Source organism: Pararhizobium sp. LjRoot235 (assembly GCF_964254145.1).
Taxonomy (GTDB): domain Bacteria; phylum Pseudomonadota; class Alphaproteobacteria; order Rhizobiales; family Rhizobiaceae; genus Pararhizobium.
Genome location: NZ_CAXUSP020000001.1, coordinates 1041016 through 1095880 on the forward strand (window position 1 = coordinate 1041016; position 54865 = coordinate 1095880).

The following is a 54865-nucleotide window of genomic DNA, read 5'->3' on the forward strand; positions in this document are numbered from 1 at the left end:
GCCCTATATCCATGAGATCAACCGCCCGCTGAACCTCGTTACCGCCGGCCTCATTGCCGGCCGTGATGCCCAGGCAGCTGATGCCAAAGGGCAGCTGGCTGGCGCGGAGGGTGATGTCGCCAATGTGCCGGTCCCGGTACCTCGCCCTGTTTTCTGACCTCCCGCATACCGATCGGAAAAGATATGAACCCCGTTCTCAATGCTGTGCCGGTGTCGATCCTCACCGGCTTCCTCGGTGCCGGAAAGACCTCACTGCTCAACCGGCTGCTGAAGGATCCCGATCTCACCGACACGGCCGTCATCATCAACGAGTTCGGTGATGTCTCGCTGGACCACCTTTTGGTCGAGGCGTCGAGCGACGGCATCATCGAGCTGTCCGACGGCTGCCTCTGCTGCACGGTGCGTGGCGAACTGGTCGATACGCTGGCGGATCTGATGGACCGGATGCAGACCGGCAGGATCAAGCCGCTGAAGCGCGTGGTCATCGAAACCACCGGCCTTGCCGATCCGGCGCCGGTGCTGCAGTCGGTGATGGGCAATCCGGTGATCGCCCAGAGCTACGGGCTGGATGGTGTCATCACCGTTGTCGATGCGGTCAACGGGCTTTCGACGCTCGACAATCATGAGGAAGCGGTCAAGCAGGTCGCCATGGCCGACAGGCTGGTGATCAGCAAGGTGTCGCTGGCGGTGCCGGATGCGGTGATCTCGCTGAAAGCGCGTCTGAGAGACCTCAATCCGCGCGCTCCGATGATCGACGGCGATCTGCCTGACGCAGGAAAGGCCGAGCTTTTCCATTGCGGGCTTTATGATCCGGCAACGAAGATCGCCGATGCCGGTCGCTGGCTGCTGGACGAGGCTACGGCGGATCACCACCACCATGACCACGACGGCCACCATCATCATGAGCACTGCGATCACGGCCACGAACATCACCACCACCACCATGACGAAAACCGCCATGGCGCGGATATCCGCTCCTTCAGCATCGTTCATGACCGGCCGATCGACCCGATGGCGCTGGAGATGTTCGTCGATCTCCTGCGTTCTGCCCATGGCGAGAAGCTGCTTCGCATGAAGGCGATCGTTGCCATGTCCGATAAGCCGGATAGGCCGCTGGTCCTGCATGGCGTGCAGGCGGTGTTCCATCCGCCGCAGCGCATGACCGCCTGGCCGGACCCGTCCGACCGGCGCACCCGCATGGTGCTGATCACCAAGGACCTGCCGGAAGCCTTCGTCCGTGATCTGTTCGACGCCTTTACCGGCAAGCCGCGCATCGACCGCCCGGACCGGCAGGCGCTGGAGGATAATCCTTTGGCGGTGCCTGGCCTCAGGATGTAGGTTTCAGCGGCAAAGGGCTGGCATGTTTCTCGGGACGGGTGAAGTCATCGGCGACATGCCAGGACCGGCGCATCTGCCCGGCCGGCCCAGCCCGTGGGGGCTCGGCGCCTCGCTTGGCTTTCACATCTTGATCGGACTTGCCATCCTCTTCGCCGTGGCGCCGCGCCATCAGACTCCTGCGGTACAGGAGAGCATCAACGTCGATGTCCTGACAGAGCAGCAGTTCGACGCCGCGAACAAAGCTGAAGCCCCTGCGAAGCCGTTGACCGACCTTTCGTCCGAGCCGTCGATGGAAAGCCTCGTTCCTGACCTTTCCAAAAAGCCGGCCATCCAGCCACGCCCAGCGGACAATGGCATGATCAAGGCCACTCATCTTCTGTCCCGCAAAGTCCTGGCCGATCCGCGCAGCGCCAAGGCGCGCAAGGCGCTCCAGGAACTGGCGTTGTCCGAGCGCATCGTGCAGCTTTGCAATATCGAAGCGATGGAGCAGGTCCATCTTTGGACATCCGAGTTTCAGCCGGATTTCCTGGTGGCCTATGCCATGGCCGATTCAAAACTGTCGGGACATAAACTCCAGGCCGATGGCGGCGCTTTCCGCAGCAAGCGGCGGTGGTACACTATCGGCTTCACCTGCGATGTCACAGCGGACCTGAAAGAGGTTGTTTCGTTCGCCTTCCGGGTTGGGGAGGCAATCCCGGAAAGCCAATGGGAAGACCATAATCTGTCCGTCGACGACGGTCCGGCGGACTAAACAGCGCATCAGGCCTTCTTGCGGATGACGAACCGATGGCCAACGGCCAGCGCCTCGGATTGCTCCAAGCTATGCCCGTCCTCATTGCAGAAATGCGGAATATCGATGATCGCCAGCGGATCAGTCGTCTCGACGATGATCAGCGCGCCGGGGGCAAGGGTTTTCATACGCTTGCGGGTCTTCAGAACCGGCAAGGGACATTTCAGCCCCTTGAGATCATAAATCAGGCTGTCCGCGTTGGGCATCAATTGCCCCAGAGCTTCCAGAACGGCCGCTTCTTCGGCTGCTGTTCGGCAACGACCTGTTCGGCCATGGGCGCCGCCTCGGTTGTGGTGGTTGCCTGTGTCGCTGCTTCAGCGGGCTTGTGTGCGGTCTTGGCGGTTTCCGCCTGGTTGGAGGCGACTGCTGCCTGCTGTTTAACGGTACCGGCAGCGGTTTTTTGATCCGCAGGCTGCTCACCTGCGATATCAGCGGGTGCTGCGTCTACCAGTTCAGGTTTCCGCGCATCAGCATTGTTTTTGGAGAATAGGCGGCCCCAGAAACCCTTGCCGGCGGGCGCCTGTTCGATGACAGTCTGTTCAGCCGCCGGTGCGGCCCCTGTCTCGGCGGTTGCCTGAGGCGCCGCTTCAGCCGGTTTCCGTGCCGTCTCGGCGGCAGCCGGCCGGGCCGTGGTGACTGCTGCTGGTTGCTGGGCGGCGTCACCGGGGGCTGCGGCTACCGGATGCAATTTCTGCGCATCATCGCCTCCCTTGGAGAACAGGCCCCCCCAGAAACTCTTCTTGGCAGGCGTCTGTTCGACCGCGGCCGTTTCGACCGGGCGCGGCAGCGGGTTTTCGGCCGGCACCGGCACGCTCTTTCCATTGCGGGTGGTTTTTTCCAGCTCGGCCTTCTGGATCTCGATCGCCTTCTTTGCTTCCTCAAGCTCGGCCCGGCGGGCTTCCTGCTTTTCGAGGTCGGCGACCTTCATCAGCTTGCCGGCATCGAGCGAGGTGCCGGTCGGCGCATAGGCCAGTTCCTTGCCGATACGTTGCTTGGCGACGATTGCCTTGCGCTCGGCTTCGCTCGGCTCGTACCAGACCATGCCTTCGAGCTTCTTGATCGCCTTGGCATAGTCGTCACTGTATTTCTTGTTGTAGGCGGCGAGTGCTCCCTGCATGACCGCAGGCGTCGACATTGCCGGGCAGGGGCCTGTCGGGCTGAACTTGCCGTCGGTCTGCTGGTTGAAAACGTATTTCTTCTCGCAGATATTGACCTCCGGCGGGCGCTTGGTGATCTCGAACTGGTCGTAGCCGGGCTTCAGAATGTTCCAGAAATCGATGTTGGGGCTGTTGCGGTGCCGCGCCATGTTTTCCGCGGTCATGCGGAAGGGCAGGGCCTGCAGCTGGACCGCCTGCTGGCCGCCTTTGTAGGCGTCGCGGGCAAGCGCGAAGATTTCCTGCATCTGCTCGTCGGTCATCGAGTAACAGCCCGACGAGGAGCAGGCGCCATGGATCATCAGGTTCGTGCCGTGACGGCCATTGGCCTGATCGAAGCGATTGGGATAACCGGTGTTGATCGCCAGATAATAGCTGGAATGCGGGTTCATCTGGCCGGGAGTGATCGGGTAGAAGCCTTCCGGCGCCTGCCGGTCACCTTCCTTGACCTTCGGGCCGAGCTTGCCCGACCATGCACAGATCTTGTACTGGCGCAGCATTTCGAAGCGATTGGAGGCATTCGCCTTCCAGACTTCGAGTACGCCTTCTTCCTTGAAGATACGCAACATGATCGGCGATTCCTTCGCCATGCTCATTGCCTGCATCTTCTGCACGATCTTGCCGGAAAGCTGGTAGTTTACCTTGCTCGAGACCTTCTTGAGATCGACATCCACTGTATCCATCGCCTCATTGGCAGTGCAGCCTGCAAGCAGCGCGGCGATGGCGGCGGTGGCAACAAGATGTGTCAGACGCATCGGCAAAGGCCCATAAAGAAAACTATTGAACGTGACGCTTCCGCAGAGGCGGATGACGGAGAATCAATACGTCCTTATACTTCACAAAATATTAACCTTGCAGACCCGCCTTACGCCAGTCGTTCCAAACGCCAAGATTATGGCCAAGGTTGGACCGCGGGCTCAATCTGCGCGGGTAGCCCGGCGAAATCCGCCGATATGTTTAAAGCTGGCGGCCGATCGCGAGGTATTTCTGCCGGCGGTCGGAGCGCAGCTGGTCGCCGGTGCGTCCTGACAGTTCCTTCAGCGCATCGGCGATCACCGTGCCGGTCTTTGCGATCACGGCGTCCGGATCGCGATGCGCGCCGCCGATGGGCTCGCCGATAATGCCGTCGATGATGCCGAGCGACTTCAGGTCCTCGGCGGTGATCTTCATGTTGGTCGCCGCTTCCTTGGCGCGGGTGCTGTCGCGCCAGAGGATCGAGGCCGCGCCTTCCGGAGAAATGACGCTGTAGATCGCATGCTCCAGCATATAGACGCGGTTGCCGGTGGCGATCGCGATCGCGCCGCCCGAACCGCCTTCGCCGAGAACGACCGAGACGATCGGAACCTTGAGGTTGAGGCACATTTCCGTCGAGCGGGCAATTGCCTCCGCCTGGCCGCGCTCCTCGGCACCGATACCGGGATAGGCGCCGGCGGTGTCGATCAGCGTGATCAGCGGCAGGCCGAAACGGTCGGCCATCTCCATGACGCGGATCGCCTTGCGGTAGCCTTCCGGGCGGGGGCTGCCGAAATTGTGCTTGATGCGCGACTTGGTGTCGTTGCCTTTTTCCTGGCCGATGACGGCGACCGGCGTGCCGCGAAAGCGCGCAAGGCCGGCCTGGATCGCTTCGTCATTGGCGAATTTACGGTCGCCGGCAAGCGGCGTGAATTCGGTGAAGAGGCTGGCGGCATATTCCTGAAAGTGCGGGCGCTGCGGATGGCGCGCGACCTGCGTCTTCTGCCAGGGGTTCAGCTTGGAATAGATCTCGGCCATCGCCTCGCGGGCGCGCACTTCAAGACGCTCGACCTCGTCCGTCGTGTCGATGCTCTCGTCTTCGCCGGCAATCTTCTTCAGCTCGTGAATCTTGCCTTCGAGATCAGAGATTGGTTTTTCGAAATCGAGATAATTGTGCATGAGATACGTTTCCGATCATAGTGCGCCAATGGCCGCGGACATGATGATCCCAGTCGTTCCGGCCAAGTGTTCTGGCGCTCCTAATCCTGTTTTTTCGCCTGTTTGGCAAGGGGGTGATGGTTTTGGACCAGCTGATGCAGCCGCTCCTCCAGCACATGGGTGTAGATTTGTGTCGTTGAAATGTCCGAATGACCGAGAAGTTCCTGCACGGCGCGAAGGTCCGCGCCGTTGGCAAGCAGGTGGCTTGCGAAGGCATGGCGCAGCACATGCGGCGAGATCGCTGCGACGCGGATACCGGCGCGGGCCGCCAGCCCCTTGAGGTCGCGGGCAAAAACCTGCCGCGGCAGGTAACCGGCCTTGCCGGAGGATGGGAAGAGCCATTGACTTTCGGGTGGCGGCGTTTTCTGCGCGGCATTGTCCTTGGCCATTTCGGCGCCATAGGCTTGCAGCGCGCGGATTGCCGAATGCGAAAGCGGCACCATCCGCTCCTTGTTTCCCTTGCCGCGAACGACGAGAAAACGGCCGTTCCGTGCAAGCACGGAAGCGGGCAGGGCAATCAGTTCGCTGACGCGCATGCCGGTCGCGTAGAGCAGTTCGATCAGCGCATGCATGCGCAACCGGCCGATGACGTCGCCGTCCGCCCGTGCCGCCTCAATTTCCGCCTGGCCGATCAGCTTTGAGACATCGTCGATGCTGAGTACCTTAGGCAGGGTGCGCGCTTTCTTCGGTGCATCGAGAACGCCGGTCGGATCGTCGGTTCGCAGACCCTCGGCATAGAGGAATTTGTAGAACTGCCTGAGCGTCGATAGCCGGCGTGCCTGTGACGAAGCCTTGAAACCCTGCTTTGCGAGATGGGCGAGATAGGCGCGCAGATCTTCCGAGGCGGCGTCCGTCGGCTTGACGCCACGCTGCTTCAGGAACGAATAGGCGTCCTCCAGGTCGTGCTCGTAGGAAAGAAGTGTGTTTTCGGCGGCACCCCGTTCGGCGCTCATCATCTCCAGGAAGGATTCCATATGGGCGGCGGAAAGGTCGATCATTGCGTCTGGTTGATCCGCTCGGAAGGGATGCGGATGGTGACGTCGCGCTCGACCGGGTCGACGAAGGTCACCAGCGCCACCATGCTTGCGTAAATCACCCCGGCGATCATGGCGCAGATGAACAGGAAGCGGAAAAGGGTGGGCATTTTTTACTCCTGAGCTTGCCATCTATATGAACGTCACCGTGCGCAAGTGCAAGAACTGCGGGCAAGCGCCGGTTTAGACGGATCATATGCAGCCATGTCTTGACGCTCCTCGCCGTTTTGTCGATACCGGAGCGGAACGGGAATTTGAAACTTAATGAGCGACGTGATGGAACCGGTTTCCGAGGCGCTGATCGAACGGGCGAAGGCCGCGCTCGGGCGGCGGAACCTCGTCTTCGTCGGTCTGATGGGGGCGGGGAAATCGGCGGTCGGCCGGATGACGGCAGCCGCGCTCGGTATTCCCTTCATCGATTCCGACCATGAGATCGAGCGGGTTTCGCGCATGACGATCAGCGATCTCTTCACAGCCTATGGCGAAGAGGAATTCCGTGCGCTCGAAACCCGCGTCATCAAGCGGCTGCTGAACACCGGCCCGCGTGTCGTTTCCACCGGTGGCGGTGCCTATATCAACGAGCGCACCCGCCGGCATATAAAGAGAAGCGGCCTGTCGATCTGGCTCAATGCCGACCTGGATGTACTGTGGGAACGCGTCAACAAGCGTGACACCCGGCCGTTATTGAAGACCGAAAACCCGAAGCAGACGCTCGAGAACCTGATGCACGCTCGCTACCCGATCTATGCGGAGGCGGACCTGACGGTCATCTCCCGTGACGTGAAGAAAGAGGTGATGGTGGAAGAGGTTCTTGCCGCGCTCGCCGCCATGCCAAAGAAGTGAAACTATGACATCTGCCAGCCCATCTGCCGCCAAGCGCACCGTCCGCGTCGATCTCGGTGACCGCTCCTATGATATCCTCATCGGCCCCGGCCTGATCGCGACCGCAGCCGGCGAAATCGCGGCGCGGCTGAAAGGCCGCAGGATGGCGGTCATTACCGACGAGCACGTCGCGCCGCTCTACCTCGAACCGCTGATGGCAAGCTTGAAGGCGAAGGAGATCGAGGCTGTTTCCCTCGTCCTGCCTGCCGGTGAAAGGACCAAGAGCTTCGAGCATCTGATCCCCGTCTGCGACACGATCCTCGGAGCGCGCATCGAGCGCAATGACGCGGTGATCGCGCTTGGCGGCGGCGTCATCGGCGATCTCACCGGCTTTGCCGCGGGCATTGCCCGGCGCGGGTCGCGGTTCATCCAGATCCCGACTTCGCTGCTGGCGCAGGTGGATTCCTCCGTCGGCGGCAAGACCGGCATTAATTCGCCGCACGGCAAGAACCTGATCGGCGTCTTCCATCAGCCGGACCTGGTGCTCGCCGATACCGATGTGCTCGATACGTTGAGCCCGCGCGAGTTCCGGGCCGGTTATGCCGAAGTCGCCAAATACGGCCTGATCGACAAGCCGGACTTCTTCGCCTGGCTGGAAAAGAACTGGCAGGCCGTCTTTGCCGGCGGTGAGGCCCGCATCGAGGCGATCGCCATCAGTTGCCAGGCGAAAGCCGATGTCGTCGCAGCCGACGAGCGAGAAAACGGCCTGCGCGCGCTCCTCAATCTCGGTCACACCTTCGGTCATGCGCTGGAAGCAGCCACACAGTACGATGGCAGCCGGCTGGTGCACGGCGAAGGTGTCGCGATCGGCATGGTGCTGGCACATCAGTTTTCAGCACGGATGAATCTCGCAAGCCCGGACGATGCGACGCGCGTCGAGGCGCATCTGAAGGCCGTCGGCCTGCCGACCCGCATGAACGACATTCCGGGCGCCCTGCCGCCGGCGGAAAAGCTGATGGATGCGATTGCCCAGGACAAGAAGGTGAAGGGCGGCAAGCTGACCTTCATCCTCACCCGCGGCATCGGCCAGTCCTTCGTCGCCAACGATGTGCCCGCCAACGAAGTGCTGCGGTTTCTTGAGGAAAAACATCCGGGATGACCAGCGAGACGTTCACGGGTTTCTTGACGGACTATGGCCCTGGCATCCTGATCATCTTCCTGATGATCCTGCTGTCGGCCTTCTTTTCAGGCTCGGAAACCGCGCTTACCACCGCCTCCCGGGCGCGCATGCATGCGCTTGAGGCCAATGGCGATCATCGTGCCGGCCTCGTCAACAGGCTGGTCGAACGCCGCGACCGGCTGATCGGCGCTCTCCTGATCGGCAACAACTTCGTCAACATTCTGGCATCGTCCGTTGCCACCAGCCTGTTCCTGCATGTCTTCGGCGCGTCCGGCGTCGCTTATGCGACGCTGGCCATGACCGTGATCCTCGTTATTTTTGCCGAAGTACTCCCCAAGAGCTGGGCGATCTCGGCGCCTGACCGGTTTGCGCTTGGCGTGTCGCGCGGCGTCAATCTCTTCGTGCTGGTGGTCGGCCCGATCTCCAGTCTGGTCAACTGGAGCGTCCGGCGCATCCTTTCACTCTTTGGCATCAATCTTTCCTCGGAAATGCCGATGTTGACGGCGCATGAGGAACTGCGCAGCGCGGTTGATCTGCTGCATCGGGAGGGCTCCGTCGTCAAGGCCGACCGCGATCGGCTCGGCGGCGTGCTCGATCTCGGCGAACTCGAAGTGTCCGACATCATGATCCATCGCACCTCGATGCGTGGCATCAATGCCGACGATGCGCCGGAAGTCGCGGTTCGCACGGTTCTCGAAAGCCCCTATACGCGCATGCCGGTCTGGCGCGGATCGACCGACAACATCATCGGCGTTGTCCACGCCAAGGATCTCTTGCGAGCGCTGGCCGAACCGGAGGTCGAGCCGGAAAATCTCGACATCGTGCGCATTGCGCAAAAGCCCTGGTTCGTGCCGGAGACGACCAACCTCAAGGAGCAGCTGAACGCCTTCCTGCGCCGCAAGATGCATTTCGCCATCGTCGTCGACGAATATGGCGAGGTCCAGGGGCTGGTGACGCTGGAGGATATTCTCGAGGAAATCGTCGGCGATATCGCCGACGAACATGATCTGGAAATCCAGGGCGTTCGCCAGGAGGCCGACGGCTCGATCGTCGTCGATGGCAGTGTGCCGATCCGCGATCTCAATCGGGCGCTCGACTGGAATTTGCCGGATGAGGAGGCGACGACCGTCGCCGGGCTGGTCATCCACGAATCGAAGACGATCCCCGAGGAGCGCCAGGCGTTCACCTTCTACGGCAAGCGCTTCATCGTCATGAAGCGGGTAAAGAACCGGATCACCCGATTGAGGATCAGGCCGGCTGATGATGCGGCGATGCCTCCGCCCTGACCTACTGCATAATTCCTTAAATCGGAATCGATTTAAGGATATGCAGCAGTTTCAAAGTGCTACAGCGTCCTTTGCGCGTCAGGTTTGACGCGCGGCGCTGTAGGGCGAAGGCTGCGCGTCAAGACCGGGCTGGTTCAGCGGTTGCCGATGATGCCGCCAAGGGCGCCGCCGAGCAGGCCGCCGGCAAATGCCGCCCCTGCCGGGTCCATTCCGCTGCCCCTGCGCTCGACCGGACCTTCCAGCGTGTCTTCCGCCGGAGGCTGCTGCCGTTTGACGCGCTGCTGCGTCGCCACCTTTTGGCGCACCGGGGTCTGCGCCTTGCGAAGCGCTGCGGCGGCTTTCTTCTGCGCCTCGTATTGCGCGCGGATTTGCGGCATCATCGGGTCGGTCTGCGCGACGAGGAAGATGTGTTGCTGCTGTGTCAGGTAGGTGGTTTCAATGAGCCCGTTCTGGCGCTGCCAGGCACCGATCGCGTCGCGTGACTTGGCGCCGAGCGCCCCGTCCGCACCGCCGGTGACGTGGCCCAGCGCTCCGAGCCGCAGTTGCAGGTCGATGCGGGCGCCCTTGTCGAGGTTCAGCGCGGCTTCCGTTTCCGGCGTGCCGACCGTCTGTTTGACGTCGTCGGGTACGGCGACTGCTGTTCTGATCTGCGATGCCGATGCGCTTGCCTCGCCGGCGGGAGCCACGGCCGCCACTTCGGTTTTCGCCACTGTCTTCAACTGGTCGAGATTGAGCTTCGCCAGTGTTGCGAAATTGCCATTTGGATATTGCTGCAGGTATAGCTCGTAATGCGCCACGGTGTTGCGCTTGGAGGCTTCCTCCCAGAGCTTCTGCTCCACCGTCCAGTTGACGTCGGTCTTATCGGTCGAAGCGCTGGTGTGCGCGCTGGCTTCCGTCGCCAGGGTCTGCGCCGTTTGCGCCGGGGCATCGCCGCCGATGAAGACTTCGCGGGAGAGGGAGGCATTGTGCCACGGACGCTGCGCGCCGCCCGTTGCTTCCGATACGTCGGCCCGCACCCGCGTCAGGGCGCTCTGGATTTCCAGACCCGGCGTCGCCAGGTGCCGTGCAAGAGCTGCCGTGTAGGGACTGTTGACGCCCTTGCCGTCATAGGCGACGGCGCCTGGGTCAGTCGCATAGGCAATCAGCAGTCCACCGGAACCCACACTCTGGCCGTTGGCCTGCACCGGCGCCAGGCCGGCCCCGATCGAGGCGGACCGGCTGGCCGGCAGCACCTTTGCCAGTGAGCGTGCCAGCGGATTGTCGCGGCAGGCGTCGAGAATGATGATGCTGACAGCCGGATCCGGCGGCAGGGCGGCGAGAACCTTGTCGGCTGGAATGGTGCGGGTCTGTAGCTGCGCCGCCTTTTCCAGCTGCGCGTCGATCGGAACGAGATAGTTGCGTCCATCGACCTGCAATCCGTGGCCGGCATAGTAGACGATCGCGACCTCGGCGTCGTAGGCGATCTCGGTGAACTGATCGACCAGCGCCGTCATTGCCGCCTTGTCGAGATTTTCCCCGTCAAGCACGGTGAACCCGGCAGCGCGCAGCGTCTCGGACATCAGCTTGGCGTCGTTTTTCGGATTGGGCAACTCGACCGCGTATTGATACGCGCTGTTGCCCATGACCAGCGCGACGCGCTTGCCTGAAGGCGTCGACGCCGATGCGTAGTCCATTGATAAGAATGCGGCGACAAACGCCGCCACAAGCCCAAACTTGCTGAGCATAGCCTTGACCCCAAAAAACAAAGGCCGGCCGGACAACCTGTCGGCTGCGCCTTAAAGATGAAAATTTTCCGTATGTCGAAATTTCAACGGATCACGCGATCCGGCCATTCTCCGCCCGCTATAATTGTAGATGCAGGACCGAAAACCGTCAATTCGACGCAGCGTCGGGTTTGATGAGTTCGGTCGGGCATTGCGAGAGAGTTAACACGCCCGCTACCAGCGTGTTGTTTCCCCGGGAACAGCGGGTTCGACCGCAAGCGCATGCAGCCCGGCGTCGAATTCGGGTTTCAGGAGATCGTTGATGGCGCGGTGGCGCGCGACGCGGCTCATACCGATAAAGGCGCTCGACACGATGCGCACGCGCATATGGGTTTCGCCGGTGCCGTGGAAGTCCGGCTGGTGGCCCGCGTGCAGGTGGCTTTCATTGATGACGATCAGCCGTTCCGGTGAAAAGGCCGCCTTGAGCTTTGTTTCGATGCGGTTTTGAAGCGACATGTTTTAGCCCCCGTTTCTCTGGCTTTTCCGCTGCGTCGACCGCAGACGAAGGACCCGTCCCGGATTGCTTTTTGCTCGGTGCAAAATGGTTTCACAAAGCCAGCAACATTCCGATTTGTCAATTCTTGTCGTGGTGCCCGCCACGCCCCATAATTAGCGCCATGAAACTCGATTCAAAATACTTCGATGGCATCCGGACCCGCCGCAAGGTGAACCAGAAACCGGAACCGATGGCCCCCAAATGCCAATGGGACGGGTGCGAGGAAAATGCCGCGCATCGCGCGCCCGTGGGGCGCAATGCCGAGAACGAATATTTCATGTTCTGCTTCGAGCACGTGAAGGAATACAACAAGGGCTATAATTACTTTTCCGGACTGTCAGACAACGAGATCGCGCGCTACCAGAAGGAAGCCTTGACGGGACATCGCCCGACCTGGACGGTCGGCGTCAACAAGAATGCCAAGAACGGCCCGGCGCAGTCGCAGATGCGGTCCGGTTCAGCCGGCGCGCAGGCCCGCATGCGCGATCCGTTCGGCTTCGTCGAGCAGGCGCGCACCCGCGCCGCCAAGCAGGAGCCGCGCCTGCGCAAGCTGAAGACGCTGGAGGCCAAGGCCTTCGATACGCTCGGCCTGCATGCCAATGCCACAGCCGCCGACGTCAAGGCCGCCTACAAGGAGCTTGTAAAAAAGCATCACCCCGATGCAAATGGCGGAGACAGGGGATCGGAAGAGCGTTTTCGCGCCGTGATCCAGGCATATCAATTGTTAAAACAGGCTGGCTTCTGCTAGTAACCCGTTTTATTACGGTCACACATTTAAAAGCATAGACGGGACGCCCCACGAGAAAAATCAAGGGGCTTCCGTGCTGGAGACATGATGAGCAAGGTAGACCTCGACATTTCCAACCTTCCCGATACGACCATTTCCGTCCGTGACGTTTTCGGTATCGATACCGATCTCAGGGTTCCGGCCTATTCGAAGGCCGATGCCTATGTGCCGGACGTCGACCCGGACTACCTGTTTGATCGTGAAACGACGCTCGCCATTCTCGCGGGTTTTGCCCACAACCGCCGCGTCATGGTGTCGGGCTATCACGGCACGGGCAAGTCGACCCATATCGAGCAGGTCGCAGCCCGCCTTAACTGGCCTTGTGTGCGCGTCAACCTCGACAGCCACGTCAGCCGTATCGATCTCGTCGGCAAGGACGCAATCGTCGTCAAGGACGGCATGCAGGTCACCGAATTCAAGGACGGCATCCTGCCCTGGGCCTACCAGCACAATGTCGCGCTCGTCTTCGACGAATACGACGCCGGTCGTCCGGACGTGATGTTCGTCATCCAGCGCGTGCTTGAATCGTCCGGCCGCCTGACGCTGCTCGACCAGAGCCGCGTCATCCGCCCGCATCCGGCCTTCCGCCTGTTCGCGACCGCCAATACGGTTGGCCTCGGTGATACGACCGGCCTCTACCACGGCACGCAGCAGATCAACCAGGCACAGATGGACCGCTGGTCGATTGTCACGACGCTGAACTACCTGCCGCATGACAATGAGGTCGATATTGTCGCTGCCAAGGTCAAGGGCTTCACCAAGGACAAGGGCCGCGAGACGGTCTCGAAGATGGTGCGCGTCGCCGATCTCACCCGCGCCGCCTTCATCAATGGCGACCTGTCGACCGTCATGAGCCCGCGCACCGTCATCACCTGGGCGGAAAACGCTTATATCTTCGGCGATATCGCCTTTGCCTTCCGCATCACCTTCCTCAACAAGTGCGATGAGCTCGAACGGCCACTGGTGGCCGAACATTATCAGCGCGCCTTCGGTGTCGAGCTGAAGGAGAGTGCTGCCAATATCGTGCTCGAAGCCACGGCCTGATCCATGGCGGGCCGCGGCGACAATTTGAAACCAAGGCCGGCGGGGACCGTTGACGTCGAACCGTTCCGCCGCGCGCTGACTGGCTGCATCCGCTCGATCGCCGGCGATGCGGAGATCGAGGTGGTCTTCGCCAACGAGCGCCCCGGCCTCACCGGGGAGCGCATGCGGCTGCCCGAAATCTCCAAGCGGCCGACCCTCCGGGAGCTGTCGGTGACACGTGGGCTCGGCGATAGCATGGCATTGCGCAAGGCCTGTCACGACCAGCGCATCCATGCGACCATGTCGCCGCAGGGTGCGGATGCGCGGACGATCTTCGATGCGGTCGAACAGGCGCGCGTCGAAGCGATCGGCTCGCTTCGCATGAGCGGCGTGGCGGACAACCTTGCCTCCATGCTCGACGAGAAATATGCCCGCGCCAACTTCGGCAATATCGATAGGCAGGCCGATGCGCCGCTTGAGGAAGCTATGGCGCTGATCGTGCGCGAGAAGCTGACAGGCCGGAAGCCTCCGGCCTCCGCCGGCAAGGTGCTCGACCTCTGGCGCGATTTCATCGAGGAAAGGGCAGCCGGCGACATGGCCAACCTGTCGGCCACTGTCAACGACCAGCAAGCCTTTGCCCGCGTCGTGCGCGACATGCTGACCTCGATGGACGTTGCCGAGAAATACGGTGACGACGAGGTCGAGCCGGACGACCAGGATACTGAGACCGACGAGGACCAGCCGCGCAGCCAGGAGCAGGACGAAAACAGCTCCGACGAGGATGCCGGCTCCGACGCGGCGCCCGCCGACGAGAACGAATCGGCCGACGATCAGATGGACGAAGGCGAGATGGATGGCGCCGAAATCTCTGAAGACGAGATGTCGGATGACGGCGAGGACGACAGCGAGACGCCCGGCGAGGTCAAGCGACCGGCCCATCCCTTCGACGATTTCAACGAGAAGGTCGATTACACCGTCTTCACCGAGGAATTCGATGAGACCATCTCGTCCGAAGAGCTGTGCGACGAGGCCGAGCTCGACCGGCTGCGCGCCTTTCTCGACAAGCAGCTGGCTCATCTACAGGGCGCGGTCGGGCGGCTCGCCAACCGGCTGCAGCGCCGTCTGATGGCGCAGCAGAATCGCTCCTGGGAGTTCGACCTGGAAGAGGGTTATCTCGATTCGGCGCGCCTGACGCGCATGATCATCGATCCGATGCAGCCGCTCTCTTTCAAGCGCGAGAAGGACACCAACTTCCGCGATACGGTGGTGACGCTTTTGATCGACAATTCCGGCTCCATGCGCGGCCGGCCGATCACCGTTGCTGCCACCTGCGCCGATATCCTTGCCCGCACGCTGGAGCGCTGCGGCGTCAAGGTCGAGATCCTTGGCTTCACCACCAAGGCCTGGAAGGGTGGGCAGTCGCGCGAAAAGTGGCTGGCGAGCGGCAAGCCACAGACGCCGGGGCGCCTCAACGACCTGCGCCACATCATCTACAAGTCCGCCGACGCCCCATGGCGGCGCGCCCGCCGCAATCTCGGCCTGATGATGCGCGAAGGGCTGCTGAAAGAAAACATCGACGGCGAGGCCCTGATCTGGGCGCACAATCGGCTGCTCGGCCGCTCCGAGCAGCGGCGTATCCTGATGATGATCTCCGATGGCGCGCCGGTCGATGATTCGACCTTGTCGGTCAATCCGGGCAATTATCTCGAGCGGCATCTGCGGGCCGTCATCGAGCAGATCGAGACGCGTTCGCCGGTCGAACTGCTGGCGATCGGCATCGGCCATGACGTGACGCGTTATTATCGCCGCGCCGTGACCATCGTCGACGCCGATGAACTGGCCGGTGCGATGACCGAGCAGCTCGCGTCACTCTTTGACGACGAGAGCAGGCGGCGCCGCACGGCTCCTGCGCGGCGCGCAGGTTGAGATATATCGATCGGGGCGATGATCGCTGTCCCGGTCTTGTTTGCACATTGTTTATTTGATTTTTTAAGGAGCGACATTGCATGCTCCGCACCGGCCGGAAGGAATCCTGTTGAAAGCGATACTGAATCGGGGCGCCGCATTTTCCCTCGCGCTCGCCGTGATGCAGATGGCGGCTGCACCCCTTCAGGCGCAGGATATCATTCCGGTGAAAAGCCGGCAGATCGCGAATTTCAAGATCGGCTCGGACCGGAAACTGTTCGGAAAGCTGGAATTCGTCGGCGGGATCGAGATGTCGTCGAGCAATCCCTTGCTGGGGGCAATCTCATCGATCCGCTTCCGGCCGGACCGGAGATCCTTTCTCGGCGTCATGGATACCGGGCATTGGGTGGAAGGCGCGATCCGCCGTGATGACAAAGGCCGGATCGCTGGTGTCAGCGATCTGGCCGTGACATCTATAATCGATGCTGCGGGGCGGACGGAGCAGGCCAAGGAACTGATGGACTGCGAGAGCGTGGCGTTGCGCGCCGCAGAGGTGCTTGTGAGTTGCGAGCGGGTTCACCGGGTCGACGCCTATCCTGATCCGGGTTTCGCGCAATCGCGGCCGATCACGAGCCTGCCAATCCTCATTTCGCCGAAATCCTTGCGCGGCAACCGCGGGCTTGAGACAGTTGCCGTTTCGCCAAGGGACAGCGCGCTTGCCGGTGGCGTGGTGATTGTCTCCGAGTTGAGCTTCGACAAGGCCGGCCATCTCTATGCAGCGGTCCTTGATGGTCCGCGCAAAGGCATATTCGGCGTGGTCCAGAAGGTTCCGTTCGCCGTCACCGATGGTGCCTTCCTGCCGAATGGCGACCTCTTGCTTTTAGAGCGCCGCTTCAGTTTCGCCGAGGGCTTAGGCATGCAGGTGCGCCGTATTCCCGGCGACGCGATAAAGCCCGGCGCCGCCGTCGACGGCGAGGTCATCCTGCAGGCGGATATGGGCTACCAGATCGACAACATGGAAGGTCTGGACGTGGTTCCCGGCCCGGACGGCGATATCCGCGTCGTTCTCGTGTCGGACGACAATCACTCCATTCTCGAACGCAATCTGATGCTGGAATTCCGGCTGGTCGAGTAACGAGCTATCGCGCGGGCTTTGGCTGTGCTGAGAGTTTTAAGCAGTCGCCCTGTCGTTCCAAACAACTCAAGTGGGCTTCAGGGCCGGCATCGGGCAAAAGCATGGCGAGGCCGACGAGGACTTTCATGACCAGGTCGCCGAGCGCCCAGGAAATCCAGCGCGGCGTTTCGGCAGACCTCAAGCCGGTGATCGCAGCGAATGTCTACTGAAAACGTCACACGAGAAAAAGGCTCGCCGGTTGCCCAGGCAAGCCTCTCAAATCTCTACCCGCAAGTCTGCTGATCAGGCAGCGACTGCTTCAGCCGTCTTCTTGACGATCTGGCGGCGCAGCAGGCGCGCGCGCATGGACAGCTCGGCTTCGTCAGCCTTGAGCAGGAACGCGTCGAGGCCGCCGCGATGTTCGACCGAGCGCAGGGCTGCAGCCGAAACGCGCAGACGGTAACGCTGGCCAAGCGCGTCGGAGATCAACGTGACGCTGCACAGGTTCGGCAGGAACTTGCGCTTGGTCTTGTTATTTGCGTGGCTCACATTATTGCCCGACTGGACGCCCTTGCCGGTCAATTCGCAACTACGGGACATGATGCACCTATTTTTCTTTTCGGCTTCGGTCCATGCGTTAGCGGGCCTAAGCGCCCAGGCCGCATTCCGTTGGCCATGATTGGAAAGTTGCGGTTCTATAGTCAGGCAGAGCCCCGCCGTCAAGCCAAACTTCGTTTTCCGGGAAAACTCTTGAAATCCGCGCCGGTCTTACAAGGCCGCGAGAGGCTTCGATTGTGGTTGGTCACGTTTCCATAGATCTTTGACCGGCGCAATTCCACTTTGTTGCGCCGCGGGTTAAGGCTGGTGGCAAATGCGGGTCTTGCGGCGCAGAAATGCCGCAAACCCGCCGTATCTGCGAAGGTTGCTTGAGCGGAAAATGGAAGGGCTTCCGGAATGAACTGGCACATCGGTATTTCGGCGCTTTTGGCTTTCGTCACGACGACGTTTTCCACAGGCTGGGCTCGGGCCGTCGAGGTGAAGCACAACACGGATTACAACATTTCGCTGGCCGGCCTGCCGATTGCCAGGGCGTCGTTCCACACCGAGTTCAAGGCCGATCGCTACACCATCTCCGGCACGATGAACTCGGCCGGGCTTGCCGACATCCTTGCCCATACTTCCGGTCAAACCACCGTTTCCGGCGTTGTCGGCCGGAACCGTTTGAGCGCTTTGGAATATCGGGTGCGCTATCAGACGGGCAAGAAGGGTAGGGCGATCGCCGTGCAGTTTCGCAACGGCAACGTGCTGTCGGCGTCGATGGAGCCAGCGCGCAGGATCCCGAAAAACTGGGTGCCGGTGACCAAGGCTGACATGCGCAACGTCGTCGATCCGCTTTCCGGCCTGATCTTTCCCGCGGACGCGCGCGTCTGCCCGCAGAGCGTGCCGATCTTCGACGGCGAATCACGGGTGGACCTGAAACTCTCGGCAAAAGGCACCAAGCCCTTCAAGACCGATGGTTTCGAAGGCGATGTCATCGTCTGCGGAATCAAGTTCGTGCCGAGATCCGGCTACCGCAAGGGGCGCCAGGACGTCGATTATCTGCGCAAGCTCGAAACCATGGAAATCTGGTTTGCCAAGGCCGATGCCGCGAATGTATATGCTCCCGTCTATGTCCGGATCCCGACGCGACTCGGCCCGGTGACCGTTTGGGCCACCAGATTCGGCGGCTGACATTCTCCTTTAAATGCCCGGGGGCAGGCGCATGAAGTTCAAGGCAACGCTGATCGGATTTTCGGCGATCCTCATGTGGTCGCTGCTGGCCTTGTTAACGGCAGCCTCGGGCACCATGCCGCCGTTCCAGCTATCGGCGATCTGCTTTTCCATCGGCAGCCTGCCGGGCATCGCTGTACTGGCGCTGAAGCCGGGGCGGCTTGCGCTGTTGAAACAGCCGGCAAAAGTCTGGATCGTCGGCATTGCCGGGCTGTTCGGCTACCACTTCCTTTATTTCACGGCGCTCAGAAACGCACCTGCCGTCGAGGCCGGGCTCATTGCCTATCTCTGGCCTTTGCTCATTGTTGTCGGCTCGGCGCTGCTGCCGGGTGAGCGGTTGCGCTGGTATCACATTGCCGGCGCGCTTTGCGGCCTCGCCGGGACCATCCTGATCGTCGCCCGCAATGGGGTTCAGTTTGATGATGCTTATGCCATGGGCTATGGCGCGGCTCTGGCCTGTGCCTTTACGTGGTCCGGTTATTCGCTGCTGACCCGGCGTTTTGATGCGGTCTCGACGGATGTCGTCACCGGCTTCTGCCTCGCGACCGCGGCGCTGTCCTTCCTCTGCCACTTCGGTCTGGAAACGACGGTTTGGCCGGAAACGGCAACGCAGTGGATCGCGGTCGCCGGTCTTGGGCTGCTGCCGGTCGGCGCGGCCTTCTACGCTTGGGATTATGGCGTCAAGAACGGCAATATCCAAATCCTCGGCGTTGCCAGCTATGCGGCGCCTGTGCTGTCCACGCTCGTCCTCCTGCTGTTCGGCTTTGCCGAGCCGTCCTGGCGCATTGCACTCGCCTGCCTGTTCGTGACCGGCGGCGCGGTGCTTGCGGCCAAGGACGCCATTTTCCGGGATCGGACCGAAGCCCCGCAACCTGCCGAGTAGAGATCATGCTGCGGGCGGCTGCCAATCCGGCGGCGCCATCTCGAAGGCGGCAAAGTCGAAGCCCGGCGCAACAGTGCAGCCGACCAAAGTCCAGGCGCCGAGCGAGGCGGCCGACTGCCACCAATTGGCCGGCACGATCGCCTGCGGCCGCTCGCCGCTCAGGATGTCCGGTCCGAGCGTGATGCGCGTCGCCGGCTTGCCATCCTCGGCGATGCTGAGCGCCAGCGGCGCGCCGGCATAGAAGTGCCACACCTCGGCTGCGTCGCGGACACGGTGCCAGTGCGAACGCTCGCCACGCTCCAGCAGATAGTAGATGGCTGTCGAATGGCCGCGCCCGCCGCCCGCTTCGTCCCTGAAGGTCTGGATGTACCAGCCGCCCTCGGGATGGCGTTGCAGGTTCAGGGTCTCGATGATGGCCTGCGCCGACAGCGGTAATTGGACATGCATCAGAAATTGTCCTTGCGTTTGCGGATTTCGGCGAAGACTTCGGCATCCGTTGCGTCCCGCATATCGAGATGCGCCCGTATTCCGGCATCCTGCGGCCGCAGGAAGGGGTTGGTCTGCTTCTCCAGCCTCAGCGTCGTCGGCGCTGTGGGTTCGTCTCTTGCACGGATCGCGTCGATGTCTGCGGCACGTTTTTTCAGAGCCTCGTTTTGCGGATCGATGGTCAGGGCAAAACGGGCATTCGACTGCGTGTATTCGTGGCCGAAATAGACCGTCGTGTCGTCCGGCAAGGCCATCAGCTTCTGCAGCGACGCCCACATCTGCGCCGGCGTGCCTTCGAATAGCCGTCCGCAGCCGAGCGCAAACAGCGTGTCAGCGGAAAACAGCAGTTTATCGTCGGGAAAATAGAAGCAGATGTGTCCGGCCGTATGCCCCGGCGTTTCGAAGACATCGATCCTGTGGCCGGCAAAATCGAAATGGCCGCCGTCGCCGATCGTGCGGTCGATGCCGGGGATTTTGCTTGCCTCGTTCTCCGGCCCGATGATTGTGACGCCAAACGCCTCCTTCAAGGCGAGGTTTGCCGATACGTGGTCCGGGTGATGATGGGTCGTCAGAATATGGGTCAATGTCCAGCCGCGCCGTTTCAGCGCGCCAAGGATGGGTTGTTCTTCCGGCGCATCGATAGAGGCGGTCGCGCCGCTTTCAGGGTCGTGGACCAGCACGCCGAAATTGTCGGTGCGGCACAGAAAGAGGTCGAGTTCGAGATTGGCCATGATATGGCTCCTGGCAGAGACGGGTCGTTACGGCAAATGTAGTGACGGACGCCTTGAAGTCCACCCGTTCCAGACTAACATGGGGGTCATGCACTCAGATATTGTCGACCTCCGCGAGTTCTATCATTCCAGCCTCGGACATTTTGCCGAACAGTCGATCAGTATGGCGCTGTCATCCGTCTGGGCGCGGCTGCCGGAGGAGCGGCTGGTCGGGCTCGGCTATGCGGTGCCCTATCTCGACCGTTTTCGCCCCGATACGGAGCGGACCTTCGCCTTCATGCCGGCGGGGCAGGGGGCGGTGAACTGGCCGGTTGCGGAACTTTCCTCGACGGCACTGATCTTCGACGAGGAACTGCCCTTGCCCGATTCGTCGATCGACCGGGTGCTGATGGTGCATTCACTGGAATTCGCCGAAAATCCGCGCGAGACAATGAAGGAGCTCTGGCGCGTGCTCGCACCCGGCGGCCGCCTCGTCATCGTCGTGCCGAACCGCCGCGGCGTCTGGGCCCGGATGGAACACACGCCGTTCGGCTCCGGTCGCCCCTATTCGCGCGGGCAATTGACCGCGCTTCTGCGCGAGACCAATTTCACGCCCGGCGCATCCGCCGACGCGCTGTTCTTCCCGCCCTCCAAGCTGAAGATGGTGCTCAAGCTGCGCAGCGCCTTTGAGCGGATCGGCCGCTCGCTTTGGCCGGTGTTTTCCGGCGTCATCATCGTCGAGGCGCAGAAACGGCTCTACCAGGGCCTGCCGGTTGCTGCCCGCGCCTCCCGCCGCGTCTTCGTGCCGGTGCTGGCGCCGCACGGCGTTCCGACAACGCGGGTGGACGCGTTGATTTGAGGCCATAAGGGACTGAGCAAGCCTGCCCCCCTCTGTCACTCCGTGACATCGCCCCCACAGGTGGGGAGATTGTTCATTTCCCTTATGAGCTCAAAGGCTGGCGGCTGATCTCCCCCCTTGAGGGCGAGATGTTACGGAGTGACGGAGGGGGTAACGCCGCTTTATGCGGAGAAAGACCAATGGCCAACACTCGACAAAATCAGCATTCGCCGGTATTGGCTGGGCCTCGTCTTTTGTCTCGGAAAGCTGATCCCATGAGCACTGAACTGCAAGGCCCCGCCCCCCGTCCCGGTATCCTCGACATCGCCGCTTACGTACCGGGCAAGGAACATGCTCCGGGTGTCGCCAAGGTCTACAAGCTTTCCTCGAATGAAACCCCGATGGGCGCGAGCCCCAAGGCGATCGAGGCCTTCCAGAAGGCGGCGGCGAGCCTTGAGCGCTATCCGGATGGCCAGGCGGTGGAATTGCGCGAGGCGATCGCCTCCGTGCACGGACTGAACGCTGCAAACCTGATCTGCGGCAACGGCTCCGACGAACTGCTCGGCCTGCTCTGCCATGTCTATCTGGCGCCGGGCGACGAGGGCATCATCACCGAGCACGGTTTCCTCGTCTACAAGATCCAGATCATGGCTTCCGGCGCGACCCCGGTCATCGTCAAGGAAAAGGATTGCCGCGTCGATGTCGATGCCATCCTCGCCGCCGTGACCGAAAAGACGAAGATCGTCTTCATCGCCAATCCGGGTAATCCGACCGGGACCTATGTGCCTGTCGAGGACATCCGCCGCCTTCAGGCCGGGCTGCCGAAAAACGTTATCCTCGTTCTCGACGCGGCCTATGCCGAATACGTCCGCCGCAACGACTACGAGGCCGGGCTCGAACTCGTCTCGTCGAACCGCAACGTGGTGATGACCCGCACCTTCTCGAAGATCTACGGCCTTGCGGCGCTGCGGATCGGCTGGATGTATGCGCCGCTCGCGATCATCGATGCGCTGAACCGCGTACGCGGCCCGTTCAACATGAACGCCCCGGCCATCGCTGCCGGTGCCGCTGCCATCCGCGATCAGGCATTCATGGCGACCGCCGTCGATCACAACCTCGATTGGCTCGGCAAGGTCACCGGCGCTCTCAGCTCGATCGGCTTCAAGGTGACGCCGTCGGTTGCCAATTTCGTGCTCATCCATTTCCCGGATGTGGACGGCAAGCGGGCACCGGATGCGGATGAGTTCCTGACGAGCCGCGGCTTTATCCTGCGGGCTGTGCGCGCCTACGGCCTCCCCAATGCATTGCGCATGACGATCGGTTCTGCAGAAGCCAATGAAGGCGTGATTGCCGCGCTCACCGAGTTCATGGGCCGGGCGTGATGGCAAAGCAGTTCGAAACCATCGCGCTGATTGGTATTGGCCTGATCGGATCGTCGATCGCACGCGAGATCAAGGACAAGGGGCTTGCCGGCTCCGTCACGGTGGCGACGCGCAGCGACGCGACGTTGAAGCGGGCGCAGGAACTGAACCTCGGCGACCGCTACACGACATCCGCTGCCGAGGCCGCCAAGGATGCCGATCTGGTCATCGTTTCCGTCCCGGTCGGCGCGTCCGGTGCCGTTGCCGCAGAGATCGCGGGCAACCTCAAGCCGGGCGCAATTGTCACCGATGTCGGCTCCACCAAAGGCTCGGTCATTGCCCAGATGGCGCCGCATATCCCCGAAGGCGTCCATTTCATTCCGGGCCACCCGATTGCCGGCACGGAATATTCCGGCCCGGATGCCGGCTTCATCGGCCTGTTCAAGGGCCGCTGGTGCATCCTGACGCCGCTGCCGGAGACGGACGAGACGGCGAAGGAAAAGCTCAGGACCTTCTGGGAAACGATGGGCTCGATGGTCGATGATATGGATCCCGAGCATCACGACAAGGTTCTGGCGATCGTTTCGCACCTGCCGCACATCATCGCCTACAATATCGTCGGCACGGCGGACGATCTGGAAGCGGTGACGGAATCGGAAGTCATCAAATATTCCGCTTCCGGTTTCCGCGATTTTACCCGTCTCGCCGCGTCTGACCCGACCATGTGGCGGGACGTCTGCCTGCACAACAAGGACGCGATCCTCGAAATGCTGGCACGGTTCTCGGAGGACCTCGCCTACCTGCAGCGGGCGATCCGGTGGGGCGATGGTGAAAAACTCTTCGATCTCTTCACACGTACTCGCGCAATCCGCCGCTCGATCATCCAGGCCGGCCAGGATACCGAGATGGCCGACTTCGGCCGCCACGCGATGGATCAGAAGTAACGGGTTTGCACCCACCTCCCCCTTGAGGGGGGGGAGGTCGCGACGAAGTCGCGGGTGGGGGTGATCGTCAGGGGCGCACAAAAGTCACCCCACCCCGTCGCTTCGCGCCGACCCTCCCCCTCAAGGGGAGGGTGAAAGACAGGTGCCGCACGCTCCCGCTTCTATCCTGCAAAAAACAGCGTTATAGCTGCGGCAGTTCGCCGATCGGGAAGAAAGCGAGAAACGCGATGCCGTCGCGGACGTTCAGCTTCACGGTCGCCTCGTTCTTGCCGTCGGCCAGAGCCGTCAGCATGTTGGCGATGTTGTTGACCATCGCCATGCCGTCTTCATTCGAAAACACCTTGACGAGGTTCTGACGCCAGCCTTCGATGTTCTTCATCGTGACGCTGAACTCGCCCGAGATCAGGCCCTTGTCGTCGACCGTGAAGGGGCCGGATGCGGTGGTGACCATGCCGTTTCCGAGATCGAGCGTCAATTTGCGCATCTCCCCCTTGCTGTTGCGAAGCGCCCCGGGCTTGAGCCCGCCGGCACTCATCAGCACCGCGCGGTCGACAAGGGTCATATCAGCGCTGGCGCTGAGCAGCGGCAGGAGGCTTGGGCCATTGTCCAGCCTTGTGTCAAATCCATCGACGCTGAATGCCGCATCGAGATCGGTGCCGTTCTGGCGGAGATGCGCCTCGCCATGTCCGGCGCCGAAAGCGAGCTTGTGCTTATCGCCTATTGCGCCGTCCTCATGCGTGGCGGGCAGAATGGCAGTGCCCGTCAACTGGTCATAGGTCATCGAGGTTCGTTGAAGGCCGGAAAGGGTGGCCTGCACACTGGCATGCAGCAGCGACCAGTCGCCCGATACCGACAGGCCCGGAGACACCCGGATTTCAGCCGGGCCGTCGAGCTCGAACACCGCATGTCCCGGCCGGTAGACCTGGGCTGCCGAGCGCAGTGCGCCGAACGAGGCCGAGGCTCCACGTGCCGCATCGTCAAGGTGGACCGTGTCGCAGAACAAGCCGATGCGGAACGGAAAGCCGCGCACGTTCATGCCGCCACATTCCGCGGACGATCCGGTGCCTTTGTTCTCGCTCAGAAAAGCCGGCAGCCGCGTCTCGATCTGGTTTGCCGCAAAAAACCATGCGCCGGAATAGAGAACCAGAAACAGGAGGATACCGATCGCCAGCCATCGCATCTTTCGGCTCCCTGCGCTGGGTTCGGCAATGTCTGCTGCAGTCATGGTCTGCTCCAAGGATTTCGCCGATCTCTGATGCGGTTGCACCAGGGACTGGCTTGCTGGCGTCTTCGCGTTTGCGCGCAATCGTGCAGGAAACCGATTCCGATTGGCGATCTTATGCGCTAGGAAAGCACCAGAGTTGTCTGTCGGCCATTCCGGCGCCTTATGGCTGCGTCGGGATGGCGACAATGAATGGCAGTGGATATGGACGATTTTTGGGTCTTTGGCTACGGTTCGCTGATGTGGAACCCCGGTTTTGCCTTCGAGAACAAGATGACGGCCCGGGCTTTCGGCTACCGGCGGTCGCTCTGCGTCCGCTCCTGGGTGCACCGCGGCACGCAGCAGCGCCCCGGCCTGGTGCTCGGTCTTGACTACGGCGGCTCCTGCCGCGGGATGGCCTTCAAGGTCTCTCCGAAGGACAAGACCGACGTCATCGACTACTTGCGCGAGCGCGAACTGGTCACCCATGTCTACAAGGAGCGCACCATGCCGGTTAAGCTTGCCGATGGGCGGCGCGTGCCGGCGCTTGCCTACATCATCGACCGTGCCCATGTGCAATATGCCGGCGCACTGAGCACCGAGGAAGCGGCCGCGACGGTTGCCGTTTCTCATGGAAAATCAGGTGCCAACACGGAATATGTGATGAACACGCTCGCCCATCTACAGGAGATGGGCATCCGTGACCACTGGCTCGAAGAAGTGGCAGCGACCGTCAAGCGGCTGCAGGCTCAGGCCTGAGCCCGCAATTCCTTCAGTCGTTGCCTTGCCGTCGGCGGCAGCGGCAGATGCGGATTGTCCTTCACCGTTTCCACCAACAGCGCGTCGCTGGCTTTTTCCATCACGTCCATCAGCGTCTGCAGAAAGACGTCGGGATCGAGGCCGGCTTCGATCGGCGGCAGGATGCGCACCTTGAAATGGCCGGGATAACGCAGGAACTTGCGGCGCGGCCAGAACAGGCCGGGATGCATGACGACCGGTACAACTGGCACGGTCAGGTCACGGTAGAGCCGGGCGATGCCGTATTTATAGTGCGGCGGCGCACCGGGCGGGCGGCGCGTGCCTTCGGGGTAGATGATCAACTGGCGGCCGGTCGCCATCTCGTCCTTGGTGCGCTGCATCACCGCCGCCATCACCCTGCCACGGGCGCCGCGATCGACCGGCACCATGCGCTGTTTCTTGACGTACCAGCCGAACAGCGGGATCCAGACGAGTTCGCGCTTGAGGATGAAGAAGGGATCGGACAGCCAGGGCAGCAGTGCGTAGACGTCCCAGAAGGACTGATGCTTGGGGGCGAAGATATATCCCTCCTTCGGGATATTCTCGAGACCCTCGATCTCGAACGTCGTGCCGACGATCGTCTTGAAGAGCCAGTGGTTGCTGCGGGCCCAGTTTTTCGGAACGAACCATGCCGTCTTGCGTGGCACCAGGAAGTAGATCGGCGTCATCACGACCATCTGGGCAATCAGATTGACATAGAACGCGATGTTGAACAGGACCGAACGCAGGATGATCATCAGGCAGGCTTTCGCAGCAAAGGACTGATCGCTGCCTACACGAATATTTGAGGAAGGAAAACCGCTTTCGCTTGCGAGTTTCTAGCCTTGTCGCTCAGTTTCCGGACGTGGTGGTGTCCTTGCTTTCAGTGCGAAGGCCGCTTGCCGGATGGGCACCCAGCCTGTCACGCGCGGATGCGATCGTCAGTTTGACGTATTCGGTAAGGATTGTCTTCAACACCATCGGATTACGCAGCCAGTTGGTGCTTTTCAGATCGGAGTTGACGACGGGATAGGCTATGAACGCGATGCCCGGATTGGCACGGCGCAGTTCGAGCAGGCTGCGCGGCATGTGGTAATTGTTGGTGACGACGAGAATGCTCCGATAACCGTTGTCGCGAATCCAGCTGGCGGTTTCGTTGGCATTACCGATGGTGTCGATCGCGTCATGGCCGATATCGACGCAGCATTTGAAGAGGTCGGCGGAACTCTGCGTATTGCGGCGAATCTGGCCGCCCGTCGTCGAAGGGTGGACGCCGGAGATGAGCAACCGCTTGCCTGCTCCACCTTTCAGGAGTTCTACGGCCTGGTCGATCCGTTGGAAACCTCCGGTCAGGACAACGATGGCGTCGGCTCTGGGGTTGGCCGGCGGGTGCAGCGAGGCGACGGAATCGGCGAAATAGAGGAAGCCTGCCGTGGCGCAGCCGGCGACGAACAGCAGAATATAGAAGGTCAGCCGCACCAGCCGCCGGCGAAGGCTGACATGCCTGCGCACCCAGGCCCCATTCCGCCGCATTCCGCCACTTTCGCTCATTGCTGTCCCGGGCGCTTCGCCAGCCATTGTGATTCTTCCATACAGGCAGATTGCGGCAAGGAAGGGATGCGTGGCAATGCAATCATGTCCGTCAGTTTTGATGGGTATCGATACGGGTCGGATCGGAGCGGATTTGGTCGATCTCGTAGATCGTCCGCATGACGGTGAACCGCGCGGTCAGCGTGGTCAAAAGCGCAATAACGATCATGATGGCCGCGATGCCGAGATAGCCGGTATAGCCGATGGTGAAGCTGCCGAAGAGGGCGCTTGCCTGATCGCTTTGCGGCGTCGCGATCGATCTCGATTGCCAGAAACCTGCGACCACGAAACAGGCCGCGGCCAGCAAGCCGCCGGCGCCGGCGCCCTTGAGACTGATCTTCAGGAAGTGCTTCTGGAATTCCGAGGCAACAAAACCGGCCTCGGCTCCAACAAAATGCAGGACCTCGACGATATGCCGGTTGCCTGACAGCGTCCCACGGGTGGCGAAGATGACCGTCAACACCATCGCGGAAAACACCAGCATCAGTACCCCGGTGCCGATCAGCGCCGTCGTATGGGCCATCGCCACCAGCCGGTCGACCCAGGTGCGATGATCGTCGAGATAGGCTTGCGGGATGGTCTCCGTCAGCATCTTGCGCATCGCGGCGAAATCGGGCGGATTTTTCTCGTCGATGGTGATGATCACCAGACGCGGCACCGGAAGGTCGTCGAGATTGAGGCCTTCGCCAAGCCAGGGCTCGAGCAACCGGGCCGTCGCCGCCTTGTCGACGATGCTGCCGTCGGTGGTGCCATCGAACGTCAGCGCCAGGTCGCGTGCGTCGGCGAGCGCCTTTTCCATGTCCAGCTTTTCATCCGGCTTGATCTGGATGGTGATCTCGCGGGAAATCTGGCTCTGCCAGCTTTGCGCCGTCGCGCGCACCATGCTGACCGCGCCGAGCGTCAGGCAGGCAAGGAATGCCATGATGGCGATCACCAGCATCAGTGCATTGCCAGACACATTGCCGGGCGGAACGATCGGTGCCGTCGGCCGCACCCGCAGCGCTGCCTTGCGCTCCTGCGGCGCAGCCGGCTGCGGGCGATCGGTAGCGCGGGCGTCACTCATAGATATCGAGCCGTCCCTGCGAGAGGATCATGCGCCGCGCCTCCACCTGATCCATCAGAGAAAGATCGTGGGTGGCGATGACGACGGCCGTGCCGAGCCGGTTGAGCTCGAGGAAGAGGTTCAGAAGCCGCCGCGCCATTGGTGGATCGACGTTGCCCGTCGGCTCGTCGGCGAGCAGGATCTCCGGCCGGTCGATCAGGGCACGGGCGATCGCCGCGCGCTGCTTCTCGCCGCCCGACAGAACTGGCGGCAGAACGTTGATACGCTCGCCGAGGCCGACCCAGCCGAGCAGTTCGAGAACGTCGGCGCGGTAGGACGATTCGTCCTTGCCCCGCACGCGCAGGGGCAGCGCGACATTCTCGTAGGTGGTCAGGTGATCGAGCAGGCGGAAATCCTGGAAGACGATACCGACGCGGCGGCGCAGCATCGGGAACTCCTCGCGCGGGATGGTCGAAATGTTGCGGTCGAACATGCGGATCAGGCCGCGCGTCGGCTTCAACGAGAGGAACAGCAACCTGAGCAGTGTGGTCTTGCCGGCGCCTGACGGGCCGGTCAGGAACTGGAAGGATTTTTTGGGAATGTCGAAGGTCAGGTCGCGGAGGATTTCCGGACCCATTCCATAGCGCAATCCGACATTTTCAAAGTGAATCAACGGGTCAGTCCAGCTTCTTGTCAGGCTTCTTGGCACGCATTTCCGGCGGGTTGATGGCCTCTGCCACAGGAAACGGCGCCGCGCTCACTGCTAAGCTCCCAACATGGTTAAACAATGGTTAATTTTCGATGAAAGCGGCTGGTTCCAAGGCGTCATTTTCGAAGCATTAACCATTTAGGCTTACGTCTCGGAAAGGTTTGTTTCAATGCCCGATTCCGGCCCTTGGCCGATCCCGGCATTCTGGCGTGGCCGGTGTGGCTGCGAGAGGAGAGACCATGAACGCTTTCCGATCCAACAGGGGCAATACCGCCCGGATGGACCTTCTGCCGCCTGATCGTCCTCAGCGTTCGGCCCAAACGTTAAGTGCTTCTTATGCGACCGATATCATCGACGCGGATTTCGAGACCATCCCCGTAAACAGCCGCCGCAATGTCTACCCGGTCTTCAACGACAATCATTGCCGCGCTGCACTTCGGCAGCAAACGCGTGCCGCCGTCGGTCAATCGCGCGCCGCGTTGGTTCTTCTATGGGCAGTGAATCATCTTGAACGCCTGCTCCAGACGGCGTCGCCCAAGGCGTTTGCGGTGCTTGTGACCTGTCTGTGCGCCCCCGTCTTCCTGCTGTTCGCCGGTCTTTCCCACCATCAGCCGGCCGTCGCGGCATCTCCTGGCTTGGCCATCAGCGGCGTCACTGCGGCATTGAGCGATGCCAATGGCATGAAGGTTGTTTCGGTCTATGGCGCCGTCGAAAATCCTTCCGATGCGCCGAAGGCCGTGCCGATGATCCAAGTCGATGTCATCGCCGGCGGACAGAAACGTACGGCCAGCCGGATATTCTTAGGCGAGGCGGTTCTGGCTCCCGGCGAAAGCCGGCCGTTTTCGGCGCGTCTCCCACACGCAGGTGGAAAACTGCCGGAGGTGACGGTTTCCTTTGGCGAAAAGGATGATTCGGCCCCGTGACTGTGCTAAGCGGCTAACTTCCGGAGGCATAGCACGCGGTCTCCATGACCATTTCTGGAGAATATCCGTATGCCCGTTGTCCGTGGGAAAAACATCGAACAGCTCTATTCCGCCGAAACCATCGCGGCGCGCAATATCGAACTGGCCAAGAAGATCGGCGAAGGCCCGACAAACGATCTCCTGGTAATTGCGGTGCTCAAGGGGTCCTTCATTTTCGCAGCCGACCTGATCCGCGCCATGCACGCGACCGGTCTTGCCCCGGAGGTCGAGTTCATCACCTTGTCGAGCTACGGCACCGGAACCGTGTCGCAGGGCGTCAGGATCATCAAGGATATCGACAGCGACGTGCACGGCCGCGATATTCTGCTGATCGACGACATCCTCGAATCGGGCCGCACCCTGCGCTTCGCCAAGGAACTGATGCATGAGCGCGGCGCCAAGTCGGTCTCGGTCGCGGTTCTTCTCGACAAGAAGGTGAAGCGTCAGACCGATCTCGAAGCGGACTACGTCGGCTTCGAATGCCCGGACTATTTCGTCGTCGGCTACGGCATGGATGTCGCCTATGCGTTCCGCGAACTGCCCTTTGTCGGCATCGTCACCGGCGACGCTGAGTAGCCGGTCGGCCGGGGACAGCCGCTGATCTGGTCATCCGCGTTTACGGAAAACAAAGAAAACTCTGGTGGTGTAAGCCCGCAGCGATGTGCTGCGGATAAGGGACCACGCAGCCACGCGTGATCCCAGCGGAGTTGTTGCCGGAACGGAGGCCATGATGGCGAAAATCCTGATTACCGAAGATGAGGACGGCCTGCGCCGTTTCGTTGCCCGGGCGTTGCAGCTGGATGGTCATGAAACCGTCGAGGCCGCCGATGGCGCCGAGGGACTGGCCTGCCTGCGTGGCGAAAACTTCGATCTGCTCTTGTCCGACATCCGCATGCCCGTCATGGATGGCATCGAGCTTGCCCATCAGGCGTCGGCGGCCTTTCCGGGCTTGAAAATCCTTTTGATGACGGGTTACGCCGAACAGCGCGAGAGGGCCGACAATCTGTCCGACAAGGTCATCGAAGTCGTCTCCAAGCCCTTCACTTTGCCGGATATCCGCAAGGCCGTCGCCGTCGCTCTTGCGGCATAGGCCGCCCCGGCGACGTCAAAAACACACAAAAACGAATAGGCGCCACGGACCGGCTTGGCGGCTCCATGGGATCACAATCAGCTCAACGACTTACCGCGCTGCCGGACTTCACACGCCAGTTCGGCCGCCCGAGCCCGTAAGGCCATGCAATGACGTCGCGGTCGTTGAAATAGACCACTTCCTTGAGATCCGGAAACTGGGCGTCCTTGGCGGTGGCCGTCTGGATCCACGGCTGCATATAGCTGGCGTCGCCCTCATAACCCAGTTCTGCAACCCAGATCGGCTTTTTGAACGGCGCAACCCGCTCGTAGGCCGGCTTCAAAGCTTCCGTGAAGGTCCTGGGCGCACCATATTCCCGTATGTCATAGTCCTGCAGACCGAAGACCGAGAGACCGACGACATCGACATAGTCATCGCCGGGATAGTATTTCTCCAGCCCCTCCAGCCCTTTCGGAGACCACATGATCTGGACGGTGGGAACATCTTTGCGGAACCGGTCGGCAACTTTCTTGTAGGCCTTGATATAGTCCTGCGGGGGCCAATCGGACCATGAGAAGCGGCCGGATGTGTCTTCCATTTCCTGGGCCCAGCGGATGATCACGGGGCTCTTCAAGGTTTTCACCACGTCGGAAATCGCCTTGATGTTGGCATCGTAGTCTCCGGCCAGCACCTTCTGGCGCAACTCGTCTGAACTGAGCCGCCAATCTTCGTTCCAGGACGACGGCTCGATCGTGATCAGGAGTTTGCGTTTTCGCTGCTGGGCGTATTCGTCGGCCGCGCTGAGGGTTGTCAGGTCGACGTCTTCCCACGGCAAAAACAGGGCTTCGGTTTCGACACCGCTTTGTGCGCTGAAATCGCCATAGGGGTCGTAAGCGCCGAATTTCGTCGCGTTCGGGTGCAAGATCGGCCGCTTGTCGACAACGGCCGCCTTGATGCCGGCGTCCTCTGCATAGGCGGGCGAAGAAGCCATGCCGGTGATGATGGGCGTGATGGGCATCAGCAAAAGTACGCCCGCCACGGTTCTTACAAGTCTGTGTGTCATATCAGCCTCCTTGGCTGGAGGAACCGTTAAAGCTCTCGCTGAGCCTGTTCAGGTCCGGTGGGGCAGCATCTCCTCTTGAGCTTGATGTATTTATCCTCAGCAGCATATTCGTCGTCTCGGCATGAGCGGCCAGCAGCAACGTTCCGATCAGCATTCCGCCTGCGGAAAGCGCTGTGATGGCAACTCCTGCGACTTTAGTCATGATCAAGCTCCTTCCTGTCGTTTGCGTTGCGCTTTCTGACAAAACTCGCGTCAAAGAGGGTGCGGGTACCATTGCGAACCTCGGTGCCGGGCGGGATATAAAGGACGCGCCGGTTGATCCTGATAACGCGTTCTTCATGGGGGCGTCTGACCGGATAGCCAACCCGCTCGACCGTGAAGCCGTATCTGTTGACCAGCGTGTCGACGTCGTAAATGCCACGGAGATCGAGAAACACGCGCCGGTTCATCGTCGCGCCGAGCCGTTTGAAGTCGAGATTTCGAAGACATTGCCAATCCGTCATCAAGACGATCGCATCGGCGTCCTCGGCGCATTCATAAGGACTGCTGGAAAACGTCACGTCGCGCAGCAGCGCGTGCGCATTCTTCATGCCCCTTGGATCGAAGGCATGCACATGCGCGCCCGCGCTCTGCAGCGCATTGATGAGTGTCAGCGAAGGGGCGTTGCGCATATCGTCCGTCCCGGCCTTGAATGTCAGGCCAAGCACGGCAATTTTCTTGGACTGCAGGGGTTCGCCCAGCAACGCGCTCAGCCGGCTCCCCAGCGTGCGCTTGCGTGAGGTATTGGCCGCGATGGTTTCCTCGACCAGGCGCAACGAAACGCCGCATTCCTGTGCCGTGCGCAGCAGCGCCATGGTGTCCTTTGGAAAACACGAACCGCCATAGCCGGGGCCGGCCTTCAGGAACGCGTCGCCGATGCGCTTGTCCAGGCCCATTCCGAGCGCGATTTCATCGACATTGGCTCCGACCTTCTCGCAGAGGTCGGCCATTTCGTTGATAAAGGTGATCTTCGTCGCGAGGAAGGCATTGGCGGCGTATTTGGTGAGTTCGGCGCTGCGGCGCGTGGTTGCGATGATCGGCACGCCCGCGTCCGCGAGCGGCCGGTAGAGCGTGCAGAGCAGCGCCCGTGCGCGGTCGCTTTCGCAGCCGATGAGAACCCGGTCTGGTTTGTCAAAATCGGCGATTGCCGAGCCTTCGCGCAGGAATTCGGGATTTGACGCAACCTCGAATTCGATGCCGGTCCGAACGGATCGCATCAAAGCTTCAAGTCTTTCGCTGGTGCCGACTGGCACGGTTGATTTGGTGACGATCAAAGTACGGCCGCATAACGCCAAAGCTGTCTGCCGGGCCGCCTCGAAGACATAGGACAGGTCCGCATCGCCATCATAATTGCTGGCCGGGGTCCCGACGGCGATGAAGACGATGTCGGCACCACGAACCGCGCTGTCGAGATCGGTCGTGAACTGAAGATGTCCGGATTCGAGGTTTGATGCCACGAGATTGGTGAGACCGGGCTCGAATATCGCGACCTCGCCGCGGTTGAGCGCCTCGATCCGAACGTTGTCTATATCGACGCAAACTACATGATGCCCCCAGTTGGCAAAGCACGTTCCGCTGACCAGACCGACATACCCTGTTCCGATGATAGCAATTTTCATCTGGTTGTTTCCTTTGATTTTTTCTTATGAAATTCCGTGCCATTTGATCTTGAAACGCGTAATTTTGACCTGAGAACCGCCCTGGCCGGCCCCCGCGACGGCAAAGTGTGTTTCGGTGAAGGTGATGATGTTTTGCCCGTATGCGACCGCTTCGAGACCGGGCATGCCGCGCGAATAGATGGCGTCGCTCGTCACGGCCAGGCACATCGCCAGAGTTGCTGCCGTGGCCAGACCTCTCCTGGATGTGGAGATCAGCGGAAGACCGTTTTCCCGGGCGTGGCCGATGATCACGACGGCGAGCACCGCGGAATAGACGATCGAATTGACGATCGCGAACAGGTAATAGCCTTTGGCCGAGCCCGGATCGGAAACAAGCAATGCGGCTGCCGCCGAAGAAACCGACATCGCGATGTAGGGGGCAAGCACCCGCAGCGGTGGATAGGCCGCGATCTTGCCGTCCTTCGGCGTGATCCGGAAATCGACGAAGGAACCGGTAATCTGGTCCCGAACCGCAAACAGTGAACCGACAAGCGACCATGGCCAGCGTGCAAGCAGGAACACGGCGGATTCCCAGCCGAGAATCCTGGCGTCGTAGGGCCTCAACGTTCCGGTGGAGCGCCAATAGAAAGCCAATCCGATCAGCACGATCGACAAAGGCAGGATATGCGCGAGGAAATCCGGATAGGCCACATTCACCAAGTTACGGCCCGTTGCTAGCGCTACGATCGGCAACAGGAACATGGCCGCCATGAAGACCGAGAACAGCGGATACCATAGCTGCGAGAACAGGAACTGGAATTGCAGTTTGCCTGAGAGGCTCGGCACATAGTCCTTGGAATAGCGAAGCAGGATCGTGACAAGGCTTCGCGACCACTGGAACTCCTGGATGGCAAGATCGGCGAAGGTGCGGGGACCTTCGCCATGGGCAATCGCGTCGATGGCGTGAACACCCTTCCAACCGCCTGCATTCATCAGGAGCGTGGTCGAATGATCTTCCGCCAGTTCGGGGCCGAGGCCACCTATTTGTTTGAGTGCCGCCGTGCGCACTGCGTAATGCGAACCAATACAAAGCGGAGCCCAGCCGTTGTTGTAGCCGATCTGCAGGCAGCCGTGCATGCTGGCTTCCGCCTGAAGCCGCCCGCGTGCAGCCCAGCTTTCCGCGGCATTGGAATCGCAAATGCTCGGAGCCGACACGTAGCCCACGGCTGGATCCGCGAATGGCCGCATGATCTCGCGCAGGTATGTCGTATCCGGCACATGGTCTGCATCGAACTGACAGACAAAATCATAGCGGGCATAACCGTAATGATCGTAGAAATAGGCAAGGTTGCCTTCCTTGCACCGGGTGCGCCGCGGCCAGGTCTTGCGATGATACGCATCCACCCCCCGACGGGTCGAGATGAAGATGCCGTGGCGCTCGCACCATGTGATCGTCTCGCGATCCGGAGCCTCATCCGCCAGCCAGACGTCGTAGTCATAATCAAGCTGGTCAAGCATTGCGTTGAGCGTCTTGCGAACAACCCCGAACGGTTCAGAGGGCGCCTTGGTAACGACCATTGCAATACGCCCCCGGACGCGTTGCTCCGCAATGGGCCGTGCCTGCCTGCTGCCGCCAAACAGATAGATGAAGTAAGCCGGGAGCAGCGTTATCCACGCCACGATCAGTGTCAGCGCTCCAAAAGGCATCACGGCGATGAAATGCTCGGGCCGGAACCACCACTGCCAGAACCAGATCAGCCCCGCGAGCCAGGCGAAAACACCTGCCAGATACTCGACGCGCCGCCCTCCCGCAAAGACGGGCACCAGCGCCTCGGACGGTCTGCGCGCCGCAGCGCCCTGTCGTGGACGTGCTGACTTCGTCAAAGACAGGTCACGCGACAACGTCATGCTTGACCTCCAGTCCGAAGGTTGGAGCAGCGGTTCGGATGATTGTTTCGATGTCGGAGAAACGCGGCGCGAAGTGCAATTCGGATGCGGCCACATTGAGATCGGCGTAAAGCGCCGGTGGATCACCCTCGCGTCCAGTTTCGCGGCGAACGGGGACGCGGCGATGCGTCAGCCGTTCGATCGTATCAATAATCTGTTGCACGGAGGTGCCCTGACCGGAACCCAGGTTGGCCACGGTGTTCCTGCCGCCGATGATCAGATGCTGGACCGCCGACACATGCGCCTGGGCGAGATCCGTCACGTGGACATAGTCGCGAATGCACGTGCCGTCCGGCGTATCGTAGTTGTTGCCGAAGACGGTCAGTTCGGGGATTCTGCCTGCCGCGGCCATCAGGGCGCGCGGAATGAGATGGGTTTCCGGATCGTGCCGCTCGCGAAGTTCACCATCGATATCGGCGCCGGCGGCATTGAAATAGCGCAACGCCACGTAACGGATTTTATAGGCCGAAGCGTAGTCCTTCAGCATCATTTCGCCGATCAGCTTGGTGCGCCCATAAGGATTTACCGGGACCTGCGGACTATCCTCGGCAATCGGCAATTCTGCCGGGATACCATAGGTGGCGCAGCTGCTCGAGAAGACGATGTTCCGCAGCTTGATGTCCGCACATGTATCAAGCAACGAGAGGATGCCGGCGACATTGTTGTTATAATACTTGCGCGGATCGGCCATGGACTCGCCCACATAGGCCGAGGCGGCGAAATGAATGATGCAGGCTGGCTGCCAGAGTCTGATGGCATGTTTCAACTGGTCCCGGTCGCGCACGTCGCCGCGAACGAGCGGTCCCCATTTTACATTCTCCTTGGCTCCTGTTGTGAGATTGTCGTAAGCAACAGGCGTGAAACCTGACTGATGCAAACGCTTACAAGTATGGCTTCCAATATAACCAGCGCCGCCGGTGACGAGAACGGTCTCCACCTCGCCACCTCTTAGTTGTTTGCCGCCGCATGTCGTAAAACGCCGTCGAAATGGTCGATGGTCGCGAGAAGACCATCGTCAATATCGACGTGCGGGCGCCAGCCAAGCTGTCCGGCCGCTCGGCTGATATCCGGCCGGCGTTGCTTGGTATCGTCAACGGCAGCAAGCATATGGACGATCGGTGATTTTGAATTGGTGAGACGAATGATGCGGTGCGCCAAGTCGATCATGGTCAGCTCGGTGGGGTTGCCGAGATTGATTGGCCCGATCACCTCCGGTGATGAGTTGAAGAGTTTCATGAAGCCGCCTACCAGATCGTCGACGTAGCAAAACGAGCGGGTCTGCAATCCGGATCCGTAGATGGTTATGGGTGCGTTGCGCAGTGCCTGGACGATGAAATTCGAAATGACTCGCCCGTCATCGGGGCGCATGCGCGGTCCGTAGGTGTTGAAAATCCGCGCCACCTTGATCTTCAGGCCATAGAGGCGGTGAAAGTCGAAGAACTGGGTCTCGGCGCAGCGTGTTCCTTCGTTGTGGCAGGCTCGAGGCCCTGTAGTGCCGACATCGCCAAGATGGTCTTCACGCTGTGGTGATACGCGCGAATCGCCGTACACCTCCGAGGTCGATGCCTGGATAATGGTCGCATCACGGCGGCGGGCAAGCTCCAGCAGGTTTCTGGCCCCGACGATATTTGTGAAGAGCGTGCCGACAGGGTCGGCCTGATAGGCAGGCGACGATGCCGGACCTGCAAAGTTGAAGATCACATCGACCTTGACGTTAAGCGGAGACCGGACGTCGTGCCGCCTGAAGGTGAAGTTCGGCAGGTCGAAGAGGTGCTTGATGTTTTCGATGCGCCCCGTTGAAAGGTCATCGACGCAGATGACGTCGTTGTCTGCCAGCAGCAATTCACATAGATGCGAGCCTAGAAAACCTGCGCCCCCCGCGACAAGTACTTTCTTGAGCTTTTTACTCTTGTTACTGGGAAACTGTAGAATATTTTCAGTAGTGCCCTTTTTCGATTTGTTTGCTCGCGCCATGTTCAGCCTCCCCGCATGACTACACAAAACCAGATGTCGAACGCAGAATTCCCCACAGTTTTATGGGCACACAAACAACGATCCCCCAAATTTTTACGGGCCTGGAAACGCCGGCTCGCGGAATGCTCAGGGTAGAGCGCGATATTTGGACGGGGTCTGCCGCTTGTGCGGTTAAAAATTCAGATCGAAGGGCGCGATCCGATTAAGTAAAAAATGGTTACCTATACATTAATTCGATTATGCACTTGAATGTGGCGGGAGTCAAAGGTGGATTCGAAAGTTTGTTAAACGTTGAAAAAATACACCTTTTCGGTGTCGCAGAGAGGCACAGAAAGCAGGACTTAGGCGAATCTCTACTTATCTTTAAATACTAATACTTGTCCTGCGGTCCCGCACACATCGGGCTCGGGGAAGTAATGAGTCGACAAAGAGCGCCTGTGCGCTCGGAGATTTCTAATGAAAGAGGTTGTAAACAGGAGATTGTTCTGTCTAAAGGAGTAAGTGCTGTGCCAAAATTGTGCATCTGATCAGATTTCATACAATGGCTGAAATTTCTTCACTCTGTTAATTGATCGTTTATTTGAAGAAATTCTAATAAAGCGATTGTTAACGATGTGATGAAATACTGAGATTCGAGACAGGCATCGATCAGTCGTGGGGCAAGGATGCATTCGAAAAGCGTTGAGGCAAATGAGGCGTCTGTAAGGGCGAAATTTCGTGGCATTTTGTGCGTGATCGCAATCGGTCTCGTTTCCTTGCTCGCATCTTGTTCGTCAGAGCGGGCATCCCTCGACGTGGTCTCTGCCGCTCCGTATCAAGTTCCCAAGGAGGGAGCCGTTCAGGGTGCGGCAGCCGCGGGGGTGCGCGAGAAGCGGGCAAAAATCGCTTCCGTGAAAAGTGCTGAATATGTTTCGGGTTTGAAGGGGCAGACGCGTTTGGTCGCCTATGGCCGGGGTCCGTACATCTGCTCGCCGAGCGGTTTCGGCCGCACCTCCAGTTGCATACACCGCTGGAATTTCAACTGACTTCCAGGTAAATGCTATGCATGAGCCGTTAGCGGGCTCGTTGCCGCCTGCTCCACAGGCTCATGTTGACCGCGCTTGCTAGCTCTGGCGTTTTGACCCTAAAACCCTTGCGTCGCTGGTTCAGCGTTAGAAGATGACTGGGTAGGGTCGGCAACTCTTTTCATGCGGTTTCCTCGGCAAGACGCCATTGGCGGCGCGAGCCGGTAAATCAGCATGGTGTCGTCATTGATGACACGCTCGGCCGTCTTGTCGAGATGTGCAATAAGGCCCGGGTTGTATTCGAGGAGCTTACGCCCCTTTGAGTCGCGCGCATTTTTCGCGACACCGAACCAGGCCGCGTCTTTCGCCCGCAGCGTCTCCAGCATGTCGATCGCCTCACTGTCATCGGGAAGCACCGACCAGTCGTTCATCCCGCCGCCTGGCGGGAAAACCCAGCCCCGGCGTCTGCTATAATAGATCGCAATCGGATCGCCGATGGTGGCTGATACCGCAATTACCAGGTCGCCCGGCTTGCTGAGAGAACTCAACCGCGCACCAAGCTGACGGCCGGATTGGGCGTAGGGGGTCTTCATGAGCTGGAGCCCGGGAATGCTGCCGCCGACAATCACCACGCCCACGATCGCCGCCAATCGCAGCCAGCGTGCTCGGGAGCCTTTGAGGAGGCCACCGTCCATGGCGGTCAACAGGACAAGCCCCCGACCCGCCAAGGCCGCCACCGGCACGCTGAAAATATGGAAGTTCCACGGATTGGTTTTGATCTCGCGCGCGGCGAAGAAATAGATCAGAAGAGCGCCGGCGAGCCACACATGGAAAAACCAAGGGGCGGCCTTGTGGCGCGCCTGATCGGCAATGCCCGGCGGCGCGGCCAGCAGCGCTATGCCGGCGAGTATCACGACGGGCAGGGTGAAGAGCCAGTTGCTGACGATCTTCCATACGGCGGGAAAGTAAAAGGCCTGGCTGAAGAATTTGGACAGCCCGTCATCCCATAGATAACCGCTGCCGGCGACATGATAGGGCGGATAGTTCGTGCCCACATAGAGCGCCCATCGGTAGTAGCCGAGGATCAGCGCGCCGGCGATCAGAGCGACCGGCATGATCTGCAGGACGCGGCGGGGGTTGAGCCTGCCTCTGACCTGCAGAATGGCAAATGTGGCATAGGTCATCGGAGCGACCACGGCGATGCCGGGCAGTTTCGCCAGCACGCCCAATGTCGTGATCACGCCCGAGAGCACCAGAAGACCATGGCGGTCTTCCTGCAGGTAGACGACATATAGCCAGGCGCCGGTGATGACGAGCGACAGCATGGCCGGGTCGGGAAGAAACGACTGGTCGATGAAAACCGCACCGGGCATGATCGCGAGCAGAAAGGCACCGGCGTGCGCGTGCATCGTGTCCCACAGGCGATCGAGCAACCGGTGCAGGGCAAAGACGCCCCAGAGGCCGAAGGCGATAGCAACCAGGCGCCCCAGCCAGTCATGCCAGCCGAACAGCGTGTACAGCAGGGCGGTGATATAAGAGATGATTTGCAGTTCGCGCCCCTGATAGGCAGGCCCCGGACCTGTCCAGCTGACCTCCGGAAAGAAGATGTTCCAGCTGCGTGTCAGGAAATTATCGGCCATCATGGCCGTACTGGCTTGGCGCCAGCTAAACGCATCGATCAGGGGCTGTTGAACATCGTGGAGACGAAACAGGGCGGCAAGCGCCAATATCCCAGCCAGAACCGCGGAATTGCGCTGCCCGATCCCGGATTCCGGCATTTTTGTCCTCCTCCTCCGGCAAACCACGGTAAAGACTATAGTACAAATGCGTAACGCCATGGTTACTGCGCGAAAATGCAGACATTATCAGCGTTTGTTTTGCCCTGCGATAACCTTTCCTGGTGATGCTCGCCGAGCGTTTCGTTCAGCGGCGTGTATAGAGGTGATGTCGGCCTGCGAGAAAACCGATATGGCGGAATTTACATATGCCGCGGATTCGAAACCTGGCCTCCCTGCACGGACAGCGAGCCAGGCCGGATGACGTGAAACAGGAGCGGCTGGCGGCGCTCAGCCGGTCCAGACCGAGGCTCCTTCTCTCCGCACAGCTCGCACAGCGCGCATTCATCGGGCTCAGGCCGTTCGGGCCGATCTTGAAACGCTCAGCGAATATCGAGCAGCCGTTCCAGGTATTGCCGCTCGGTCTCTGGCGAGGAATTCGTGCCGAGACGGCGGCGGATTTCTTCCAGGATTTCGCGCGCACGCTGGGTATCGATCTCGTCGGGCACCTTGACCTGGTCGCCGAAATCCGGTCCGGCATTCTGCTGCCGGCGGCCGAGCGGGTCGCGGCCGTTCTGGCCATATTGCGGAATGCCCTGACCCCCGGGGCCCTGACCCTGGCTCTGCATCTGCTGCATCATGTCCTGCGCGCCCTCGCGCAAGGCCTGCAGCGCGCGTCCCTGACTGCCGACGGCCTGTTCGCCCTCTCCCTTGCCGAGCGCGTTTGCTGCGCCCTTCATCTCGCGGCCGGCCTCGCCGAACCCCCTGCCGGGCTTGATGCCCATGCTCTCGAGACCCTTTTGCAACTCGCCAAGTTGTTTGCCGAGCTGTTCCTGTTGTGCCTGCAGATTCTTCAGGGCTTGCTTCAGCTCCTCGGCTGTCATGTTGTCGAGCGGACCTGGCTCAGCGTTCTCGTCGGACTGCTGGCCGGGCTCCTGCGGCATATCCTGGTTGAAGAGCTCCTGATCTTCGCCATCGAGCGGATCGCCGCGCTGCAGGCGGTCACGCAGCGCCTGGTCGAATTTGAAGGTCTCGTCCATCAGCTGCTGCTGTTGCTGCATCAGCTGGCCGAGCTTGTCCATCTGCTCGCGCATCTGGCTGTTCGCCTCACCCTGCTGTTGCTGCATGCGGCCCGCCTGGAGATTGTTCATCATGCGCTGCATTTCCGATAGCAGCTGGCGTGCCTGATCCTTGGCGCCGGATTTGGCGAGGTTCTCGATCTGGTTCATCATCTTTTCCAGATCCTGCTGGCGCAGCACATTGTTCTGGTCGGGATTGGCAGCCATGCGTGGATTCTTGGCTGCCTGTCTGGCAAGTGCCTCCATATAGTCCTGCATCGCCTCGCGCAGTTCCTGCATCAGCTTGGCGATTTCCTCGTCGGATGCATTGCGCTCCAGAGCCTCGGACAGCTTCTGCTGGGCATCGCGCAGCCGCTTGTCGGCCAGCGCCATGTCACCGTCCTCGATGCCGAGCGCGATCTCCCAGAGATGGCTGGCGGCATCACGGGCCATGTCGTCGTTGCGCACCAGCGCCATGCGCGTGCGCGCCGATTGCAAGAGCAGGAAATGGGTCAGGTTCGGGATCGTCTCGTCCGGCCGGATCATCAGCGCGTCGTTGAGGTCGATCGAACGCGGCAGCTGGTTGGCGTCAAGCGAGAATACCTGGCGCTGCTCGGCGACTGCACCGGCCAACGGCTCGAAGAACTGGCGGGCGGGCAGGATCATGTCCTGCGGCACGCTGCGGCCTTCCTGACCAGCCGCATCCCGGGCAACGAGCGTAACGCGGACGCGCCTTCCGGAGAGTGGATGTTCGCTGAGATTGCGGCTCGTCAGCCCCTTGGCCTCGCGCGCATTGCGCTTGGGCAGATCCAGGCGATATTCCGGCAGCGGGTAAAGCGGATGGGCGCCGGCCTCTGGCTTGTCCAGCGGCTTGATCTCGGCCCAGGCATCCTGGATGCCGTAGTCGTCCCTGGCGGCAAAGCCGATTTCCAGCGCGGCGTTCACCGTGGGACGGGGAATGCCATCGAAGGCGATATCCGGCACGCTGTCGGGGATCACCGTGAAGGCCCATGCTTCGTCACCGACGGCGAGCGTACCGTCCTTGGTGATCTTCAGAAGATGGGTTTCGCTGTCGGGTTTGGCCGGATCGACGGCAACCGTTTCGGCGGTTTTCTGCACTTCGGCCGGCTTCGCTTCCTGCGCCGCCACGATCAGCGGCTCGGCCGCGCCGTCTTCGTGGTAGGTCACCGGCGTGGTGTCGCCGCCGCTGGTGATGCGCACGGTCAGTTGGCTGAACTGCGGGATGCGAAGTGGCTCGGTGCGGCCTGACGCCGTTTCGCTTTCCTGATGGCCGGTGAGGAAGATCGGCGCGCGGCCGGTATAGGCAGGCGGCGTCACCCAGGCATCGATGCGCACATCCGGCTTTGCCTCGACCTGCTGTGGCGGGCGAAAGGCATCGGAAACCTGGCCGGCTTGGTTCGAATAGGAATAGGCAAAAGCGACACAGGCGATCAGCACGGGAAGGGCGCGCAGGCCGTAGTTGTCGCTGCGAGCAATGTCAGGCCGCGGCAGTCCGGTTTCCAGCGCTTTGATCGTTCGCGCCATGCGCGCCTGGTGTTCCAGCCAGAGCGCCTGCCCGGCGGCACCGCTGGTGGCCGGCTGGTCGTCCTGCACGCGGATCGCCTGGTGCGCGAGGTTGTTGCGCTCCTCCAGCATCCGGTCCGCGTCGCTATTGCCGGGAATGCGAAGGCGCATCAGCGGAACGAGCAGGGCGACAAAGGCGGCGGCGAAGCCAAAAAGGACTGTGGCGTGCAGCCAGCCGGGCGCAACGCGGAAGAAGCCGAACCATGCGGCGGAAAGGAAGAGAAGGACGATTGCGGCCAAGGGCAGGGCGCGGGGTGCTGCCCGTTCGGCAACGAGAACGATGCGGGCAAGCGCCCGCTTGACCGCGAGGCTTCTCATCAAGCCTAGTGTCCCCGTCGAGCCATCCCGGCGGATTTTCGTCATCCGTTCCCTTTCAGCGTTCGAAACGTGCCGCGAAGGATAACACTCTTTGTGGCGAAGACGAGGGCGCCAACGCAATCGTGATCGATTTCCGCCGTCTGCCGCGGCCGCTATCAAAGGCGGCCGGCTGCGGAGCGGCGGTCTGGCGTCAGTCGAGCCAGTTCGGCACGGAGTCGAGCCCGATCAGGTCCTCGTAGCTGGTGCGCGGACGAACGACATGGAAACGGTCGCCGTTGACCAGCACTTCGGGCACCAGGAGGCGGCTGTTATAGGTGCCGGCCTGTACCGCGCCATAGGCGCCCGCCGTGCCAATGGCGATGAGATCGCCCGGCTTCGGCATCGCCATTTCGCGATCGAGCGCCAGATAGTCGCCGGTCTCGCAGACCGGGCCGACCACGTCCGCCTTGATGCGCGGGGCGTTGGCAGCGGAAATCCGCACCGGCCGGATTTCATGATAGGCCTCGTAGAGCGTCGGGCGGATCAGGTCGTTCATGGCGCCATCGACGATGACGAAGGTCTTTTCGCCGCCATCCTTCACGTAGATGACCTCGGTCACCAGGATGCCGGCATTGCCGACGATCAGTCGGCCCGGCTCGGCGACGATCTTGCAGTTGAGGCCGCGCAGCTGGTCCTTGACGATGTTGGCATAGGCGTCTGGCAGGGGAGGCGGATTGTTGTCTTCCTTGTAGGGCACGCCAAGCCCGCCGCCGACATCAACGTGATCGATCGTATGGCCGTCGACGCGCAGCGTATCGACCAGCTCGCGCAACAGCTTGAAGGCATCCTCGAACGGCTGCAGCTCGGTAATCTGGCTGCCGATATGCATGTCGATGCCGGTGACTTTGATGCCGGGCAGGGTCGCAGCATGGGCGTAGACGGCACGCGCGCGCTCCCAGGAGATGCCGAACTTGTTTTCCTTCTTGCCGGTCGAGATCTTGGCATGCGTCTTTGCATCGACATCCGGATTGATGCGGAAGGAGACATGCGCCTGCTTTCCGAGCCTGACGGCGCGGGTGTTCAGGATTTCGAGTTCCGGCTCGGATTCGACGTTGAAGCAGTAGATACCGGCCCCGAGCGCCAGGTCCATTTCTGCCGCCGTCTTGCCGACACCGGAGAACATGATGCGGCTTGCCGGAATGCCGGCCGCCAAGGCTCGGCGCAGTTCACCGCCCGAAACCACATCGACGCCGGCGCCCAGCCGTCCGAGCGTCTTCAGCACCGCCTGGTTGGAATTGGCCTTCATGGCATAGCAGATCATCGCGTCGATATCGGCGAAGGCCTTGGAGAAGACCGCATAGTGCCGCTCGAGCGTTGCGGTGGAGTAGCAATAGAACGGCGTGCCGACCGCCTTGGCGATGTCGATGAGAGAGACGTCTTCCGCAAAGAGGATGCCGTCGCGATATTCGAAATGGTTCAACGGAGTGCCCTGTTAAAGGAGAGGATCAAGGAGAAAGCGCTTGTCTTGCACCTCATCCTTCTTTTCGACGGTGCCTGGCGCCGCTTTGGTGTTGATCGGCGCGGTAGAGCCCGGACGGTCGAGATCACCCTTGCGGCCACAGCCGGACAGGGTCAGCCCCGCGATGGCGAGCGCTGCAAGCAGAGTGGTGGTGTTTCGCAAATGCATGGATGCTTCCCGGTCCGGGCAACGACGCCCTTCTTGCAAAATTCGTCAGAACTCATATCGAGTTTTCAAGGCCTTGTGCACCCTGAATCTTGACCTCAGTTCCGCGCCCGCCACCAGGCGATCTGCTTCTTCACTTCGCTCGGTGCCGTGCCGCCAAAGGAAGTGCGGCTGGCAACCGAGGCCTCGACTGTCAGCACATCGAAGACTTTGTCGGTGATATCAGCATGGATCGCCTGCAGCTCTTCGAGTGACAACTCGGCAAGCTCGCAACCCTTCTGCTCGGCCAGTGCCACCGCCCGGCCGGTGACGTGATGGGCGTCGCGGAAGGGCAGGCCCGCCTCGCGCACCAGCCAGTCGGCAAGGTCGGTCGCGGTGGAATAGCCGGAACCGGCGGCGGCCTTCATCCGGTCCGCGCGGATAGTCATGTCGCGGACCATGCCGGTCATGGCCGCAATCGCCAGTTCCAGGCTTTCGGCGCTGTCGAAGACCTGTTCCTTGTCTTCCTGCATGTCCTTGGAATAGGCGAGCGGCAGGCCCTTCATCACCGTCAAAAGAGCGATCAGCGAACCGTTGATGCGTCCGGTCTTGGCGCGCACCAGCTCGGCGGCGTCCGGGTTCTTCTTCTGCGGCATGATCGAGGAGCCGGTGGAGAAGGCGTCGGAGAGGCGCACGAAGCCGAATTGCGGCGTCGACCAGATGACGATCTCTTCTGCCAACCGTGACAGATGGGTGGCGCAGATCGAGGCGATCGCCAGGAATTCCAGTGCGAAATCGCGGTCGGAGACGGTGTCGATCGAATTGCGCGTCGGCTCGCGGAAGCCGAGCGCCTTTGCCGTCATGTGGCGGTCGATCGGAAAGCCGGTGCCGGCAAGGGCTGCCGCGCCAATCGGACTTTCGTCCATGTGCTCGATGGCATGGCGCACGCGCGAGCGGTCGCGGCCGAACATCTCGACATAGGCCATGCAGTGATGTCCGAAGGTGACGGGCTGGGCGGTCTGCAGATGGGTGAAGCCGGGCATCACCGTCTCGGCATGCTCTTCGGCGCGGTCGAGGAAGGCGGCAATCAGCGCCGTCAGCATCATCTCCGTCTTCTGCAGTTCTTCCTTCACCCAGAGGCGGAAATCGAGCGCCACCTGGTCGTTGCGCGAACGGGCGGTATGCAGACGTCCGGCAGCCGGGCCGATCAGTGTGGCAAGCCTCGCCTCGACGTTCATATGGATGTCTTCGAGCCGGCGGGAGAATTCGAACTGGCCGCTCTCGATCTCTGACAGGATTGTGCTCAAGCCGTGAACGATCTTGTCTTTATCCTCGACCGAAATGATGCCTTGATGCGCAAGCATGGTCGCATGCGCTATTGAGCCGCGGATATCCTGGGCAAAAAGCTTCTTGTCGAAGCCGATCGAGGCATTTATTTCCTCCATGATTGCTGCAGGCCCCTGCGCGAAGCGCCCGCCCCACATCTGGTTGGAGCTTTTGGTTTCGGAAGTGCCGTCGCCCATGAAGATGCCCGCCCTGGAGAATGACCCGTTTTGGAAAATAAAGTGACAGACCGACAAAAACGCCTTCCTGCCGCCAGACTTGTGGTGATCGCTGCCCTTTTCGGGCTGATCGCCGGTGCGGCAGCGGTATACGTCAGGGAAAGCGGGTCTGGCAATGGTGCGCCGGTGGAAACCGCAGATGCAAAGGCTTGCGAGGCGGCAAAAGATAAGGTGGCTGCGATCACGCCGTTCCTGAAAGGCCAGGTCGCCGCCATGGCGCCGGTCAGCGAGCCACGCCCGCTTACCGGATTGACCTTCAAGGACAAGAACGGCAAGGATCTGACGCTTGGCGATTTTACCGGCAAGACCGTTCTCCTCAATCTCTGGGCCACTTGGTGCGTGCCCTGCCGCGAGGAGATGCCGGCGTTGAACGCCCTGCAGAAGGCTGCTGGCAGCAACAAGTTTGAAGTGGTGGCCGTCAACATCGATATCGGCGGCGACGAAAAGCCGAAGGCCTTTCTGAACGAAATCGGCGTGCATGATCTCGGCTACTACCGGGATGCCTCCATGGGCGTGTTCAACGCGCTGAAAAAGGAAGGTCTCGCCTTCGGCCTGCCGGTCACGCTGCTGATGGATGAAAAGGGTTGCCTGATCTCCTCGATGAACGGGCCAGCCGCCTGGGACAGCGACGACGCCAGGGCGCTGGTCAAGGCCGCTATCGCAGCGATGCCTTCAGGCGCTCTCTAACAGCGAACGGCGTCCATCGGCCTGTTCGCGCGCGCCGGCTTCCTTTGCCGCCATGGCGAGGATCGCGGTCGGCCACAGGATTAGCGCGTGGGTACGGGAACGTCGCCGCGATAGTCATAGAAACCGCGACCGGATTTGCGGCCGAGCCAGCCGGCCTCGACATATTTGACCAGAAGCGGGCAGGGGCGGTATTTGGAATCCGCCAGGCCGTCATGCAGAACCTGCATGATCGAAAGGCAGGTATCGAGGCCGATGAAATCGGCAAGCTGCAGCGGTCCCATCGGATGGTTGGCGCCGAGCCTCATCGCCGTATCGATGGCGTCAACGCTGCCGACACCTTCATAGAGCGTGTAGATCGCCTCGTTGATCATCGGCAGGAGAATGCGGTTGACGATGAACGCCGGGAAGTCTTCCGCAACGGTGATCGTCTTGTCGAGCGCCGTGACGAACTGCTTGGCGGTCGTAAAGGTTTCTTCCCCGGTCGCAATGCCACGCACCAGCTCGACCAGCTTCATCACCGGCACCGGGTTCATGAAGTGGATGCCCATGAAGCGTTCCGGCCGGTCGGTCGCGGAAGCAAGCCGGGTAATCGACAGCGAGGAGGTATTGGTGGCGAGGATAGCATCGGCCTTGAGGACCGGACAGACCTGGCCATAGATCTTGCGCTTGATGCTCTCGTTCTCGGTCGCGGCCTCGATGACGAGATCCGCTTGGCTGAGGTCGTTGATGTCTGCGGATCCCTTGATCAGCGACAGTGCCTTCTTGCGTTCCTCGTCGGTCAGCTTGCCGGAGGAAACCTGCCGGGCCATGTTGCCGTTGATGGTTGCAAGCCCGGCTTCGACGCGATCGGCGGCAATGTCGTAGATGTGCACCTTGTAACCGGCCGCAGCCGATACCTGGGCAATGCCGCAGCCCATCTGTCCAGCGCCAACAATTCCGACATTCTTGATCATCGAGCCGATTTTCCATCATCAGTACGAAAGGGCGGACGCGCTTCCGTTTTCAGGCAAAGAGCAAATGAACCGCTCCAGGAGAGCGTTCCGGCTGAAAGTGATAAAGGCATCGCGCCCAATTTTCCAGCCTTTATTCACGGGCGGAGCAACCGAGACCGGACATTCGCGTCGCCTGCAAAACGAAAAACGGCCGCGCTGGCTTGCACGGCCGTTCATGATGTTTTTGCAGGAACTCAGAGCGCCTTTTCGAGTTCAGGCAGGATATCGAACAGATCGCCGACGAGGCCGTAATCGGCGACCTGGAAGATCGGCGCTTCTTCGTCCTTGTTGATGGCGACGATGACTTTCGAGTCCTTCATGCCGGCTAGATGCTGGATGGCGCCGGAGATGCCGCAGGCGATGTAGAGCTCAGGCGCCACGACCTTGCCGGTCTGGCCGACCTGCCAGTCGTTCGGGGCATAGCCGGCATCGACGGCGGCACGGCTTGCGCCGACGGCGGCGCCGAGCTTGTCGGCGACCGGCAGGATCACCTGCTGGAACTTCTCGGCCGAGCCGAGCGCTCGGCCGCCGGAGATGATGACCTTCGCCGAGGTCAGTTCCGGCCGGTCGGAGGAGGACAGTGCATCCTTGACGAAGCTCGACAGGCCCGGATTGGCGGCGGCGGCAACGGTTTCGACCGGCGCAGAACCACCCTCCGCCGCCGAGGCGAAGGAGGCGGTGCGCACGGTGATCACCTTCTTCGCTTCGCTCGTCTGCACCGTCTGGATGGCGTTGCCGGCATAGATCGGCCGCTTGAAGGTGTCGGCCGAGATCACCTCGGTGATCTCCGAGATCTGGGCGATATCCAGGAGGGCGGCAACGCGCGGCAAAACGTTCTTGCCGACCGAGGTCGCTGCCGAAAGGATCGTGTCGTAGCTGCCGGCCAGCGAAACGATCAGCGCCGCCAGCGGCTCGGCGAGATTGTTGGCAAGGTCGGCGTCATCGGCCAGCAGCACCTTGGACACGCCGGAGAGTGTGGCGGCGGCGTCGGCGGCCGCCCGGGCGCCCGAGCCGGCGACCAGCACATGCACATCGCCCCCCGTTTCCCTGGCAATTTTCGTCGCGGCCGTCAGAGCCTTGGCGGTCTGGTCGGACAGGGTTGCGTTGTCGTGATCTGCCAGAAGAAGAATGGCCATATCGTAATCTCCTCAAATCTTCCGGATCAAAGCACGCCGGCTTCGTTTTTCAGCTTGTCGACCAGCTCGGCAACGGACTTGACCTTGATGCCGGCCTTGCGGCCCGATGGCTCTTCGGTCTTCAAGACCTTGAGGCGGGCCGTGGTATCGACGCCGAAATCGGCAGGCGTCTTCTTGTCGAGCGGCTTCTTCTTCGCCTTCATGATGTTCGGCAGCGAGGCGTAGCGCGGCTCGTTGAGGCGCAGGTCGGTGGTGACCACCGCCGGCAGCTTGATCTCGATGGTCTGCAGGCCGCCGTCGACTTCGCGGGTGACTTGAGCCTTGCCGTCGGTAATCTCGACCTTGGAGGCAAAGGTGCCCTGCGCCCAGCCGAGCAGCGCCGACAGCATCTGGCCGGTCTGGTTCGAATCGTCGTCGATCGCCTGTTTGCCGACGATGATCAGGCCGGGCTGTTCGGCTTCGGCGACGCCCTTGATAATCTTGGCGACGGCCAAAGGTTCAACTGCATCGTCGGTCTCGACCAGGATCGCGCGGTCGGCGCCCATGGCAAGCGCCGTGCGCAGCGTCTCCTCGGCCTTGGCCGGGCCAACGGAGATGACCACCACTTCGGACGCCTTGCCGCCTTCCTTCAGCCGCAGCGCCTCCTCGACCGAAATCTCGTCGAACGGGTTCATCGACATCTTCACATTGGCAAGCTCGACACCGGAACCATCCGGCTTCACCCGGATCTTCACGTTGTAGTCGACCACCCGCTTTACGGTGACAAGGATTTTCATGGTGTCCTTCCTTACAAGACGTTTGCCGAGAAAATGCGCTTTAACGCAGATGCCTGATTGTCGGTTGGCGACATCGATACGCGTTTTTTCTCCAATTACAATCTTCGCCCCTCCGGCGGCCAGAAGAATGCGACAGGAAAAATACTTACGTTTACGTGTGCGTCAACATTAAATCGCAAGTGACTTGTGCGCTTTTGCGGCCAACATCCAACACGGCAGCTCGGCCATGGCTCTAATTAACTGTTTTTAATAGGAATATTCTGCCAGGCGCCGTCCTTCCCGCGCTGTATCATGACGGTCTTCCCCAAGGAGTGGGCTTTCTCGTGTTTTCGGCGCCAACGGGAGATAGGATGGCGGGCGTTGCCTCCACATGCCGGACGGCGCGCGGCGTGACGATCGTGCGATCGAACAAGGGTACGTCCCGACGTCGCAAAATGACAACCAGGACCAGCCCGGCAATGATGCCGCCCACATGCGCGCCCCAGGAAACGCCGCTCTCGGGATCGGCCACGAGCATGAAGAACTGCTGTCCGATCCAGAACGCAAGCGGAATGAAGGCAGGAAGGGGAAGGGGGATGCGAAAGAGCACCAGCACCCAGACGCGAACTTTTGGATGCAGGAGGAAATAGGCGGCGACCACGCCGGAGATCGCGCCGGACGCGCCGATCAGCGGCGTTTCGGAGGCGGTGTCGATGAGCCCGTGCGTCACGGCGCCGGCGGCGGCGCACAGGAGATAGAAGATCAGGTAGCGGACATGCCCCAGCGCATCCTCGACATTGTCGCCGAACACCCACAGGAACAGCATGTTGCCGGCCAGATGCCAGAAATCGCCGTGCAGGAACGCATAGGTGATATAAGTGGCCTCATCCGGCACGAGTACGAGATCGGGCGTCAGTTGCGCATAGTCGAAGGCGATGGCGGGAATGTAGCCGAGGCTAAGGACGGTCGCGTTGGAAAAGGTCTCCGGCACCAGCAGCGGCCCGGTGAACAGCCAGACGATCACATTGATGATGATCAGGCTGATCGTGACATATTGGACCTTGATGTGTTTCAGGGAATTCGCGTCGTGCAGCGGTAGGAACATGAGATCCCCTGAAAGCATGGTAGCGTGGCGAGACTAGCGGTTTTTTCCCGGAACCCAAAGCACATCCGACTTGCCCTTGCCGTTCGCCCAGCGCGCCGCGACGAAGAGGAAATCGGAGAGACGGTTGATATAGGCGAGCGCTTCATGACTGACGGTCTCGCCTTCCATCCGCGCCAGCTCGACCATCTGCCGTTCGGCCCTCCGCGCGACCGTGCGGGCAATATGCAGTGCTGCCGCCGCTCCGCTGCCGCCGGGCAGCACGAAGGAGCGCAACGGGTCGAGATCGGCGTTCAACGCGTCGATCTCGGTTTCGATCCGGGTTACCTGTGCTGCGATGATGCGCAGCGGTTCATAAGGCAGCGTCTCGCCCGTATCCGGTGCCGAGAGATCGGCGCCGAGGTCGAAGAGATCGTTCTGGATGCGCATCAGCATCGCATCGAGCGCCGCGAACTCGGCGGTATGCTGGCGCGCCAGGCCGAGGAAGGAATTTGCCTCGTCGATGGTGCCATAAGCCTCGACGCGCAGGTCGCTCTTCAGCCGGCGCGGCCCGGTGGTGAGCCCCGTCATGCCGTCGTCGCCGGTCCTCGTGTAGATTTTGTTGAGCCGCACCATGGGTCAGCGACCGCCGCCGGTGAACAACAGCGTCAGCATGATCAGAACGATCGCGACCGCCTGCAGGAGCACGCGGGCCTGCATCAGCTTGTTGGAGGTGTTGCCGTCGCCGCCCCTCATCATGTTTATAAGGCCGCGGATGAGAACGACAGCGACGAGGCCCATGACGAGCAGCGTCAATCCGGTCATAAAACTGTTCATGTGAATACCCCTCGTCTTTCCGTCAGCCGAGTCGGCCGATGATGCGATAGAACAGACCGGCCGGAAGTAGCTTCTTCAGAACCGCGCCCTGTTTTGCCGGCTGTGTCACGATGTAATGCGGCTTCGGCTTCTTTGCCGTCAATGCGCGTTTCAGCGCAGCATAGACTGCGTCTGGCCCGAGCTTGCCTCTGGCGGGTGCGCTCTCGCCCTTCAGCCGCCGCATCTGCCGTTCATACTCCCTGGCATGCACCGAGCCCTTCAGATCGATGAAACGCTCGACATAGGCGATCGCATTGGCGGTGAAGCGCGATGTGATCGGCCCGGGCTCGATCAGGCTCACCTCGATGCCGCTTCCGGCAAGTTCCATGCGCATCGTCAGCGTCAGGCCTTCGAGCGCAAATTTCGACGCATTGTAGGCGCCCCGCCACCTGTACGGCACGATGCCGAGAATTGAGGAACATTGCACGATGCGGCCGTGACCCTGCGCCCGCATGGCCGGGATGACCTGCCGCGTCAGGTCGTGCCAGCCGATGACATTGGTTTCCAATTGTAGGCGAAGAGCTTCCACCGGTAGGTCCTCGACTGCGCCAGCCTGGCCATAGGCGCCGTTGTTGAACAGTGCGTCCAGCCTGCCACCCGTGCGGGCAAACACCTGTTCCACAAGAGAATATATGGTGTCCGTTTTGGTATAATCCATAAGGAAGGTTTCAATACCGTCGTTTTCCAGGGACCTGAGATCCTCCACCCGCCGGACGGTCGCAAACACCCTCCAGCCGTCCCTGGCGAGTGCCCTGGCGCACCAGGCGCCGATGCCGGAAGAACAGCCGGTGACGATTATCGAGGGACGGTCGGTCATTCTGGTCAAACCCTGTAGAAATTACCGCCCGGTTTCCCATATTCAGGAACGGGTTACAATCGCAGAGAACCGCTGAATCAGTTGGAGAGAGAATGCCGGCCTTCATTCGCATAGCCTGGAAGGTCATTTTCGACGCGCTCTGGCATTTCAGCGAGGATGACGGCTGGGCGATGGCAAGCCATGTCGCGCTTTCCACCCTATTGGCGATCTTTCCCTTCCTGATCTTCGGCACGGCGCTCGGCAGCTTTCTCGGCGCTGACCAGTTTGCCACCACTGCCGTGCATTTCATCTTCGATACCTGGCCCGAATCGATCGCCAAGCCGATCTCCGACGAGGTGGTTCAGGTGCTGACCATTCCGCGCGGCGGACTTCTGACCATATCGGTGCTTGCCGCCGCATATTTCGCATCGAACGGCGTCGAGGCGCTGCGTGTATCGCTCAACCGCGCCTATCGCGTCGCCGAAAGCAGGCCCTGGTACAAGACGCGCGTGGCGAGCCTTGGTTTTGTACTGGCCGGGGTGCTGGTGCTGGCGATCGTCAGCATCCTGCTGGTGGCCGTGCCGCTGGCTGTCCGTTATGCCGGGACCTACCTGTCATGGTTCAACAATCTTCTGGCATTGCTCGATAGCTGGAGCCTCGCCGGCGTCTTCGTCATGCTGACGGCGGCTCTGATCGTCAGCCATCTCTGGCTTCCCGATGGACACCGGAAAATCCTCGACGTGCTGCCGGGTATCGTCCTGACGCTGATCGCCTGGTCGGTCGGCGCCTATATTTTTGCCTCCTATCTTGCCACCTTCGCCAACTATGTTTCCACCTATGCCGGGCTCGCCTCGATCATGATTGCCCTGGTCTTCCTCTATATCGTCGGCGCGATCTTCATCATCGGTGCGGAGATCAACGCGGCGATCCTGAAATACAAGGTCAAGCGCATGGTGATGCGCAGCTTCAGGGGGACGAAGGAAGAGGCTCAGACGACGCAAACCGGCAAGGAAAATAGCCTATAGGATCAACGCCCGAACATCGTCTGGTGTTTTTCCGGCATCGCGGAAAGCCGCAATCCCCGTGTCCTTGTTGCTCTTCGACAGTTTTCGCCCGTCCGGCCCTAGGACGAGGTGGTGATGATGGTAGACGGGCTCGGGAAGATCGAGTAGCCGCTGCAGCAGCCGATGCACCGAGGTTGCATGATAGAGGTCGCATCCGCGCACCACATGCGTCACCCCCTGCAGCGCGTCGTCCATCGTCACGGCGAGATGGTAGCTCGAGGGCGCATCCGAGCGCGACAGGACGACATCGCCCCAGGCGGCCGGATCGGCAGTGATCTGTCCCGTTTCACCGTTCGGCTCCGCGCCGGTTTCCTGCCACGTTAGCGGTGCGTCCAGTTCCGCGATCGCCTTGTCCATGTCGAGCCGCCAGGTATGCGGCTTGCCGCCGGCAAGCATCCTCTGGCGGCCGGCGGCTGATAGCTTCCGCTCCTCGCCGGGATAGAGCGGTGCTCCATCCGGATCGCGCGGCCAGGCCTTGCCCCTCGCTTCGAACGCGGCAACCGCAGCCTTGATCGCACCCCGTGTCAGAAACGCGGGATAGACCAGGTCCCGGTCGATCAATCGACCGAGCGCCTGCCGGTACAGATCGAGATGCTCGGATTGCCGGCGGACCGGTGTTTCCCATGACAATCCGAGCCAGGCGAGATCGTTATAAATCCCGGCTTCGAATTCCGGCGTGCAGCGGGTAGTATCGATATCCTCGATCCGCAGCAGCAAGCATCCGTCAGTCGCCCTTGCCATGTCATGATTGAGAATGGCCGACAATGCGTGACCGAGGTGAAGCTGGCCGTTGGGGCTCGGCGCGAATCGAAAGACCGTTTGTTTTGGCAATAGCGCGTTCATGTTTCTTCTTGCCACGGATGAACGCGCCGGACCATTTGTTTCACGTCTTTTGTGGGCGAATCGCATGAGCGCCGCTTTCGTTGGAGG

General features: G+C 61.0%; 54 protein-coding genes and 1 pseudogene (1 of these 55 cut by a window edge). 21 read left to right on the forward strand and 34 right to left on the reverse strand.

Annotated elements, in window-relative coordinates:
• The 3 genes in view from ACSQ2Z_RS04940 to ACSQ2Z_RS04950 are tightly spaced (at most 26 nt apart) and all read left to right on the forward strand, a layout consistent with a single transcriptional unit that may run on beyond the window.
• Positions 1-157 carry the end of a D-alanyl-D-alanine carboxypeptidase family protein gene (locus tag ACSQ2Z_RS04940; RefSeq protein ID WP_436080173.1) on the forward strand. Its footprint begins 935 nt before the window's first position, so 157 of the gene's 1092 nt are visible here — the last part of the coding sequence; its start codon lies off the left edge, out of view; the stop codon is at positions 155-157.
• Positions 158-183: 26 nt separating this feature from the next.
• Entirely contained in the window at positions 184-1338 is a 1155-nt protein-coding gene (locus tag ACSQ2Z_RS04945) for a CobW family GTP-binding protein (protein ID WP_436080174.1), read from the forward strand.
• A gap of 22 nt (positions 1339-1360) precedes the next feature.
• Positions 1361-2089, forward strand: a complete 729-nt coding sequence (locus tag ACSQ2Z_RS04950) for a DUF930 domain-containing protein (protein WP_436080175.1) — start codon at positions 1361-1363, stop codon at positions 2087-2089.
• Between the two features lie 8 nt (positions 2090-2097).
• Here the strand turns inward: ACSQ2Z_RS04950 and ACSQ2Z_RS04955 are convergent, their stop codons facing one another.
• The 5 genes and pseudogenes from ACSQ2Z_RS04955 to ACSQ2Z_RS04975 all read right to left on the reverse strand — a co-directional run bounded on the left by ACSQ2Z_RS04955 (position 2098) and on the right by ACSQ2Z_RS04975 (position 6376).
• Positions 2098-2334 carry a sulfurtransferase TusA family protein gene (locus ACSQ2Z_RS04955; protein WP_436080176.1) on the reverse strand — a complete coding sequence of 79 codons (237 nt, stop codon included), beginning with the start codon at positions 2332-2334 and terminating at the stop codon, positions 2098-2100.
• 290 nt (positions 2335-2624) lie between these two features.
• A pseudogene (locus tag ACSQ2Z_RS04960) lies at positions 2625-4037 on the reverse strand (L,D-transpeptidase family protein); the annotation flags it as partial.
• A 202-nt stretch (positions 4038-4239) separates the two neighbouring features.
• On the reverse strand, positions 4240-5193 hold the full coding sequence (locus ACSQ2Z_RS04965) for an acetyl-CoA carboxylase carboxyltransferase subunit alpha (protein ID WP_436080177.1): 954 nt from the start codon (positions 5191-5193) through the stop codon (positions 4240-4242).
• Between the two features lie 80 nt (positions 5194-5273).
• Positions 5274-6230 carry a site-specific tyrosine recombinase XerD gene (gene xerD / locus ACSQ2Z_RS04970; RefSeq protein ID WP_436080178.1) on the reverse strand — a complete coding sequence of 319 codons (957 nt, stop codon included), beginning with the start codon at positions 6228-6230 and terminating at the stop codon, positions 5274-5276.
• On the reverse strand, positions 6227-6376 hold the full coding sequence (locus ACSQ2Z_RS04975; RefSeq protein ID WP_436080179.1) for a hypothetical protein: 150 nt from the start codon (positions 6374-6376) through the stop codon (positions 6227-6229). Before ACSQ2Z_RS04975 ends, xerD begins: the two co-directional genes overlap by 4 nt.
• A gap of 154 nt (positions 6377-6530) precedes the next feature.
• Between ACSQ2Z_RS04975 and ACSQ2Z_RS04980 the strand changes: the two genes are divergently transcribed.
• The 3 genes from ACSQ2Z_RS04980 to ACSQ2Z_RS04990 are packed head-to-tail and all read left to right on the forward strand — an operon-like array spanning position 6531 to position 9554.
• A complete protein-coding gene (locus ACSQ2Z_RS04980) occupies positions 6531-7109 on the forward strand; it encodes a shikimate kinase (protein ID WP_436080180.1) in 579 nt (192 codons plus the stop codon).
• A gap of 4 nt (positions 7110-7113) precedes the next feature.
• The gene (gene aroB / locus ACSQ2Z_RS04985) at positions 7114-8247 is read left to right on the forward strand and encodes a 3-dehydroquinate synthase (RefSeq protein WP_436080181.1); all 1134 of its coding nucleotides are present in this window, start codon (positions 7114-7116) and stop codon (positions 8245-8247) included.
• A complete protein-coding gene (locus ACSQ2Z_RS04990; RefSeq protein ID WP_436080182.1) occupies positions 8244-9554 on the forward strand; it encodes an HlyC/CorC family transporter in 1311 nt (436 codons plus the stop codon). The genes aroB and ACSQ2Z_RS04990 overlap by 4 nt, the downstream gene beginning before the upstream one ends.
• A gap of 134 nt (positions 9555-9688) precedes the next feature.
• On the opposite strand, the gene ACSQ2Z_RS04995 is transcribed toward ACSQ2Z_RS04990, so the two are convergent.
• On the reverse strand, positions 9689-11227 hold the full coding sequence (locus ACSQ2Z_RS04995; protein ID WP_436080183.1) for a caspase family protein: 1539 nt from the start codon (positions 11225-11227) through the stop codon (positions 9689-9691).
• 264 nt (positions 11228-11491) lie between these two features.
• Positions 11492-11773 carry a BolA family protein gene (locus ACSQ2Z_RS05000; RefSeq protein ID WP_436080184.1) on the reverse strand — a complete coding sequence of 94 codons (282 nt, stop codon included), beginning with the start codon at positions 11771-11773 and terminating at the stop codon, positions 11492-11494.
• 152 nt (positions 11774-11925) lie between these two features.
• Between ACSQ2Z_RS05000 and ACSQ2Z_RS05005 the strand changes: the two genes are divergently transcribed.
• The 4 genes from ACSQ2Z_RS05005 to ACSQ2Z_RS05020 all read left to right on the forward strand — a co-directional run bounded on the left by ACSQ2Z_RS05005 (position 11926) and on the right by ACSQ2Z_RS05020 (position 16663).
• Complete coding sequence (locus ACSQ2Z_RS05005; protein WP_436082982.1) at positions 11926-12561, forward strand: J domain-containing protein; 636 nt, start codon at positions 11926-11928, stop codon at positions 12559-12561.
• Between the two features lie 87 nt (positions 12562-12648).
• Positions 12649-13644: a cobaltochelatase subunit CobS gene (gene cobS, locus ACSQ2Z_RS05010; protein ID WP_436080185.1), complete on the forward strand. Its 996-nt coding sequence runs from the start codon at positions 12649-12651 to the stop codon at positions 13642-13644.
• A 3-nt stretch (positions 13645-13647) separates the two neighbouring features.
• On the forward strand, positions 13648-15549 hold the full coding sequence (gene cobT / locus ACSQ2Z_RS05015) for a cobaltochelatase subunit CobT (protein WP_436080186.1): 1902 nt from the start codon (positions 13648-13650) through the stop codon (positions 15547-15549).
• A gap of 160 nt (positions 15550-15709) precedes the next feature.
• Entirely contained in the window at positions 15710-16663 is a 954-nt protein-coding gene (locus ACSQ2Z_RS05020) for an esterase-like activity of phytase family protein (RefSeq protein WP_436082983.1), read from the forward strand.
• Positions 16664-16945: 282 nt separating this feature from the next.
• Here the strand turns inward: ACSQ2Z_RS05020 and rpmB are convergent, their stop codons facing one another.
• Positions 16946-17242 (reverse strand): 50S ribosomal protein L28, encoded by a 297-nt coding sequence (rpmB, locus tag ACSQ2Z_RS05025; RefSeq protein WP_436080187.1) that lies wholly within the window; start codon positions 17240-17242, stop codon positions 16946-16948.
• Positions 17243-17596: 354 nt separating this feature from the next.
• Between rpmB and ACSQ2Z_RS05030 the strand changes: the two genes are divergently transcribed.
• Complete coding sequence (locus tag ACSQ2Z_RS05030) at positions 17597-18373, forward strand: DUF3108 domain-containing protein (protein WP_436080188.1); 777 nt, start codon at positions 17597-17599, stop codon at positions 18371-18373.
• Between the two features lie 31 nt (positions 18374-18404).
• Entirely contained in the window at positions 18405-19295 is an 891-nt protein-coding gene (yddG, locus tag ACSQ2Z_RS05035; protein WP_436080189.1) for an aromatic amino acid exporter YddG, read from the forward strand.
• Positions 19296-19298: 3 nt separating this feature from the next.
• Here yddG and ACSQ2Z_RS05040 read toward each other — a convergent pair whose 3' ends face one another.
• A complete protein-coding gene (locus tag ACSQ2Z_RS05040; protein WP_436080190.1) occupies positions 19299-19742 on the reverse strand; it encodes a cupin domain-containing protein in 444 nt (147 codons plus the stop codon).
• Entirely contained in the window at positions 19742-20512 is a 771-nt protein-coding gene (gene gloB / locus ACSQ2Z_RS05045; protein ID WP_436080191.1) for a hydroxyacylglutathione hydrolase, read from the reverse strand. Before gloB ends, ACSQ2Z_RS05040 begins: the two co-directional genes overlap by 1 nt.
• A gap of 88 nt (positions 20513-20600) precedes the next feature.
• Here gloB and ACSQ2Z_RS05050 point away from each other — a divergent pair, with 88 nt between their 5' ends.
• The 3 genes from ACSQ2Z_RS05050 (at position 20601) to ACSQ2Z_RS05060 (ending at position 23634) form a co-directional block, all read left to right on the forward strand.
• A complete protein-coding gene (locus ACSQ2Z_RS05050) occupies positions 20601-21350 on the forward strand; it encodes a class I SAM-dependent methyltransferase (protein ID WP_436080192.1) in 750 nt (249 codons plus the stop codon).
• Between the two features lie 254 nt (positions 21351-21604).
• Positions 21605-22711, forward strand: coding sequence for a histidinol-phosphate transaminase (gene hisC, locus ACSQ2Z_RS05055; RefSeq protein WP_436080193.1), 1107 nt, complete (start codon positions 21605-21607; stop codon positions 22709-22711).
• The gene (locus tag ACSQ2Z_RS05060; RefSeq protein WP_436080194.1) at positions 22708-23634 is read left to right on the forward strand and encodes a prephenate/arogenate dehydrogenase family protein; all 927 of its coding nucleotides are present in this window, start codon (positions 22708-22710) and stop codon (positions 23632-23634) included. Before hisC ends, ACSQ2Z_RS05060 begins: the two co-directional genes overlap by 4 nt.
• A 181-nt stretch (positions 23635-23815) precedes the next feature.
• Here the strand turns inward: ACSQ2Z_RS05060 and ACSQ2Z_RS05065 are convergent, their stop codons facing one another.
• Positions 23816-24859 carry a DUF2125 domain-containing protein gene (locus tag ACSQ2Z_RS05065; RefSeq protein ID WP_436080195.1) on the reverse strand — a complete coding sequence of 348 codons (1044 nt, stop codon included), beginning with the start codon at positions 24857-24859 and terminating at the stop codon, positions 23816-23818.
• 189 nt (positions 24860-25048) lie between these two features.
• On the opposite strand from ACSQ2Z_RS05065, the gene ACSQ2Z_RS05070 reads away from it, so the two are divergent.
• Positions 25049-25594 (forward strand): gamma-glutamylcyclotransferase, encoded by a 546-nt coding sequence (locus ACSQ2Z_RS05070; protein ID WP_436080196.1) that lies wholly within the window; start codon positions 25049-25051, stop codon positions 25592-25594.
• On the opposite strand, the gene ACSQ2Z_RS05075 is transcribed toward ACSQ2Z_RS05070, so the two are convergent.
• The 4 genes from ACSQ2Z_RS05075 to ftsE all read right to left on the reverse strand — a co-directional run bounded on the left by ACSQ2Z_RS05075 (position 25585) and on the right by ftsE (position 28917).
• Positions 25585-26370, reverse strand: coding sequence for a lysophospholipid acyltransferase family protein (locus ACSQ2Z_RS05075; protein ID WP_436080197.1), 786 nt, complete (start codon positions 26368-26370; stop codon positions 25585-25587). The two genes, ACSQ2Z_RS05070 and ACSQ2Z_RS05075, sit on opposite strands and share 10 nt — an antisense overlap.
• Positions 26371-26464: 94 nt before the next feature.
• Positions 26465-27163 carry a YdcF family protein gene (locus ACSQ2Z_RS05080; protein WP_436082984.1) on the reverse strand — a complete coding sequence of 233 codons (699 nt, stop codon included), beginning with the start codon at positions 27161-27163 and terminating at the stop codon, positions 26465-26467.
• 91 nt (positions 27164-27254) lie between these two features.
• Entirely contained in the window at positions 27255-28265 is a 1011-nt protein-coding gene (locus ACSQ2Z_RS05085) for a cell division protein FtsX (RefSeq protein WP_436080198.1), read from the reverse strand.
• Positions 28258-28917, reverse strand: coding sequence for a cell division ATP-binding protein FtsE (ftsE, locus tag ACSQ2Z_RS05090; protein ID WP_081920897.1), 660 nt, complete (start codon positions 28915-28917; stop codon positions 28258-28260). Before ftsE ends, ACSQ2Z_RS05085 begins: the two co-directional genes overlap by 8 nt.
• 275 nt (positions 28918-29192) lie before the next feature.
• Here ftsE and ACSQ2Z_RS05095 point away from each other — a divergent pair, with 275 nt between their 5' ends.
• From ACSQ2Z_RS05095 to ACSQ2Z_RS05105, 3 genes are all read left to right on the forward strand, one after another.
• The gene (locus tag ACSQ2Z_RS05095) at positions 29193-29876 is read left to right on the forward strand and encodes a hypothetical protein (RefSeq protein ID WP_436080199.1); all 684 of its coding nucleotides are present in this window, start codon (positions 29193-29195) and stop codon (positions 29874-29876) included.
• Positions 29877-29945: 69 nt separating this feature from the next.
• The gene (gene hpt, locus ACSQ2Z_RS05100) at positions 29946-30491 is read left to right on the forward strand and encodes a hypoxanthine phosphoribosyltransferase (protein WP_436080200.1); all 546 of its coding nucleotides are present in this window, start codon (positions 29946-29948) and stop codon (positions 30489-30491) included.
• A gap of 154 nt (positions 30492-30645) precedes the next feature.
• Complete coding sequence (locus tag ACSQ2Z_RS05105) at positions 30646-31005, forward strand: response regulator (RefSeq protein WP_436080201.1); 360 nt, start codon at positions 30646-30648, stop codon at positions 31003-31005.
• A gap of 82 nt (positions 31006-31087) precedes the next feature.
• Here ACSQ2Z_RS05105 and ACSQ2Z_RS05110 read toward each other — a convergent pair whose 3' ends face one another.
• From ACSQ2Z_RS05110 to argH, 11 genes are all read right to left on the reverse strand, one after another.
• Positions 31088-32002, reverse strand: coding sequence for a glycoside hydrolase family 26 protein (locus ACSQ2Z_RS05110; RefSeq protein WP_436082985.1), 915 nt, complete (start codon positions 32000-32002; stop codon positions 31088-31090).
• A 46-nt stretch (positions 32003-32048) separates the two neighbouring features.
• Positions 32049-32249 carry a hypothetical protein gene (locus ACSQ2Z_RS05115; protein WP_436080202.1) on the reverse strand — a complete coding sequence of 67 codons (201 nt, stop codon included), beginning with the start codon at positions 32247-32249 and terminating at the stop codon, positions 32049-32051.
• Entirely contained in the window at positions 32242-33705 is a 1464-nt protein-coding gene (locus ACSQ2Z_RS05120; RefSeq protein WP_436080203.1) for a UDP-glucose dehydrogenase family protein, read from the reverse strand. The genes ACSQ2Z_RS05115 and ACSQ2Z_RS05120 overlap by 8 nt, the downstream gene beginning before the upstream one ends.
• 24 nt (positions 33706-33729) lie before the next feature.
• Complete coding sequence (locus ACSQ2Z_RS05125) at positions 33730-35592, reverse strand: glycosyltransferase family 2 protein (RefSeq protein WP_436080204.1); 1863 nt, start codon at positions 35590-35592, stop codon at positions 33730-33732.
• Positions 35576-36568: a UDP-glucose 4-epimerase GalE gene (gene galE, locus ACSQ2Z_RS05130; protein WP_436080205.1), complete on the reverse strand. Its 993-nt coding sequence runs from the start codon at positions 36566-36568 to the stop codon at positions 35576-35578. The genes ACSQ2Z_RS05125 and galE overlap by 17 nt, the downstream gene beginning before the upstream one ends.
• An 11-nt stretch (positions 36569-36579) precedes the next feature.
• The gene (locus ACSQ2Z_RS05135; protein WP_436080206.1) at positions 36580-37605 is read right to left on the reverse strand and encodes a UDP-glucuronic acid decarboxylase family protein; all 1026 of its coding nucleotides are present in this window, start codon (positions 37603-37605) and stop codon (positions 36580-36582) included.
• Positions 37606-38728: 1123 nt separating this feature from the next.
• Entirely contained in the window at positions 38729-40387 is a 1659-nt protein-coding gene (locus ACSQ2Z_RS05140; protein ID WP_436080207.1) for an ArnT family glycosyltransferase, read from the reverse strand.
• A 380-nt stretch (positions 40388-40767) separates the two neighbouring features.
• Positions 40768-43389, reverse strand: a complete 2622-nt coding sequence (locus ACSQ2Z_RS05145; RefSeq protein ID WP_436080208.1) for a TIGR02302 family protein — start codon at positions 43387-43389, stop codon at positions 40768-40770.
• Positions 43390-43534: 145 nt separating this feature from the next.
• The gene (gene lysA / locus ACSQ2Z_RS05150; RefSeq protein WP_436080209.1) at positions 43535-44803 is read right to left on the reverse strand and encodes a diaminopimelate decarboxylase; all 1269 of its coding nucleotides are present in this window, start codon (positions 44801-44803) and stop codon (positions 43535-43537) included.
• Positions 44804-44815: 12 nt separating this feature from the next.
• On the reverse strand, positions 44816-45010 hold the full coding sequence (gene lptM, locus ACSQ2Z_RS05155; protein WP_436080210.1) for an LPS translocon maturation chaperone LptM: 195 nt from the start codon (positions 45008-45010) through the stop codon (positions 44816-44818).
• Between the two features lie 95 nt (positions 45011-45105).
• Positions 45106-46509, reverse strand: coding sequence for an argininosuccinate lyase (argH, locus tag ACSQ2Z_RS05160; protein ID WP_436080211.1), 1404 nt, complete (start codon positions 46507-46509; stop codon positions 45106-45108).
• A gap of 42 nt (positions 46510-46551) precedes the next feature.
• Between argH and tlpA the strand changes: the two genes are divergently transcribed.
• On the forward strand, positions 46552-47235 hold the full coding sequence (gene tlpA, locus ACSQ2Z_RS05165; RefSeq protein WP_436080212.1) for a thiol:disulfide interchange protein TlpA: 684 nt from the start codon (positions 46552-46554) through the stop codon (positions 47233-47235).
• Positions 47236-47315: 80 nt separating this feature from the next.
• On the opposite strand, the gene ACSQ2Z_RS05170 is transcribed toward tlpA, so the two are convergent.
• From ACSQ2Z_RS05170 to ACSQ2Z_RS05200, 7 genes are all read right to left on the reverse strand, one after another.
• On the reverse strand, positions 47316-48188 hold the full coding sequence (locus tag ACSQ2Z_RS05170) for a 3-hydroxybutyryl-CoA dehydrogenase (protein ID WP_436080213.1): 873 nt from the start codon (positions 48186-48188) through the stop codon (positions 47316-47318).
• A gap of 233 nt (positions 48189-48421) precedes the next feature.
• Entirely contained in the window at positions 48422-49363 is a 942-nt protein-coding gene (locus ACSQ2Z_RS05175; protein WP_436080214.1) for an electron transfer flavoprotein subunit alpha/FixB family protein, read from the reverse strand.
• A 26-nt stretch (positions 49364-49389) separates the two neighbouring features.
• Positions 49390-50139, reverse strand: coding sequence for an electron transfer flavoprotein subunit beta/FixA family protein (locus ACSQ2Z_RS05180; protein WP_436080215.1), 750 nt, complete (start codon positions 50137-50139; stop codon positions 49390-49392).
• A gap of 289 nt (positions 50140-50428) precedes the next feature.
• Positions 50429-51223: a rhomboid family intramembrane serine protease gene (locus ACSQ2Z_RS05185; RefSeq protein ID WP_436080216.1), complete on the reverse strand. Its 795-nt coding sequence runs from the start codon at positions 51221-51223 to the stop codon at positions 50429-50431.
• Positions 51224-51256: 33 nt separating this feature from the next.
• Positions 51257-51835, reverse strand: a complete 579-nt coding sequence (locus ACSQ2Z_RS05190) for a cob(I)yrinic acid a,c-diamide adenosyltransferase (RefSeq protein ID WP_436080217.1) — start codon at positions 51833-51835, stop codon at positions 51257-51259.
• Between the two features lie 3 nt (positions 51836-51838).
• Positions 51839-52036, reverse strand: a complete 198-nt coding sequence (locus ACSQ2Z_RS05195; protein WP_436080218.1) for a twin transmembrane helix small protein — start codon at positions 52034-52036, stop codon at positions 51839-51841.
• A 22-nt stretch (positions 52037-52058) separates the two neighbouring features.
• Positions 52059-52892 (reverse strand): SDR family oxidoreductase, encoded by an 834-nt coding sequence (locus tag ACSQ2Z_RS05200; RefSeq protein WP_436080219.1) that lies wholly within the window; start codon positions 52890-52892, stop codon positions 52059-52061.
• Positions 52893-52984: 92 nt separating this feature from the next.
• Between ACSQ2Z_RS05200 and ACSQ2Z_RS05205 the strand changes: the two genes are divergently transcribed.
• Complete coding sequence (locus tag ACSQ2Z_RS05205) at positions 52985-53896, forward strand: YihY/virulence factor BrkB family protein (RefSeq protein WP_436080220.1); 912 nt, start codon at positions 52985-52987, stop codon at positions 53894-53896.
• On the opposite strand, the gene gluQRS is transcribed toward ACSQ2Z_RS05205, so the two are convergent.
• A complete protein-coding gene (gluQRS, locus tag ACSQ2Z_RS05210) occupies positions 53891-54778 on the reverse strand; it encodes a tRNA glutamyl-Q(34) synthetase GluQRS (protein WP_436080221.1) in 888 nt (295 codons plus the stop codon). The genes ACSQ2Z_RS05205 and gluQRS overlap by 6 nt on opposite strands.
• Positions 54779-54865: the final 87 nt, after the last annotated feature.

Excerpts from the sequence above, each read along its gene's own strand:
- ACSQ2Z_RS04945 (WP_436080174.1), top strand. The coding sequence starts at position 184 with ATGAACCCCGTTCTCAATGCTGTGCCGGTGTCGATCCTCACCGGCTTC.
- ACSQ2Z_RS04950 (WP_436080175.1), top strand. The coding sequence starts at position 1,361 with ATGTTTCTCGGGACGGGTGAAGTCATCGGCGACATGCCAGGACCGGCG.
- ACSQ2Z_RS04955 (WP_436080176.1), bottom strand. The coding sequence starts at position 2,334 with ATGCCCAACGCGGACAGCCTGATTTATGATCTCAAGGGGCTGAAATGT.
- ACSQ2Z_RS04965 (WP_436080177.1), bottom strand. The coding sequence starts at position 5,193 with ATGCACAATTATCTCGATTTCGAAAAACCAATCTCTGATCTCGAAGGC.
- xerD (WP_436080178.1), bottom strand. The coding sequence starts at position 6,230 with ATGATCGACCTTTCCGCCGCCCATATGGAATCCTTCCTGGAGATGATG.
- ACSQ2Z_RS04975 (WP_436080179.1), bottom strand. The coding sequence starts at position 6,376 with ATGCCCACCCTTTTCCGCTTCCTGTTCATCTGCGCCATGATCGCCGGG.
- ACSQ2Z_RS04980 (WP_436080180.1), top strand. The coding sequence starts at position 6,531 with ATGAGCGACGTGATGGAACCGGTTTCCGAGGCGCTGATCGAACGGGCG.
- aroB (WP_436080181.1), top strand. The coding sequence starts at position 7,114 with ATGACATCTGCCAGCCCATCTGCCGCCAAGCGCACCGTCCGCGTCGAT.
- ACSQ2Z_RS04990 (WP_436080182.1), top strand. The coding sequence starts at position 8,244 with ATGACCAGCGAGACGTTCACGGGTTTCTTGACGGACTATGGCCCTGGC.
- ACSQ2Z_RS04995 (WP_436080183.1), bottom strand. The coding sequence starts at position 11,227 with ATGGACTACGCATCGGCGTCGACGCCTTCAGGCAAGCGCGTCGCGCTG.
- ACSQ2Z_RS05000 (WP_436080184.1), bottom strand. The coding sequence starts at position 11,773 with ATGTCGCTTCAAAACCGCATCGAAACAAAGCTCAAGGCGGCCTTTTCA.
- cobS (WP_436080185.1), top strand. The coding sequence starts at position 12,649 with ATGAGCAAGGTAGACCTCGACATTTCCAACCTTCCCGATACGACCATT.
- cobT (WP_436080186.1), top strand. The coding sequence starts at position 13,648 with ATGGCGGGCCGCGGCGACAATTTGAAACCAAGGCCGGCGGGGACCGTT.
- ACSQ2Z_RS05020 (WP_436082983.1), top strand. The coding sequence starts at position 15,710 with ATGCAGATGGCGGCTGCACCCCTTCAGGCGCAGGATATCATTCCGGTG.
- rpmB (WP_436080187.1), bottom strand. The coding sequence starts at position 17,242 with ATGTCCCGTAGTTGCGAATTGACCGGCAAGGGCGTCCAGTCGGGCAAT.
- ACSQ2Z_RS05030 (WP_436080188.1), top strand. The coding sequence starts at position 17,597 with ATGAACTGGCACATCGGTATTTCGGCGCTTTTGGCTTTCGTCACGACG.
- yddG (WP_436080189.1), top strand. The coding sequence starts at position 18,405 with ATGAAGTTCAAGGCAACGCTGATCGGATTTTCGGCGATCCTCATGTGG.
- ACSQ2Z_RS05040 (WP_436080190.1), bottom strand. The coding sequence starts at position 19,742 with ATGCATGTCCAATTACCGCTGTCGGCGCAGGCCATCATCGAGACCCTG.
- gloB (WP_436080191.1), bottom strand. The coding sequence starts at position 20,512 with ATGGCCAATCTCGAACTCGACCTCTTTCTGTGCCGCACCGACAATTTC.
- ACSQ2Z_RS05050 (WP_436080192.1), top strand. The coding sequence starts at position 20,601 with ATGCACTCAGATATTGTCGACCTCCGCGAGTTCTATCATTCCAGCCTC.
- hisC (WP_436080193.1), top strand. The coding sequence starts at position 21,605 with ATGAGCACTGAACTGCAAGGCCCCGCCCCCCGTCCCGGTATCCTCGAC.
- ACSQ2Z_RS05065 (WP_436080195.1), bottom strand. The coding sequence starts at position 24,859 with ATGACTGCAGCAGACATTGCCGAACCCAGCGCAGGGAGCCGAAAGATG.
- ACSQ2Z_RS05070 (WP_436080196.1), top strand. The coding sequence starts at position 25,049 with ATGGCAGTGGATATGGACGATTTTTGGGTCTTTGGCTACGGTTCGCTG.
- ACSQ2Z_RS05075 (WP_436080197.1), bottom strand. The coding sequence starts at position 26,370 with ATGATCATCCTGCGTTCGGTCCTGTTCAACATCGCGTTCTATGTCAAT.
- ACSQ2Z_RS05080 (WP_436082984.1), bottom strand. The coding sequence starts at position 27,163 with ATGAGCGAAAGTGGCGGAATGCGGCGGAATGGGGCCTGGGTGCGCAGG.
- ACSQ2Z_RS05085 (WP_436080198.1), bottom strand. The coding sequence starts at position 28,265 with ATGAGTGACGCCCGCGCTACCGATCGCCCGCAGCCGGCTGCGCCGCAG.
- ACSQ2Z_RS05095 (WP_436080199.1), top strand. The coding sequence starts at position 29,193 with ATGAACGCTTTCCGATCCAACAGGGGCAATACCGCCCGGATGGACCTT.
- hpt (WP_436080200.1), top strand. The coding sequence starts at position 29,946 with ATGCCCGTTGTCCGTGGGAAAAACATCGAACAGCTCTATTCCGCCGAA.
- ACSQ2Z_RS05105 (WP_436080201.1), top strand. The coding sequence starts at position 30,646 with ATGGCGAAAATCCTGATTACCGAAGATGAGGACGGCCTGCGCCGTTTC.
- ACSQ2Z_RS05110 (WP_436082985.1), bottom strand. The coding sequence starts at position 32,002 with ATGCCCATCACGCCCATCATCACCGGCATGGCTTCTTCGCCCGCCTAT.
- ACSQ2Z_RS05115 (WP_436080202.1), bottom strand. The coding sequence starts at position 32,249 with ATGACTAAAGTCGCAGGAGTTGCCATCACAGCGCTTTCCGCAGGCGGA.
- ACSQ2Z_RS05120 (WP_436080203.1), bottom strand. The coding sequence starts at position 33,705 with ATGAAAATTGCTATCATCGGAACAGGGTATGTCGGTCTGGTCAGCGGA.
- ACSQ2Z_RS05125 (WP_436080204.1), bottom strand. The coding sequence starts at position 35,592 with ATGACGTTGTCGCGTGACCTGTCTTTGACGAAGTCAGCACGTCCACGA.
- ACSQ2Z_RS05135 (WP_436080206.1), bottom strand. The coding sequence starts at position 37,605 with ATGGCGCGAGCAAACAAATCGAAAAAGGGCACTACTGAAAATATTCTA.
- ACSQ2Z_RS05140 (WP_436080207.1), bottom strand. The coding sequence starts at position 40,387 with ATGCCGGAATCCGGGATCGGGCAGCGCAATTCCGCGGTTCTGGCTGGG.
- ACSQ2Z_RS05145 (WP_436080208.1), bottom strand. The coding sequence starts at position 43,389 with ATGACGAAAATCCGCCGGGATGGCTCGACGGGGACACTAGGCTTGATG.
- lptM (WP_436080210.1), bottom strand. The coding sequence starts at position 45,010 with ATGCATTTGCGAAACACCACCACTCTGCTTGCAGCGCTCGCCATCGCG.
- argH (WP_436080211.1), bottom strand. The coding sequence starts at position 46,509 with ATGGGCGACGGCACTTCCGAAACCAAAAGCTCCAACCAGATGTGGGGC.
- ACSQ2Z_RS05170 (WP_436080213.1), bottom strand. The coding sequence starts at position 48,188 with ATGATCAAGAATGTCGGAATTGTTGGCGCTGGACAGATGGGCTGCGGC.
- ACSQ2Z_RS05175 (WP_436080214.1), bottom strand. The coding sequence starts at position 49,363 with ATGGCCATTCTTCTTCTGGCAGATCACGACAACGCAACCCTGTCCGAC.
- ACSQ2Z_RS05180 (WP_436080215.1), bottom strand. The coding sequence starts at position 50,139 with ATGAAAATCCTTGTCACCGTAAAGCGGGTGGTCGACTACAACGTGAAG.
- ACSQ2Z_RS05185 (WP_436080216.1), bottom strand. The coding sequence starts at position 51,223 with ATGTTCCTACCGCTGCACGACGCGAATTCCCTGAAACACATCAAGGTC.
- ACSQ2Z_RS05190 (WP_436080217.1), bottom strand. The coding sequence starts at position 51,835 with ATGGTGCGGCTCAACAAAATCTACACGAGGACCGGCGACGACGGCATG.
- ACSQ2Z_RS05195 (WP_436080218.1), bottom strand. The coding sequence starts at position 52,036 with ATGAACAGTTTTATGACCGGATTGACGCTGCTCGTCATGGGCCTCGTC.
- ACSQ2Z_RS05200 (WP_436080219.1), bottom strand. The coding sequence starts at position 52,892 with ATGACCGACCGTCCCTCGATAATCGTCACCGGCTGTTCTTCCGGCATC.
- ACSQ2Z_RS05205 (WP_436080220.1), top strand. The coding sequence starts at position 52,985 with ATGCCGGCCTTCATTCGCATAGCCTGGAAGGTCATTTTCGACGCGCTC.
- gluQRS (WP_436080221.1), bottom strand. The coding sequence starts at position 54,778 with ATGAACGCGCTATTGCCAAAACAAACGGTCTTTCGATTCGCGCCGAGC.